Genomic DNA, 57671 nt, shown 5'->3' with positions numbered 1-57671 from the left:
CCGGCCATCGCTCCAGGCCCCCGGTGAGGGGGCAGGCGGTGGCCTGGTGTGTCTCCGAAGGGCCGTACTGGTTCTCCAGCACGGCGCCGGGCAACGCCCCCATGAAGTCCCGGACTTCCGGCGTCAGGCGTAGCGGTTCGCCCGCCGAGACGATTTCCGTCAGGGCCAGCCGGCGCGTCCGGGCCTCGTCCTGGAGGGCGGCGTGCGCGAGCTGGCGCAGAAAGGCCGGGGAGAGGTAGATCCGCTGCACGCGCTCGCGCACCATCAGGTCGAGCAGCGCCGACGGGTCCTGCCGGTGCTCCTCCCGCACCAGGACCAGCGAGCCGCCGCTGAGCAGGGCACCGAAGATCTCCTGGAGGGAGACGTCGAAGCCGAGCGAGGTGAACTGCAGGAAGACCTCGGGCCCGGGGACGCGGTGCACCGCCCACTCGGCCACCTTCCGGATGCTTTCCGAGGGCAGGCCGATGCCTTTGGGGCGGCCCGTGGACCCCGAGGTGAACAGGACGCAGCGCAGCCCCTGCTCGGGCAGGGACCTGGCGGGGCGGGTCGGGGGGCACGCCGCCACGGCGGTCGCGATCTCCTCGCACGGCAGCACCGGGAGGGGCAGGCCCTGGAACGCCTCGGTGTGGGCCCGTTCGGTGAGCACGAGCAGCGCCCCGCACGCGGCCAGGTTGTCCCGCAGCCGCCGCGCGGGATGGCCCGGATCCATCGGCAGGAACGCGCCACCGGCCTTGAGGACGGCGAGCATCGCGACGAAAACCTCGGGGCGCCGGTCCATGCACAGGCCGACGACCGCCTCGGGGCCGACGCCGCGCCGCTGGAGCAGGTGGGCCAACCGGTTGGCACGGGCGTCCAGTTCGCCGTACGTCACCCGCTCCTGGCCGGCCACCAGCGCGATGGCGTCGGCGTCGGATCCCGCCCGTTCCTCGAAACGCTCGATGATGTCCAAGGCGACTCCTTGTCCACGGACACTGCGATGTCACGGACCCAGCCACCGGGCTGAGTGACAGACGCGGATCAGTTGATCGCCCAACAGCATCAGCGGCCCTCATCGGCGAGAACAACATCGATTGAACGAAGTAACGCGCGGTTCTTGCGGCGGCACAGGGGAGCAAAAGGGGCGAAACGGCGGCCCGGTGGTGGATTGAACGTAGTGCCCCGGGACTTTGCCACCGGCGCTTGCTCCGCACCGCGACGGCCGTCTACTGATGATCTCCAGGGCTGGACGCCCTCGGGCCGTGCGCCGCCCGCGCGGCTGCCACTCCTGCCGGGCCCGCCCGCCCCACCCACCCCCTCGCAGAAGAGGAGGCGCCATGTCGCACGGTGCCCGAGCCACGCACAAGGTCGTGGTCAATCACGAGGAGCAGCACTCGATCTGGCCGGTCGACCGTGCGACCCCGGCCGGCTGGAGCGAGGTCGGAGTCGAAGGCACCAAGGAGGAGTGCCTCGACCACATCAACCGCGTATGGCCCGACATCACACCGCTCAGCGTCCGCAGGGCCCTCGCCGAGCGGGACGCGGCCAGCCCCGCGCCCTAGCCGCACGAGCCCCCACGCCGTAGCCACAGCGTCCCCGTTCGCCGCAGCCACCACAGCCTCGCGCCCGGTCGCACGTATGGAGGGTCATGTCAGTCGAGCACTCTTCGCAGCTCTCCGCCGCCCAGGCCGAGCTGCTCGCCCGCCGTCTGCGCGGCGCGGCCCCGGCACGCCCGGACGCGCGAACGGACCTCGTCCGGCGGCCTCGCGGTACCCGCACCCCGCTCTCGTACGCGCAGCAAAGGCTGTGGTTCCTCGAGCAGTTGCACCCCGGCTCGATCGCCTACATCACGGCCGACACCATGTACCGCGTCCGCGGCCGGTTGGACGTCCCCGCCCTGAGCCGGGCGCTCGACCTGGTGGTGAGCCGCCACACCACACTGCGCTCGTACTTCGCCGACGACTACGGCCGGCCTCACCTCGTCGTCGGACCGGCCGACCGGGTCACCCTGGCCGTGGCCGACCTCAGCGGGCACGCCGACCCCGAGGCGGCCGCCGACGACACCATCGCCGCGGAGGTGCGCACCCCCTTCGACCTGACCACCGGGCCGCTCCTGCGCGCGCGCCTGCTGCGTCTGGGTGACGACGACCACGTGCTCGCCATCGTCATCCACCACATCGCGTTCGACGGCTGGTCCACCGCGGTCTTCGAGCGTGACCTGGACCTGGCCTACCGCGCCGCTCGATCCGGCGCCGATCCGGCCTGGCGCGAACTGCCCGTCGAATACGGCGACTACGCGGCCTGGCAGCACCGGTACCTGACGTCGGAACGCTTGGCCGAACACCTCGACCACTGGCGCACCGCCCTCCAGGGCGCCCCCACCACCCTGCAGTTGCCCACCGACCGGCCGCGCCCGGCGACCCCCCGCTACCAGGGGGCCACCGTGGCCTTCACGGTGCCCGAGGACACCGCCGAGCGGCTGCGCGCCCTGTCCCGCGCCCACGGCGCGACGCTGTTCATGACCACGCTGGCCGCGTACCAGGTCCTGCTCTCCCGCTACACCCACAGCGCCGACTTCCTCGTCGGCTGCCCGTCGGCGGGCCGCACACGGGCCGAACTGGAGGACCTGGTCGGCTTCTTCGTCAACACCCTGCCGCTGCGGGCCGACCTCACCGACGACCCGACGTTCACGCGCCTCGTCCACCGCACCAGGGACACCGTCCTCGACGCCTTCGCCCACCAGGACGTGCCCTTCCAGCACCTCATCGAGGCGCTCGCGCCGCCCCGCGAGGTCAGCCACAACCCCGTCGTGCAGACCTGGTTCGACCTGTCGGCCGCCCCCGCCGCGCCCGCGCTCGTCGACACCGCCGTCGAGCGCGTCCGGCCCCGGCACACCTCCACCAACTTCGACCTGGCGCTGCACCTGATCGACGACGGATCGGGCCCGCTCAAGGGCGAACTCGTCTACGCCACCGACCTCTTCGACGAAGCCACGGTGCGCCGTTTCGCCGACCACTACGCGTATCTCCTCGGCGAGGCCGTACACGACCCGGACCGCCCCGTGGCGGACCTGGCGTTCGCCGACCCCGGGCGACTCCAGGCCACCCTGGCCGCCTGGAACGACACCGAGCGGCCGGTACCCGAGGGCACCGTCTCCGACGCTTTCGAGCGGCAGGTCGGCCGCACCCCCGACGCCGTCGCACTGATCGACGGCGACGGACGGCTCACCTACGCCGAGTTGAACGCCCGCGCCAACCGTCTCGCCCACGAGCTGCGGGCCCGCGGCGTACGGACCGATGAGCCGGTGGCGCTGCTGCTGCCCCGCGGCACCGACTTCGTGGCGGCGCTTTTGGGCGTGCTCAAGGCCGGTGCCGGATACCTCCCGCTCGATCCGGCGCACCCCGCCGGCCGCATCGCCCACCTCCTGGACGACGCCCGGGCGCACACCGTCGTCACCGACCGCGCGCTCAGGCATCTGCTGCCGCCCGCCGCGGCCGCCGTCGTCCTCGACCAGGAAGCCTTCGCCGACCGGCCGGACACCGACCCGGTGCCCGCCGCCACCGCCGACAACCTCTGCTACGTGATCTACACCTCCGGCTCCACCGGGCGGCCCAAGGGCGTCGCCATGGCCCACGCGCCTTTGGTCAACCTCATCCAGTGGCAGGTCGACCGGACCACCGTCACCGGACCCACGCTGCAGTTCTCCGCACTGCACTTCGACGCCTCGTTCCAGGAGCTGTTCACCACCCTCTTCACCGGCGGCTCCCTCGTACTGATCAGCGAGGAGGAGCGCCGCGACCCGCGCCGGGTGCTCGCCGCCCTCCGCGCGCACGGCGTGCGGCGGCTGTTCTGCCCGCCCATGGTCCTCGAACAACTCGCCGTCCAGGACGCCGCCGAGGCCGCGGCTCCGCTGCCCCTCCGGGAGATCGTCACGGCGGGCGAACGGCTCGTCCTCAGCGACGAGATCCGCGCCTTCCTGTCCCGGTTGCCGGACGTCATCCTGGAGAACCAGTGCGGCCCCACCGAGACCCACGCGGTCGTGGCCCACCTGATGACCGGCCCGCCGGAACACTGGCCGACCCGCCCGCCCATCGGCAGCCCTCTCGCCAACACCCGCGTCCACGTCCTCGACGAACGGCTGCGGCCCGTCCCCGTCGGGGTGCCCGGCGAGCTGTACGTCACCAAGCCCTGGCCGGCGCGCGGCTACGTGGGCAGGCCGGACCTCACCGCGGAGCGGTTCCTGCCGTCCCCGTTCGCCGACGAGCCGGGACAGGTGATGTACCGCACCGGCGACCTGGTGCGGTGGCGGCACGACGGCGCCGTGGAGTTCCTCGGCCGCGCCGACGACCAGGTCAAGATCCGCGGCTACCGGGTGGAGCCCGCCGAGGTCGAGGCGGGTCTGCGCGCGCTGCCGCACGTCACGGAGGCCGCCGTACTCCCGGTCGAGGTCGCACCCGGCGACCGCCGCCTCGTCGCGTATCTCACCACCGACGACCCGGCGCCCCCGGGCCCCGCCCGGCTGCGCGGACAACTGGCCGAGACCCTGCCCGACTACCTCATCCCCAGCCACTTCGTCACCGTCCCGCGGCTGCCCCTCACCGCGACCGGGAAGCTCGACCGCCAGGCGCTGCTGCGCACCGAGCTGCCCGTCCCCGACCAAGACGCCGACACCCCTTCACGCGCGCCCCGCGGCCCCCAGGAAGAGATCCTCGCGGGCCTGTTCGCCGAAGTCCTCGCCCTGCCACGGGTCGGTGCCGAGGACGACTTCTTCGCCCTCGGCGGGCACTCGCTGCTCGCCACCCGCCTGATCGCCAGGGCCCGCTCCGCCCTCGGCGTCGAACTCGGCCTCCGCGACCTGTTCAAGACCCCGACCGTCGCGGGCCTCGCGGCCCGCCTCGCCCCGGCCGCACGCTCCCGCACGGCGCTCGCGCCCAGGGAGCGCCCCGCCGCGCTGCCCCTGTCCTCGGCGCAGCGACGCGTGTGGTTCCTCAGCCGGATCGGCCAGGGCACCGACTACAACCTGCCCTTCGCCCTGCGCCTGCGCGGCCCGCTGGACACCGGCGCGCTTCGCGCCGCGCTCGCCGACGTCATCGCCCGGCACGAGGCACTGCGCACGGTGTTCCCCGAGCACGACGGCGAGCCCCACCAGCGCATCCTCGCGCCCGACGCGACACCGGTGACGGTGGAGCCCGTCGACTGCCCACCGGCCGACCTCGCGCGCACCCTCGCCGCTCTCGCGGCACGGGAGTTCGACCTGGAGACCGAGCCGCCGCTGCGCACCGGCCTGTACCGAACGGCCGCCGACGACCACGTCCTGGCCCTGGTGGCCCACCACATCGCCGCCGACGGCTGGTCGTTGGGGGTGCTCGTGCGCGACCTGTCGGCCGCCTACACCGCGCGCCTCGACGGGCGCGCACCCCACCTCGCGCCGCTGCCCGTCCACTACGCGGACTACACCCTGTGGCAGCACGCGGCGCTCGGCGACGAGGACGACCGCGACAGCCTGGCCGCCCGGCAGTTGGCCTTCTGGCGGGAGCGCCTGGCCGGGGCGCCGGCCGAGCTGGCGCTACCGTACGACCGGCCGCGGCCCGCGCAGGCCGACAGCTCCGGCGCCGCCGTCCCCGTCGCGCTCGACGCCGCGCTCCACGCGGAGCTTCTGCGCCGGGCGGGCGAGCACGGCTGCACCGTGTTCATGGTCCTGCAGGCCGCCCTCGCCACCCTGCTGTCCCGCCTCGGCGCGGGCACCGACATCCCGATCGGCGCGCCCGTGGCCGGGCGCGGTGACGAGGCCCTGGAAAACCTGGTCGGGTTCTTCATCAACACCCTCGTCCTGCGCACCGACGTGTCGGGCGACCCCACCTTCGCCGAACTCCTCGCCCGCGTACGGGAGTCGGACCTGGCCGCGTACGACCACGCGGAGCTGCCCTTCGACCGCGTCGTCGAGGCCGTCAACCCCGACCGGTCCCTGGCCCGCCATCCGCTGTTCCAGGTGGTCCTCCAACTGGACGGGAGCGTGACCGACGGCCTGGCACTGCCCGGACTCGACTGCGCCGAGGAGCCGGTGCGCTTCGACGTGTCCAAGTTCGACCTGCGCCTCGGCCTCGTGGACCACCGGGACGCGTCCGGCGCACCGGCCGGGATCACCGGTGTCCTGGAGTACGCCACCGCCCTGTTCGACCGGAGCACCGCCGAGTCGCTCGCCGCGCGCCTGCACCGGCTCCTCGACCAGCTCGTCGCACACCCGGACGCCCGGATCGGTTCGCTCGACCTGCTCAGCCCCGACGAGCGTCGCCGCCTCGTGGTCGACTGGAACGACACCGCGGCCGAGGTCCCGGAGCGGACCGTACCGGAGCTCTTCGAGGCGCAGGCGCGGCGCACTCCGCGAGCGCCCGCCGTGCACGAGGGCGCCACCACCCTGACGTACGCGGAGCTGAACGCGCGCGCCAACCGGCTGGCCCGGCATCTGGTGAGCCTCGGCGCGGGCCCGGAGCGGCTGGTCGCGGTCGCACTGCCCCGGACACCGGAGCTCGTGGTGGCGCTGCTCGCCGTCCTCAAGGCCGGCGCCGGATATCTGCCGCTCGACCCGGAAGCGCCCGCCGAGCGGATCGCCAAGGTCGTCACGGGCGCGGGGCCGGTCCTGGCGGTGACCACCGAAGCGCTGGCGGAGCGGCTTCCCGGGCTGCCGCGGCTGGTCCTCGACGCCCCCGAGACCGCCACCGCCGTCGGGCGGCACGCCGGGCACGACCTGGCGCAGAGCGAGCGCACCGCGGAGCTGACCCCGCGCACCACCGCCTACGTCATCCACACCTCCGGCTCCACCGGCCGGCCCAAGGGCGTGGTGATCGAACACCGCTCCCTCAACCTGTACTTGGCCTGGGCCCGGCGGGCCTATCCGGCCATGGCGGGCCGGGCGCTGCTGCACTCGCCGGTGGCCTTCGACCTCACGGTCACCGGCCTGTGGGGCCCCCTGACCGCCGGCGGCAGCGTGGAGCTGGTGACCCTCGACGACGCGGACCCGGCCGACGTGCGGCAGCCGACATTCGTCAAGGCCACCCCCTCGCACCTCGCGCTCTTCCAGATCCTGCCCGACACCTACGCCCCGACCGGCGAGCTGGTCCTCGGCGGCGAACTCCTGCTCGGCGCCGCCCTCGACGAGTGGCGGGCCCGGCACCCCGGCGTGACCGTGGTCAACGAATACGGGCCGACGGAGACCACGGTGGGCTGCGCCGAGTTCCGCATCGCACCGGGCGACGCCGTGCCCACCGGCGGCGTCACCATCGGACACCCGATCTGGAACACCCAGTGGTACGTCCTCGACGCGGCGCTCTCGCCGGTGCCGGTGGGCGTGGTCGGGGAGCTCCACGTCGCCGGCGGACTCCTGGCGCGTGGCTATCTCAACCAGCCGGACGCGACGGCGGAGAAGTTCCTGCCCGATCCCTACGGCCCGCCCGGCACCCGCATGTACCGCACCGGCGACCTGGTACGCCGACGCCACGACGGCCAGGTGGAGTTCGTCGGCCGGGTCGACGACCAGGTCAAGATCCGGGGCTTCCGCGTGGAACTGGGCGAGGTCGAAGCGGTGCTCGCCGCGCAGCCCGGCGTGGCGTCGGCGGCCGCGACCGTGGTCGACGGCGGCGGCCTGGCGGCCTATCTGGTGCCCACGGCGGCCGAGCGGATCGATGTGGACGCCGTACGGGCGGGAGCGGCGGACCTGCTGCCCGAGTACCTGCGGCCCTCGACGTACACCGTGGTCGATCGGCTGCCGCTGACCAAGAACGGCAAACTCGACCGCCGGGCGCTGCCCGCGCCGGACCTCGGGCCGACGCCGCCGGGCCGCGACCCGTCGACGGCGCTGGAGAAAGCCCTGTGCACCCTCTTCGCCGAGGTGCTCGGCCGGGAACAGGTCGGCGTGGACGACGGCTTCTTCGCCCTGGGCGGCCACTCGCTGCTCGCCGCGCGCCTGGTGTCGCGCGCCCGGCCCGTACTCGGCCTGCGGCTGAGCATCCAGGACCTGTTCACGGCGCCCACCGTGGCGGCGCTGGCGGCCCGCCTGGACGGCGGAGAGCCGCAGGAGCCGGGGGAGTGCCTGCTCGCGCTGCGCACGGGCGGCGGCCGAGCGCCGCTGTTCTGCGTGCACCCCGGGGCCGGCATCGGCTCCGTCTACACGGCGCTGCTCCGCGCGCTCGACCAGGATCAGCCGGTGTACGCCCTCCAGGCCCGCGGCCTGCGCGCGGCGGAGGCGGGCCCCGGGAGCATCACGGAGATGGCCGCCGACTACGTCGGGCAGATCCGCGCCGTCCAGGCGACCGGCCCCTACCGGCTGCTCGGCTGGTCCTTCGGCGGGGTCGTCGCCCACGCCATGGCCACACACCTCCAGGAGCAGGGCGAGGAGGTGGAGCTCCTCGCGGTGCTCGACGGCTACCCGGCCGAGCGACCAGGCGCGGAGGACTCCCCGGTGGGCGACCCGCTGGCCGAACTCCTCGCCTCGCTGGGCGGCAGCGCGGCGAGCACCCCCGGCAGGCCGCTGGACATCGCCGACCTCGTCCGGCTGACCGGCGCGGGGGACGGGCCGCTGGCCGGCCTCGACGAGGAGACGGTCTCCGCCATGGGCCGGGCCTTCCTGCGGCACGCGGCCCTCGGGCGGCGCCACGCCCCGGCGACGTTCCACGGGGACGTGGTGTTCTTCAGCGCGGCCGGCGATCCCGGATCGGGCGACTGGGGCGCGTGGCGGCCCTTTGTGACAGGCGGCCTTGAGGTCCACCCCGTCGACTGCCTGCACGGCGACATGATGCACGACCGGCCCGCCGCTCTGATCGGCGCGATCCTCGCGCGCAAGCTCCGCGGACGGCGAACCTGACCCGCCGCCACCACCCGTTCACCAGCCAGTCGAGGTCCCTTGAGGAGGAAACCATGCTGTACACCACGCAGGCAGGTGCCGCGGATGCCGTCCACACGGTGCCCGCGTCGGATGCGGCGGCGATGAGCGCGATCGCCCGGCGGCTCATGTCGGCGGCGGACAAGATCGACAACGTCGACTGGGTGGCCGCGGCCCGCTCCGCCTGGGAGGACCTGCCGGTCGCCTACCGCCGCCGGATACGGGAATTCCGCCGCGACTCGGGACCGCGCGGCGCCCTGGTCGTGAGCGGGCTCCCGGTGGGCGAGGGCACGCTGGGCGACACACCGTCGATCGCGGGCTCCGTCCAGCAGACGACGTCGGAGGCGGCCGCCCTGCTGGTGATGACGGCTTGCGGCCTGGGGGACCCGGCCGCGTTCCTGGCCGAGAAGTCCGGCGCCCTGGTGCAGGACGTCGTACCGGTGCCCGGCCAGGAGCGGTTCCAGGGCAACGCCGGTTCGGTGGACCTGATGATGCACAACGAGAACGCCTTCCATCCGCACCGTCCCGACTTCGTGATGCTCCTGTGCCTGCGCCCGGACCACGAACGGCAGGCCGGCCTGTCGACGGCCTGTATCCGTGAGGCGCTGCCCGTGCTGTCCGAACGCACCAGGGACTGCCTGGCACGGCCCGAGTTCCGCACCCAGCCGCCACCGTCGTTCGGCACGGGCAGCGAGGCCGCGCCCCGGCACGCCGTGCTGAACGGCGACCCGGATTGCCCCGACATACGGGTCGATTTCGCGGCCACCACCGGGCTCACCGCACAGGCCGAAGCCGCGCTCACCGAGCTGTCCGAGGCGCTGGCGAGCGTCGCGCGCACGGTGCGTCTGCTCGCCGGCGATCTCGCGATCGTCGACAACCGGGTCTGCCTGCACGGCCGCACCGCCTTTCAGCCGCGCTACGACGGCCGGGACCGCTGGGTCCAGCGCACCTTCGCCATGGCGGACCTGCGCCGCTCCCGCTCCCACCGGACCGACGACGGCTACGTACTGGTCCGCTAGACCGCCCTGAGCAGCGCCGAAATCCAGGAGCGACGGCCCGTCAGGGAGGGTTTCATGTCGAACACCGAGCAGAGTCAGCGAGCAACCATGGACTGGTCCACCACGCCACCGACCCCGCACCTACCGGATCTGACCGCCGTGATCGAGGTCCTGGCCGGCGAGGCCGGGGACGACACCGGCGGACGCCCCAGCGCCACCGTGCTGGACGCGCTGCGCGACAGCGGGCTGCTGCTGCTCCCCATCCCTGTCGAGTACGGCGGCCTCGGCGCCTCCTGGCGCGAGGTGAACGCGGCGCTCACGGCCGTGGCCCGGGTCGACGCCTCGGTGGGCATCATCCTGTTCCTGCACCACGCGGCGGTCAGCCGGATCATCGGCTGGGGATCGGACGAGCAGAAGAAGCGCTACCTGACGGCGGTCACCCGGGACGGGCAGATCTTCGCCTCGTCCTGGAGCGAGCCCGGCGCGGGCGCCGCCAAGCAGCACATCGCGACGACGGCGACCGCACGCGCGGACGGCGGGTGGGAGCTCAGCGGCGCCAAGACGTTCACCACGGGAGCCGGGGTCGCGGACCTCTACCTGATTCTGGCCCGCACCGGGAACTCCGAAGCGGCGACGGGCAGTTACGGGCAGACCAACCAGGGCATCTTCGTCGTCGACGCGGCCGGCGCGGGCTTCGGCGTCGAGGGCGTCCTCGACCTGGCCGGCATGCGGCGCTCGGCGACCGGACTCATCGCGCTCGACGCGTACGTGGCCGGGCCCGCCGACATGCTCGCCCACTCCAGCGAAACGCCGGCCGTCATCGGTTACCCCCACACCCTCGGCCTGACGCTCGGCGCCATCGCGCTCGGCGTCGCGGAGACCGCCCATGCGCTGGCCCTGGAGGCCGCGCGGCAGCGCTCCCTCGTGGGCAGCCCGCTCTACCGGCACCACCTCTTCGACCTCGGGTCGCGCCTCGCGGCCATCCGGGGCGTGGTCGACGCGGCAACCCAGACCGAGGGCGACCGCACGGGGCCCGCGCTGACCGCCAAGGTGTTCGCGTCGGAGACGGCCGAGGCGATCTGCCGGGGCGCGCAGGAACTCGCGGGCAGCCCCGGCTTCTCCCGCACCCACCCGCTGAACCGGCTCGCCCAGGACGCGCGCGCCGTCACCTTGATGGGCCCGCCCAACTACCTCTGCCGCGAACTGGTCACCGCCCATCTGGGCGCGTCGTGACCGGGCGGGCCGCGACCGGTCCCGGGCGCCGGACACCGCGCCTGGGCGCCGTCGTCCTGCCGGAGCACCGATGGCCGCGGACGCGGGCGATCTGGCAGAGCCTTGAGCAGCTCGGCCTCGACCACGCCTGGTCCTTCGACCACCACTCGTGGCGCTCGCTGCGGGACGCACCCTGGTACGACGCGCTCAGCACGCTCACCGCGGCCGCCGTCGTCACCGACCGGATCCGCCTGGGAACCATGGTGGCCTCGCCCAACTTCCGGCATCCCGCGGTGCTCGCGAAACAGGTGATGACCCTGGACGAGATCTCCGCCGGCCGCTTCGTCCTCGGTATCGGGGCCGGTGCCCCGGGGGCCGACGCGGGGCTGCTCGGCACGCCCGAGCTCTCACCGGCCCAACGCGCCGACCGGTTCCGGGAGTTCGTGGAGCTGACCGACACGCTGCTGCGGCAGCCGGTCACCACACACCGGGGCGCGTACTTCGACGCCGTGGACGCCCGTATGATCCCCGGCTGCGTCCAGCGGCCCCGGGTGCCGTTCGCCATCGCGGCGGCCGGACCGCGGGGTCTGGAGCTCGCCGCCCGGCACGGGCAGTGCTGGGTGACCATCGGCGACGCCCAACAGCCCGGCGGCCGCACCGAGGCGGAGAGCTGGGCACTCCTCGCCCGGCAGATGTCCCGGCTGACCGAGGCATGCGAGCGGGCGGGACGCACGGTTTCGGACATCGACCGGCTGGTGAACGTCAGTCGGGTGGTCGTGTCGCCGTACGCGTCTCCGGACCGTTTCGTGGAGGTGGTGGGGCGGTGCCGAGAGCTCGGATTCACCGATGTCGTCGCCAACTACCCACGCGAGCAAGGGGTGTTCAGAGGGAGCCGGGATACCTTCGAGAAGGCCGTCGACGCTGCCCTGACCGTCATGTGACTCGGCCGGGTAGCTCCTGACGAGACGCCGATGTTCGAAATTCGGCCACCTGCGTTCGGTTTTCGTTGAACCGGACCAGCCCGCTGCATACGATGCGGCGGACGGGGGCGGAGAAGCCCAGTGACCGGTCTGTGGCGGCGCCAGGCTTCTCCCCTCGCTGCGGCTTACGATCCGGCTTCACATCAGGGGGCGTTCGTGCAGGTCAAAATCCTAGGGCCGCTGTTTCTCGGGGATGCCGGAACCGGAGTGGACTGTGCGCCCAGCGCACCGAAGCCGCGCCAGCTCCTCGCTCTCCTCACCTTGCACGCCAATCAGGTCGTCTCGACCGCCATGTGCGTCGACGAGCTGTGGGCGACCTGCCCGCCACCCAGCGCCGTCACCACGGTCCGCACCTACGCCATGCGCATACGGCGCGCCCTGCGCAACGCCCGCATGGCGGCCGGGCAGTCGGGCACGGACCTGCACACCCGGCAGCGCGGCTACCAACTGACCGTCGAGCGGCACGAACTCGACCTGTTCCGCTTCATGGACCGACTGGAAGACGCCAAGCGCGCCCTCGCCGTCGACGACTGTGCGCGCGGGGCCGCGGCACTGCGCGAGGGCCTTGGGCTGTGGCAGGGGCCGCCGCTCGTCGACATCTGCGCGGGCCCGCTCATCGCGACCCACCTGGCCCGGCTGCAGGAAGTCCGCTTCAACAGCCTGGAGCTGCGCATCGAGGCCGAGCTGCGGCTCGGCCTGCACAACGACCTGATCAGTGAACTCCTGGGCCTGGCCGAGGAGTACCCGGTCCACGAGAACCTGCACGCGCAGTTGATGGTCGCCCTCTTCCGGGCCGGCCGCCAGGCCCAGGCCCTCGACGTCTACCGCAAGCTGCACCGCACACTGGGCGAAGAGCTCGGCATCGAGCCGTCCAAGCGGATCGAGCGGCTGCACGAGGCGGTGCTCGTGGCCGACCCCGCGCTCGAACCGCCCAGGCACCCCTCCGGCGCACCCGTGCGGGCCCTGGACCTGCTCACCAGCGGCTCGGCCGCCTGAACGGGAAGCGCGGCGGCGCGTCAGCGCGGGACCGCACGTCGGGACAGGTTGTAGGCGTGCGCCGCGGACACCAGCGTGACGTGATGGTGCCAGCCGCGGAACGACCGGCCCTCGAAGTGCCGTAAGCCCACCGCCTCGCTCAGCCGCTCCAGCTCCCGGCCGGCCCTTGACTGGAGGGCCATCAGCTCGAACACCGCGGGCGCCTGCGCGGCCTCCACATTGGTGATCCACACCGACTCGGGTCCGCGCCGGTCCGGGTGGCGTTCCGCGATCACCTTCCGGGCCCGCTGCGCAGGTCCGGCGCTGCCCGCGGCGTACGGAGGCGCGCCGTCCGGCAGCGGAGCGGTGACGTAGCGGGGGCCGCGGGACCAACCGTCGCGCCAGTGCAGCCGCGTGCCCGGGTGGCCGACGGACCGGGCGGCGGTCACCACCTCCCCGGAGGCGAGGCGCGCGACGGGAGTGGTGGCCGAGGCCCGCACGACGTACTGCAGTCCGCGACTCTCCAGACCGCGAATCAACAGATCCGAACAGGGGCTGCGGCGGGCCTCCACCACCACCGGCCGCGGTTGCATGCCCCAGGCCACGGTCATCTCGTCCAGCGCCTCGAACAGGTAGTGCCAGCGTGAGCGGTGCCGCTCGTGACCCGGGACCCGGCTGCGGGAGCGGCGCTCCTCGTCGGCGTCCCAGGACGTCGGCAGCAACAGCCGCCAGTTGACGGGCACGGAGCCGTTCGGACCCGCCAGCATGACGGTGAGTCCCAGTTGGCAGTTGAGCACCCGCCCCGCGGCCTGCGAGAACTGCCGGTCGACGCCGACGGAGCTCTTGCCGTTCTTCGGCATGACGGCCTCCTCCACCACCCAGGCCGTGGGGCCGAGGACGGAGGTGGCCTCCTGGGCGAGGTGCCGGCGCACCGGCTCCCACGCCCAGGAGCTCTGGTTGACGAACTGCTGCAGACTCTGATCGGCCCGCCGCCCGAGGACCCACTCGGAGATCCGGCGCACCGACTTGCGGCCGGGCACATCGGCCAGGCCACGGACGTACACCTCGCCCCAACGGCGTTGGTCGAGGCGGGACATGGAAGCGAACATCGCGGCACAGAAGCGGGACAGGTCATCGCTCGGATTCAGCACGCAGCCAGGCTGCGCCGGAGGGATGGAGACCGTATGGAAGCAAGATCGAGGCCGCGTGGACCCCTCAACCGCGTCGCGCCTCCGACCAGGGGCGCACGCTCGCGCGGTCGCCTACCCGTGGACCGTCTCCGCCTCGGTGGTGGTGGCGTTCTCGCCGCCTTCGGGGGGAGAGCCCTTGTCGGATCCGGTGCGGCGGGGCCGGCGCAGGCCCGGGACCAGGGCGAGGGTGACCGCCAAGGAGAGTGCCGCGACCGCGGCCATGCTCGTGGCGGGAGAGGTGGCCTCGGCGAGTGCGCCCGCGAGCGCGGCGCCCAAGCCCTGGAGGGCGAGCATGCCGGAGGTGTGCAGGCCCAGGGCGTGGCCGCTCAACTCCTCGGGGGTCAGGGCCATCAGGCGGTCCTGGAGCAGCAGGCTCGCCGAGTAGCCGAGCGTGGCCAGGGTGACGGCCACCACGGCGATCGGCAGCGCGGGGTTGATCGCGAACACCAGGTAGGGGGCCGCGAGCAGCAGGCAGAGCGGTACGACCAGCCGTTCGCGCAGGCGTGGGGGCAGGAAGCGGCCGGCGACGGTGTCGCCGACCAGCATGCCGACGGCGCCGACGGCGAAGAGCATGCCCGCGTACCGGGGGGAGTAGGGGACGTAGAGCGACTCGACGCCGACGATCAGGCCGTTGGGCACCCACAGGGCGAGATAGACATAGCGTCGGGGCGGCGACGACCACAGGCGCGCGTTGTCGCGCCAGGTGTCGGCGATCGACGGGCGGCCGGCGGCCCGGGGCGGCCGCCGCGTGAGCCCGAAGCGGGACACCACGGCGGCGAGCAGATACGCGGCGGCGCCCAACAGGAGGGTGCCGCGCGCCGAGAGCGTGACCACCAGGACGCCGCCGACCGCGAAGCCGCAGATCTGGATGATGCCCACGGACATGTTGAAGACGGAGCGCCCGAGCAGGTAACCCTCGCGCGCGAGAATCTCGTTGAGCAGTCCGTAGCGCACTCCTCCGCTCAGGGACCCCAGAACCCCGAGGCACAGCAGCACGACGAACAGGGCCCACACCGGCAGGCCGGGGACGGCCTGGGCGGCGGTGCCGAGGCCGAACAGCAGCGTCAGACCGGTCATCGCGGCGCGCGGCGGCAGCCGGTCCGCGCCCGACAGCAGGGTGGTCGCGCCGACGACCTGGGCGAGGGCCGGCCCGAACATGGCGAGCGAGGACAGCAGCGGCGACCCGGTCTGTCCGAACACCAGCGTGCCGAGCGCCAGGCCGCTCACCGTCTGGGCCGTGATCTGCGCGGCGGACGCGAGGAAGAGCGGCGTGAACTCCGGCGTGCGGAAGAGTTCTTGATACGTACGCATGCGGTGAGTCTCTCCGCGGAGGCCGGCGGGGCGTTACTCTTTCGCAGGGAGGCGAAACCAATGAGCTGGTGGCAGGTCAACGCCGACACGCTGGCCACGAGCCGGTTCGTCACGTCCCCTCTCGCCGAGGCCACGGCCTGCCTGAAGACCCTGCACCGGGGCGCGGCCGCGCACGCCGGTGAGCGCTCCTGGCTCGACGCCCATCTGCCCCGATACCGGGAGCGGCTGGCGCCGGACCCGACCACGGCTGCGCTGGTCCGGGCGGCGCTCGCACGCAGTTGGAACGCCACGTTCCTCACACCGACACCCCCGGACCACGACCACGCCGACCACGGCGACCGCACCTTCGCCGAAGAGCTCGAACAGGTCCGCGGGACCCCCGCCGCCACCGTTCGCGCCGATCTGCGCGAGTCGCTGTCCGGCCCGCTGCCCGCCCTGCTCGACCGCAGCGACGACCTGGCGGAACGCGCGGCCGATCTGCTCGCCTGGGTGTGGACCGAGACGGTGCTGCCCTCATGGCGGGTGCGCAAGCAGATCATCGAGGCCGACGTCGTGGCCCGCACGGCCAGGCTGGGGCAGGGCGGCTGGGCCACGGCCCTCGCCGACATGCGCCCGGGCATGCGCTGGCTCGGGCAGAACCGGCTCCAGATCACCACCTGCGACAGCCCCTCGCTCGAAGTCTCCGGCGCGCGGCTGATGTTCGTCCCCGTCACCCCGAGCCAGAGCTGGGTCTGCTGGAGCGCACCGGCCACCGCCGAAAACCGCGCGGTGCGCCGGTGCGCCGTCGTCTACCCCTGCTCCGGCGCCCTGGCCGGGGCCGACCGGGCACCCGTCCCCGAATCCCTCGGCGCGCTCCTCGGAACCGCACGAGCCACCGTCCTCGTGCTCCTCGAAACCCCCAAGAGCACCACTCAACTGGTGGCCCTGACCGGCCAAAGCCTGGGTTCGGTGGGCCGGCACCTCAAAGTCCTGCTCGACGCCCGCCTGGTCTGGCGCAGACGCGCGGGCCGATCGGTCCTCTACTACCGCTCGGCCACCGGCACAACCTTGGTGAAAGACCAGGACCGACTCCCTGACTGACGTGCTTCCCGCACAGGCCGGATGGGTTCCTGCCCGGTCGGGCCTTCGCCGTCGACTTCAGCGCTCAGGCTGGCTCCGACGCATTGACCCGGCCGTCTCGTCCGTAGCGCGCGGAAGCGCGAGCGTAGCGGTCCTGGGGGGCCTTCACGTCCGGTGACGTCTCCAATGTAGACACCGTCCACTTCTCTCGATTAGGCTGGCGCAAGATCGACCGGGGGCGCGGATCGCCGCAACTCCCAAATGTGGACAACGTACACAAGGGTGCCGGTGTGCCCGCGGACAAAGGGAGTTATCTCATGCGCCAAGTCATCGTCTCCGCCTTCATCTCGCTCGACGGCGTCGTGGAGGCCCCGGGCGGCGAGCCCGGCTACCGGAACTCCGGATGGACCTTCAAGGACATGGAGTTCCTGCCCGAAGCCTTCGAGATAAAGGGCCGGGAGCAGAAGGAGGCCGCCGCGATGCTGATGGGCCGGACCAGCTACCAGGCCTTCAGCTCCGCGTGGCCCGCCATGGAGGACTTCGCCGACTACAAGGTGATGCCGAAGTACGTCGTCTCCACCACCCTCACCGAGGACGACCTGGTGACGAACTGGGGCCAGACCACGATCCTGCGCTCGCTCGACGAGGTCGCCGCGCTCAAGGAGACCGAGGGCGGTCCGATCATCGTCCATGGCAGCGCCTCCCTCCACCAGGCCCTCTCCGACGCCGGCCTGATCGACCGCTACCACCTCCTCGTCTTCCCGCTCCTGCTCGGCGCGGGCAAGCGCCTGTTCAGCGCCACGGACAAGGACACCCAGAAGCTCAGGCTTGTCGAGCACGAGGCCTACGCCAACGGCCTGCAGAAGAACGTCTTCGACGTCGTCCACTGACCGGGGCTCCCGCACCCGCCCCGGCCCGGTCGGTGGACAACTCGGCGATCAGGCGGGGTGGCGGGTGCGGTGAGAAACGGCCTGGCCGATGACTTTCGCCATCACGGTGGGATGGAAAAGTACGGTCGGCGGGGCCACCATGTTGGCCACCCGGGCGAATCGGCACCACACCCGTGCGTCGCGAACGGCTACCTCGAAGAGGTGCTTGTTGTACCAGTGAGCGATCCTCGCCGTGAGGGGCTGGTGGTGCGGGTTCCACATGAGGTCCGAATTGCTTGACAAGGTCCACGGGGTCAGGACCAGGCGTGCCACCGCGCGCTGGTATCCCCTGCTCAGACCATCAAGGCCGGTCTTGCGCGCCCGGTGTTTGGCCAGCGTGCGGTGGAGAAGATCGGCTTCCAGCGCGGCAACGGTCAGGCCCTGCCCGTAGGCGGGGTTGAAGACGCAGACCGCGTCGCCGAGGGCGATGAGACGGTCCGGCCAATCCTTCATCTTGTGGTAGAGGCGCCACTGGTTGTTGACATTGGTGTAGCGGTAGGTCGGCTCTTGGCTGGTGCGGCCTTCGATCTGCTCAGCCAGGTGCGGGTTCTTCAGGCTCTTGGCGAAATCCAGGTAGGCACTGGTCTCGGTGGGTGGCAGTTGGTCTTCGAAACCGATCAACGAGCACATCCAGCGGTTGCGCTCCACCGCCAGGAGGACACCGCCCCGAGGGGTGTGGGGCGCGAACGTCATTTGGTAGGCCAGGTTGAAGTCCGGGTGGCTCTTCTCCGGCCGGACGAAGTTCGTCGATGTGTACGTGATCTTCGCCTTGACGATGCGCTTCTCGGGCACGGGCAGGCCCAGCTCCGTAAACCAGTTGTCCAAAGCGCTGGCGCGTCCTGAGGTGTTGACCACCAGGTCCGCTTCGAGTTCCGTGAGCTGGTCGGCACCCTCGGTCCGATACAGCACTCGGTTCACTGTGCCGGGGCCGTCCATTTTCAGACCTTCGCATCGCGTGGACGGAAGGAGCGTCACTTCAGGCAGTGCGAGCACCTTGCCACGCAGGCGCCGCTCCAGTTCATCCCGGGTGAACGTCTGGATCTGCACACCCGTTCGCTGACGCGGCGCGAACCCGGCGGGCAGGAGAAAACTGATGTGTTCTCCGTAGTCCGAAACCGGTGCTCCGATGTCCAGCAGTTCCGCGCGGAGCCCTGGAAAGAATTTCTCCAGGACCTCTGCGCCTTTGGCCAGCATGGCGTGGGCGTGGTACCCCTGCGGCACATGCGGATGGGTACCCGTGCCTTCGTCCAGCGGATCCTGTTCCAGGATGACCACCTCGGAGAAATGATCGGCCAGTACGCGGGCCGTCACCAGACCTGCGTACCCGCCTCCGATGACAGCGGCCTTCCCCCACTTACCGTGCTGAACAGTTCTGTTCTTCATGGGCGCCTCCCTCCCTCGTCGAGCTCGCGGCCCCGCTGCTGCGTAAGAAGATCGCCGGGGCTGCGGGCAGTCCTGGTGAGGTACCCCCGTGACGCCGCCTTCTCCGGTGGCGGAGGGGGCGTACGGCAGCACGACGGGGGTGCGCGACCGGGTCCGCGAAGCTCTGTGATGGCACGTCCGGAGCGTTCGCCGTGACCGTCGCCGACGCAGGCGGTGTCCGGACGAGATCCCGGCGGCGGTACTCGGTTTCTCGGTCGAGATCCTTCAGGAACCGTGGTTGGTGGTCCAGGAGTCCGTCCGCGAAGAGTGAGCGGGGGGAGAAGAGCGCGGTGAGTGTGGTCTTGAGGGCCGACTGCTCGATGGATTGCCTGAGCAGTGAATGGGTCGCGTCCGGGTGGTGCTTGACGCTCAACGCACCGCCTGTGTCCAGCACCTTGCGGTAGACGCGCTCCGTGTCGGCGGTATCCACGTTGAGGTCATGGCCCGCGAGGGTCAGCACACCGGTACGCCGCGCAGGGCGCGGAGTTCTTGCGTGGCGTCCGCGGTGTGGTTCCTGGAGATGAAGCCCCAGCGATCGGCGGTCATGCCGTCCGCGTCGCCGCCCATGGCCTTGACGTACTCCTCGAAGGTCACGTGGCGCCCCAGCAGCCGGCGGGTGGCGTCGCTCTTGGCGATCGCGGCCTTGGTGCGGGCGGCCGACGCGCCGTCGGCGCGCAGCTCGGCGAGGAGGTTGTAGCGGCCCTGCTGAAGCCAGTTGATCGCGGGCGAGACGGCGATGACGAAGTCCACGGGCGTCTTGGCGGCGATCTTCGGCAGGACCCAGCCCGCCTGGCTGGCGCCCCAGAGCCCGATCCGGTCGCCGTCGATGTCCGGGCGGGCGCGCGCAGGCGATGGCGGCGGCTGCCTCGTCGGCCCGGTCGTCCATGGACTGGGCGAGCCAGTCGCCGGGTGCGCCGGCGACGCCGGGCTTGCCCCAGGACAGGGAGGCGTACCCGGCCTTGGCGTTCGCTTCCCACATGGGCTTGTAACCGTCGTCGTGGGTGGCGTCGACCGGGCCGTCGCCGTGGACGTACACGACCAGGCCGTGGCGCTTGCGGCCGTCCTTGGGTGTGGCCAGTACGCCGTTGATCTGCGCGCTCCTCGACGGGCAGCTCGTCGGCCTCGCCGGCTACCAGCTCGGCGGGCGGGCCCTCACCGCGGGATCGGCCTCCGCCGTGCTACGCGCGTACGGACACCTGCGGGGACTGCATCGACTTCTGCTCCTCGCCCTGCTCGAACGCCACCCGGCCCCCGGACAGCTCGTCATGGACGGCATCGCCGTGGAATCGGACGTGCGCGGCCACGGCGTCGGGAGCCTGCTCATCGAGGAAGTGGCCGCCGTCGCGGCGGAGCAGGACTGCCGGGAGATCAGACTGGACGTGATCGACACCAATCCGCGCGCCAGAGCCCTGTACGAGCGGCGCGGCTTCACGGCCGTACGGACCGAGCACACGCCCTACCTCCGCGGGCTGCTGGGATTCGGTGCGGTGACCACCATGCACCGCCCCGTCGAGGCGAAGGGGCCGAGAGGACTGCGCACACCATGACCGACCACATCGAGATCCCCACCCGCATGCTCGTCCACGCCCTGATCCGCGAGGACGGCACGGTCAGCGCGGACGAGCTGTACACCGTCGCCGCGACCCTCGGCATGAGCGACCAGCAGGTACGGCTGTGCGTCAAACGCCTGGTGGCCGAGAGCCGGTTCACCCACGAAGGCCGCGGCCGCAGAGCACTGCTGCACGCCACCGAGGACACCACACAAGCCTTGGCCCCCAACGCGGACTTCCTACGACACGCGTTCCGCCAGGACGCCGGGCTCGCGCCCTGGGACGGCGTCTGGCACCTGGCCGCCTTCGCCGTGCCCGAATCCGCGCGCACGGCCCGCGACTCCCTGCGCGAGACGCTCGTCCACCTCGGCGGCGCCCCGCTCCAGGGCGGACTGTACGTCTGCGCCAACGCCTGGGAACCGTACGTCGACGAAGCGGCCCACCGCCTCGGCGCCCACGGCGCGCTCACCCTCCTCACGACGACGGACCTGCGCAGAGGCGACACCCAAGAGCCCGCCGAACTCGCCCGCCGCCTGTGGCCCTTGCAGGAGGTCGCCGACCGCTACCACCGCCTCAGCCGCCTCGCCCAGCCACGCTTCGCACGACTCACCGGCCCTGCCGAACTCTCCCCCTCCGAACTCCTCACCATCGCGGTCGAGCTCGCCGCCGAACTCACCCGTGCCATGGAGCCCGACCCGCTGCTGCCGCCTCAACTCCTGCCCCGGCCCTGGCCCGGCACCCAGGCCCGCGAGCTCATCGCCCGCTGCTGGGCGGCCCTGCACGAACGCGACCACGGCAAAGCCCGGCCGGTCCTTTTCCGCCTCTACGCCGACATCACCCGAGAAGCGGCAGAGCGGGCCACGCGTTGAAGGCGGAACAAGAGGGCGGGTGACGCCTGTTGGGCGAAGGCGCCAAACGCGCACCCGCCCCCTACGCCGCGTGTGCCGCGAACGCTTCAACGTCACCGCCGGCGCCCACTCCCGCACGCCCCGCTTCCCAAGCCTGGGCTGTGAGCACTGCTCCACCGCAGCCCCCTACCCCTACCTCCCCGACCGGGTGATCTGTTCCCACTGTTTCCCTGTCAGTGGGGCGGACGAAAGGTCATCCATGGCGCTGGACCAGCGTTGGATGTAGCTCTTCCTGAGCGACCGGAACTGATCTCCTCATCAGAGCGGCCCTCCAGAGCCCAGGTCGGGATGGCGCGGGCGAGGGGTACGCCGCCGAAGAGCAGGAGGATCCCGGGCACGGCCAAGAAGGGATGGCCAGGAAAACCGACCACGAGCAGGACGAGCCCCAGCACACAGAACGCGACGGCCAGCAGCACCCTGGTGCGAATCGCACGCTTTTCCCTGTCCTGCTGTCTGGCCTCATCAAGCTGAAGCATCCGATTCATGCGTCGGCGCTCCTGCTCCTTGCGGTGCTCGGTCTCTCGCTGCTTCTGGGCCCGCCGCTGTCGCTCCCGCTCCGTCCGCTCCTGTGCGTCCAGGCGCTGCTCCAGTTCCGCCAGGGCGGAGTCCCGCTCGGCGCTCTGTCCGGGCGGCGTATGCACATGGACATCGCCCTCGAAGGAACCGGCCTGGATCACCAGACTATGGTTGACCGCTCCGTTGATCACGTTCGTGACGGGAGGGTTGTTGACGTCGCGGCGCCGAGTGTCATCCCCCATACCGACGAAGGTACCAACGCTTCACCAGGATCACCATCAATCCCCGTGACACCACGGCCAGTTGGTGTGGCAGCCCTGAGGAGGGCTGAGCAACTCCGGCCCTCAGGAAGAGTTACACCCATCAGCGTGTCACCGCGGGGGTGTGCCGACGGCAACGGTGCTGGTCTCCGTGCGTGCCTCCACGTGCGAGCACTGTTCACGATACGGAAGTGCAGGCGCAGCCTCCTGGGGGTTCTGCGCCCCCGGCGGTCCGCATCCCGGATGCGTTGGCTCCGACTGTGGGGATTTCGCGTGCCGAGCCCACCAGTGGAGCGACCCTGTTATCTGTGGCAAGGGGGAAGCAGTGCCCACCGTCGTACATCTGCCGACCGGGAAGGCGTTGACCGTCCGGACGGCGGCCGACGTGTTCCTCGACTCGCTCGGCAACCCGAACACGGTCCGGAACTACGGGATCGGGGTGGGCAAGACCGCCGCGCGCCTCGGCGAGGGCCGACCGCTGGCGTCGGTCGCCGACGATGAGATCGGCGAGGCCCTGGAACTGCTGTGGGGGACCGCAGCGGTGAGCACCTGGAACGCCCGCCGGGCGGGGGTGCTGTCCTGGCTCGGCTGGTGCCAGGAGCACGGCTACGACGGGCCGATGGTCCCGGCCCGGGCGAAGCGGCTGACGGTGCCGGACTCCGAGACCCCGGCCCGCTCCAAGATGCCGTGGACCGGCTGATTGCCCGGCGTGAGGTGCTGGGATGCCGGCACTGCCCGGCTGCTGCCCAGGCTCCTCAAGGGCCGAACCCGCGGGCCGGTGTTCGTCACCCACCGCCGCCCGGGACCGGGCAAGGTCGTCAGCCCACGCGACGTGCGCCCGGATACCGGGCTGGCCCGCCTCTCGTACGGGCAGGCCCGCGCGCTGCTGGACGAACACACCGCGGTGCGCGGGCCCGGAACGGGCTGGGACCTGCACGAGTACCGCCACTCCGCCCTGACCCACCTCGGTGAACAGGGTGCGTCGCTGCTGATGCTCATGGCCAAGTCCCGGCACAAGAAGCCGGAAAACGTCCGCCGCTACTTCAAGCCGTCCCCGGAGGCGATCGCCGAGCTCACCAGCCTGCTGGCCCTGGCGACAGCAGGCGCTGAGCGCAGGAGAGGTTCTGTGCTGCCTTCCTGCTTTGATATCGCTTCGGGGCAGGGGATCATCTGTCCAGTGAGAGTGCGTTTTTGGCATGCGTGACGGATTCCTCCGAGGCGGGTCCGCCGGGATTCTCGGTGGCCAGTGCCTGGTTGAGGGTGACGAAAGGGCGCATCCGCCGCTCGTAGCGGGCATACGCGGTGCGGTGGTCGCCGTTGGCTTGGGCAAGGCAGTCGGCCAGCACGTGGGCGCCGACGACGGCCAGGCTGGTGCCCTGCCCTGAGAGGGGGGAGGGGCAGTAGCCGGCGTCTCCGAGTAGGGCCACCCGGCCCCGCGACCACTGGTCCATGCGGATCTGGGCCATGGCGTCGCAGTAGAAGTCGGGCGCCTTCCGGGCGGCCTCGGCCAGGCGAGTCCCTTCCCACCGCATCGACGCGAGCTTGTCCACGACGAGCTGCCGCAGGGCGCCGCCGTCGCGGAGGTCGTGGGCGAGGGGGGCGGACTCGAAGCCGAAGGCGATCCTGAGTTCGGTGTTGCCGCGTACGGGCATGATGCCGAAGCCCGTGTCGCCGTCTCGCAGCCACATCTGCCAGTCGTCCAGGGCGAGGAAGTTGTCCGCGCTGAACACCGAGAGGTAGCTGCCCAGGTGGTGGGCGAAATGCTCCTCCGGGCCGAAGGCCAGGCGTCGTACGGTGGAGTGGAGGCCATCGGCCCCGACCACGAGGTCGAAGGTGCGGGACGGCCCGTGCGCGAAGTCGACGCGCACGCCGGTCTCGTCCTCGTCGAGTGCGGTGATGCTGTCGCCGAAGAGGTACTCGACGCCTGCGCGGGTGTGCTCGTACACCATCCGTACCAAGTCCTCGCGCAGCACCTCGATGTCTTCGCTGTCGAGCCGGCCGCTGCTGAAGGTCGCCTCGGTGGAGCGGTCGACCTCGTGACCGTCAGGGGCGAGGATCGACATGCCGCGCATCCGGGTCCGTACGCGGCTTGCCTGCTCCAGCAGGCCCATACGCTCCACGACTTCGAGCGCGACGCCGCGGATGTCCACTGCCTGGCCGCCGGGGCGTTGGCCCGGGGCGCGTTCGACGACGGTGGGCGCGAAGCCGTGACGGCGCAGCCAGTAGGCGAGGACGGGCCCGGCGATTCCGCCACCGGAGATGAGTACGGTCTGCATGAGAAGTTCCTCCAGTGCTTTTTACGGTGTACGGCACTGAACGTACGACGTACGCACGCTCCCTCCAACTGGCCAAATACCGGATCTGTACTAGGTCAGACGGCTTACGTTCGGCGTTGCCGCTGCTACCCTCTGCACTAGTACAGGACAGGAAAGCGGTAGGACGTGACGAAGACCACAGGAATAGTCGGTGATCCGCCCTATCTGCGCATCGTCGCCGCGATCCGGCGGCGCATCGCGGACGGTGAACTCGCCCCCGGGGACCGGGTTCCCTCGACCCGGCAGATCGCCGGAGAATGGGGCGTCGCGCTCGCTACCGCGACCAAGGCCCTGACCACCCTGCGTCTGGAGGGACTTGTCGAGGCCCGGCCCCGGATCGGCACGGTCGTCGCCGGAACGGCCCCCGCTGCGCCGGCCCGCAGGCGCCCGTCACCCGTCCCGGACCCCGAGCAGGAGCTGAGCCTCGACCGGATCGTCCGCACGGCCATCGACATCGCCGATACCGAAGGGCTGTCGGCGCTCTCCATGCGCGGCGTTGCGGCTCGGCTCGGCGTCGCCACCATGTCTACCTACCGGTACGTCCCCAGCAAGGACGACCTCATCCTGCTCATGGCCGACACCGCATTCGGCGAGGAGTCCTACCCTGCCAACGCCCCCGAAGGGTGGCGTTCCCGCATCGAACTGGGTGCTCGGACCCTTTGGACTCTCTACCGCAAGCACCCCTGGCTGGCCCAGATCGGCTCTCTCACCCGCCCTCTGCTCGTGCCCAACCTGATGGTCCACGGCGAGTGGGTGCTGAGAGCCCTCGACGGCCACGGACTCGATCCCACCAAGCTGTTCGATATCCATGTCCTGCTCTACAGTCATGTCCAGGGCCTGGCTGTGCACCTGGAGATGGAAGCGCACGCCGAAGCGGCCACGGGCCAGTCGGAGGACCAGTGGATGGACAGCCGCGCCCCCGCTCTCCGGGAACTGGTGGAATCCGGCCGCTTCCCGACCTTCACCAAGGTGGTCGGAGCCTTCGAGGACGGCTATGACCTGCGTCTCGATGCTCTCTTCGAATTCGGCCTCAAGGCACTCCTCGACGGCCTGACTTCTATCGTCGAAGGTCAGGGAGCTGTCACGTAGACACAAGAACGAGTTCATCGAGGACCGGACCCACGCCCCTTCGCGCTACCGGGGCGCCCGCCAGCGACGTGGCGGATACGACCAGAGATCACCGGGTTCATGGTCCTGACCAGAACAGGCGCTTCACTCCTCGTCGGTGGAATCCGGATTGCGCAGGGGCCGTAGGCCACCAGGCAGGTTTGGGAGCTGGAAGGAGTACCGGCCGAGCATGTTGATGTGGTGCCGCACAAACGGCGAGAGGCGGACTTCGTCGAGCGGCTGCGGCTGCACCAGCTCGCGGCCGGCCAGGAGATCGAGGCTCCACAGCTCGCCGACGTCTTCGCGGGCACCGGGATACGACTGCGCCTGGCCCGCGTCACCGGCGTCGACCCCGAGCGCCAGGTCGTCGCCGTGGCCGACGCCACCGGCGTCGGCGAGCTTGGCTACGACACGCGACACGCTTCTCTACGCGCTCGGCAGCCACGTAGCCGACCACGTCATCCCCGGCGTGGCCGAGCACGCCTTCGACGTCACCGGCCGGCCCTCCGCGCTGGCCTGGCCGCCGTCAGCGGGCTGGAGGCCACCCAGAACGGTCGGATCGTCGTCGATCGCACCATGCGGTCGGTCTCGCACCCGAACGTCTACGCCGCGCAAGCGCCGCGCGACCACGACGAACGGGTCGACACAGCGGCGAGCGCCTGACCATCTCGCTGCTTCGCACCGTGGGTGACGGATAGAGTCCGCAGCCAGACAGCCAGACAGCCAGACAGCCAGACAGCCAGACAGCCAGACAGCCAGACAGCCAGACAGCCGCTCTCCCGCTGAAGGTGGCGCAGGCGCAGGTAGCGGGCCACGGATGTCCGGTGATGCGGTCGCCGCAGTGCGCGCCCACGCCTCAATGGGGAAGGGGCGACCAGGAGATGTCGAGCGGATCACCTGCGGGTGATCCGCTCGAAGCGCTCCGGATCGGTGGAGGTCATCCGAACCCGCGCTCGCCGGAGCCCTCCCTAGGGCGCAGACCCTGGCAGTCTGCGCTACCCGAGCGCCGTTTCGGCGCGGGTGGCGAAGTCCAGCACAGCGTGGGCGCTGAGGGACCAGGCGCGGGCGGTGGGACGGTGCAGGGTCTGGATGACCAGGACCGAACCGTGGGGAAGCGGTTCGATCGTCAGCCGTCGTGCCACCTGCCAGGTGTGGTTCCGGTCGGGCCCGGCCGTGGCGGGCGTCAGTGCCTGGGCCATGTCGAGCAGTTGGGTGTCACTGTTCAGACGGTTCGCGGTTGCGGGGTCTCCTTGGAAGAGGGCGGGGGCTGAGCCACGCGCCGCAGTCAGTTCGATCTGCGAGGGAACCGGTGGCGCCAGGGGCACCGCATAGAGGAGGTGGCCCAGTCCGAGGCTTCGACGGATTCGCGAGCGCCCGCCCAGGACCGAGGCGCGTAGTTCGAAGGGTCTGGGCGTCTGGGCATCGATGTAGACGAAGCAGTGCGTTGGCGCGGGCATTGCGCTGAACCGCTCGCGCGGTGGAAGCAGACTTCCGGCCGGTACGCCGGTGCTCTCTGCCGCCAAGGTCTCGGCCAACGGCGGTCCCGCAAGGCCGAGTTCGTCCTCCAGTGCTGCGGTGATGTCGGTGGCAACCTTCTCCGGGTGTGCGTTTCGGCCGGTCCAGATCGCGGCGGGCATCGCGGTCTCCTCGCTTCGTCAGGAAAGTCCGGCGGCTTCCTGGCGGACCTGCGCTGCCTGGTGCTCTTCCCCCGTGGCGGCCAGCAGTTCGCTCAGACGCCCCAGCGCTGCCCTTCGTTCCGCTTGGAACCGCCCCGGTCGGACCCGGCTGAGCTCCCGCCAGGCATCGGCGGCCTGCCTGGCCTGCCCCAGCGCTTCCGCGTGCCGACCCTGAGCGGCCAGCTCGTCGCGGCTGCGGTCCGACCGCTGGGCCTGACGCAGCAGGGTCTGCGTGCGATCTTCGACCGGCGCCGGCGCGGCGGCCTCCTCTCGGGCGACCCTCCGCCTGCGTGCGGCCACGCTGAGATATCCCACCAGGGCGATCAGCGCTCCGGTGATGGCGGCGGAAACCAGCTTGTGCAAGAGATCATTCACAGGGACACCCGTTCGCTGACTGAGCACGCGCACCTACGGATACGCGTAAAGGACGCAGGTGCGCGACTGGTTGTTCGGCACCTTGTCTGCCCACTGTCGCGGCAGACGCTGAAATGAGGATGAAATCTCGATCATTCGAGGGGGGAGAGGCAGAGATCGGAGACTTCGGGGTGAAACGGGGCTGTTCGGTCGGCACGCGCCTGGCTCACGTGACTGGGCTAGCTACCGCCGAACGCACGCACGTCCCGGGGCCGAAGAGGACTTCCCTCGGCTTCCGGGACGTGCACGATCAACTACGAGAAGACAGCCGGGCTGATAGGCCGCGAAATCACATGAGCGGCGGGATCCTCAGCCCGCGGCCCCGCCCCCTCCTCGGCCCCGCCTGACGGTTGATCAGGCGTCGTACCAGGTGACCCCGTCACCGCCGTCCTGACCGATGGTCTGCGTCATGACATTGCCGTCCTGCCAGTACTTGGGGTGCTGCTTCAGGAAGCCGGGGACGGACTGGACCGAGGTGGCGTCGCACGCCAGGTCCTTGCGGATACAGAAGCGCCGCACCGGGACGCCGTCGAACTTCGCCGGGCCGGCGCCCGTGGACGTGAATCCCAAGGCGCTCCACCCCTTCGGAACCCGTGCCCAGATGCCTGTGTCGGGCTGTTGGGGGTCGGCGTAGAGCATGCCGTTCACCTGCGAGCGGGGTATGTCGGTGTGGCCGCCGGCTATCGTCTGGAGCACCTGGTCGGCCACCTGCGCGCCTTGGGAGTAGCCGACGATCGTGAAGCGGGCGCCCGGATCGCGGTGGTAGGTGTCCTCGGCGGCGGCCAGCAGATTGCGGTACCCCTCGCGCACGCTGGCGTCGTAGCTCGGTGCGTTGACGTCCGGAGCATTGTGGCCGTTGAGCCAGGGGCCGGCGCTCGCCGGATAGCAGACCGGTACGGGGATACCACCGTTGAGGTGCTTGTTGGCGAATGCGTAGGTGGAAGTGCAGTCGGGCGCAGCCGCCGCAGAGCCTGTGCCGCCGACCTCCAGGTAGTAGTGGTGCTGCACCGACTGGGCGTGGGCAACGGAGGGTGCGACGGCGGTGACGGCCACCATGGCTGCCGCCGCACCGGCCGCGCCGATCGCCCTCTTCCCTCTGCTGGGCAAGGTCATCGCTCTGCTTCTCCTCGAACTGAGATGGAAAACAACTGTTGTAGTCGGACGTGACAGATATGACGGATGTGACGGACGTGACGAAGGTGACATGACGTGACGGAGGTGACATGACGTGACGGACGTGAGGACGTGACGTTAGCCGCAGCCGTTGGAATGACGATGAAATGCAGGAACGCGTCGATGGCGACGTATCCGACCACGCAGTGGACGTGCGCTCTCGTTCGACCGCCCCCTCCCACGAGCCCTGCTGAGTCTCGCCGGTGGGCATCGGCGAATCCGCTCGGGGTCGGAGGTCATCGTCCTGAGGGCGTGCCATCCGTTCGCAAGCGCTCAACGAGGGCGTGGAACAGGAAGAGATTCGGGATCGCGGACACCGTTGGCCCCAGCCGGTGCCAATCCCCGTCGATGTTGATCCTGAGGGACCCACCCCTCACCTCAATTTGCCGCACCTGCGGCCACCGCGCGGACACCTCTCCACATCCGACCTCCTCCGTGGTCAGCCAGATGTCCCCGAAGGTGAGTCGCTCGCCCTTGCCGAGCGCGGCCCATGCCTGGGGCAGCCGTGCATGGGTGACGGCCCGTTGGATCTCGCGCCCCCATTCCGCCGCGTCGCTGTCCTCCGGCCTGCCATGCAGCACGATCCGCTTCCGTTCGATGTCGGTGAGTGTGTAGGTGTCAGTGGTGTCAGTGGTGTCAGTGGTGCCGACGCGGGCCGCGTCGTGTGGGTGCCGGGTGCTCTCCTGGAACACAGAGGCGGTGTCGTAGCGGACGACGTGGATCCGGCCCTTGAGGGCAACGGTCATCCCGTGCTCGTAAAGGTCCAGTCGCGCGTCCGCGCTCGCCCCCGCCGAGGAGGACCGGCCGTACCGGGCGAGGGCCAGCAGGCCCCGGATCACCCGGGCCGGGCCGGCCTGCGCGTGGGTTCTGTGCGCGGCCGCCGCGTAGGTGGCAAGCCGCTTGCCGAGATGCGCGCGGCCGGCCGCGGCGGAGATCCTCGCCAGCAGCAGCTCCTGACCGCGCGTGCGCGGCGTCGGTCGGGTCATGGCGTGGTGGGGGCGAGACCGAGGTCGGCGTCGCATCCGCGCAGGATCATCTGCTGCGTCCGCTTCAGCAGCCGCCCCGGCGGCACCCCCAGGTCGTCGGCCAGACGGCGGCAGGTGCGGGCGAACACGGTCAACGCGTCGGCTTGCCGGCCGCTGCGGTACAGCGCACGCATCAGCATCGCGGCGACCGGTTCGTTCAGAGGCTGCGCCACGGTCAGGGCCCGCAGCTCGGCGATCGCCTCGGAGTGCCGGCCCAGCCGCAGTTGCCAGTCCAGCTTCCGCTGCACGAGGGAGATCCTGCGCTCGGTGAGCCGCAGCCGCTCCAGCTCGGCGAACGGCCCGGGCAGACCGGCCAGAAGCTCCCCGCGGAACAGGTCCAACGCCTGGGAGCAGACGCGGACCGCCTCGGTCAGTTCGCCGGCTCGCTCGGCCTTCGTGGCGGCGGTGACGAGTTCCTCCATACGCGCCACGTCCACCTCGACCGCGCCGGGGGCCAGCCGGTAGCCGCACCGGTCCCGTTGGATCACCGAATCCGTGCTGTTCTCCATGCGAAGGATCTTCCGTAGGCGGTAGATGTACACCGGCACCACTTTCGTCATCGGGGGCTCCATCCCCCACACTCCGTCGACCAGTTCCTCCTGGCCGACCGTCCGGTCCGGGCACAGCGCCAGCACTGCCAGCACGGCTTGCTGGCGAAGATGACCCAGGTCCACGGGCTGTCCGTCGCGCGATGCCCGCAGCGGCCCGAGCACCGAGATCCGCACCTGCGGTTCGCGTGCCTGGCGGATGACGGGCCGCGGTACGGGGGTTGTCGCCTCGCGGGGGCCCTGGCCGGGAACGACCAGGCCGCAGTCGAAGGCGTGGACGATGGCGGCGGCTCGGTCGCGCAGCTCCAGCTTGGCGAGTATCCGGGCGAGGTGTCCGTCCACCGCGCCCTCGGGGAGGGCCAGGGCGGAGGCGATCTCGGTGTCTGTCAGGCCACAGCCGACCGCGTAGAGCACCTCGCGCTCCTGGTGCGTGAGTGGGGTGACGGTCGGTTGACCGAGGGTCGCGGTCGTCGGCATCGCGGGCTCTCCTGAGGTGAGGTGTCCGGTGGGGCGGATGCCGTCGACGTTGGCGCCGGGACCGGGCGATGGACAGGCCAGCAGACCGGCCGTATCCGGCCGGTGGCCGCGCTAGAGTCCCTCACCTGGGGAAATCGACATGCCGGGGGAAGGCCATGACCTGTGACCAGTGAGTTCAGCGCGCTGTTGCGACGGCTGCGGCGTGAGGCGGACATGACTCAGGAGGCCTTGGCAGAGCGCGCCGGAGTGGGCGTGCGCACCATCCGCGGGTTGGAGACCGGCGAGCGCGCCGACCCCAGGGTGACCACGGTGCGGCTACTGGCCGACGCGCTCGTGCTGAGGCCCGAGGAACGCGAGGGGCTGCTGGCCGCTGCCGTCCGCCGGACGGGGGAGGGGAGCGGAACGGAGGGCTCAACGGTCTCGACGGCCCACGCCGAGCCGGTCGCAGGCGGCCGGCCGGAAGGCCCAACCGTCTCAACCGTCTCAACCGCCCACGCCGAGCCGACGACAGGCGGCCGGACAGGGTCCGCATTGCACGAAACGCTGGCCGACATCGCCGAGCAGCTCGCGCAGACGGTGGCCGCCCGCTGGCGGCGCGAGGAGGAGCAGCGGCAGGTCCACGACCCCTGCCCCCTCCCGGTGTGCTGGCTGCCGGTTGACGAGGAGCTGACCGATCACTGGGCCAACATCCGCCGTCTGCCCGCCGGGGGCACGCACGACCCGCTGGACCTGAGCGGACAACTGGACGAGATCGTTGGCGTGTACCGGCGGATCCCGTCCGGGCGGCTGGTGGTGCTGGGCCGCTCAGGCTCCGGGAAGACGATCCTCGCCGTACGGTTCGTCCTGGACCACCTGGAGTCGAGGGGCCGCGCCGATGCCGTACCCGTGATCTTCAGCATCGGCTCGTGGGATCCGACCGCCATTACGTTCCGGGACTGGCTCGCCGCGCAACTGACGCGCGATCACCCCGCTCTCGCCGTCCCAGGACCCGGCGGGGCGAGCCTGGCCGCCGCACTGGTCGAGACCGGCCGGGTGCTGCCCGTGCTGGACGGCTTCGACGAAATCGCCGACGGCCTGCGCCGCCCCGCGCTGGAAGCGCTCAACTCCACCACTCTCCCCCTGCTGCTGACGAGCCGTCCGGCCGAGTACGCCGCCGCGGTGGCGGAGACCGACGTGCTCACCTCCGCCGCCGCGGTGGAACTGACCGATCTCACCCTGAGCGATCTGGCCGACTACCTGCCGCGCACCGCGCGCAAGGCCCGCGGCGGGGCCCTCTCGGCGACCGCCTGGGATCCCGTACTGAGCGAACTGCACAAGCGGCCGCACAGTCAGGCCGGAGCCAACCTCGCCGCGGTGCTGACCACTCCGCTGATGGTCACGCTCGCCCGCGCCGTCTACAGCGACACCCCCGATCACGACCCGGCCTCCCTCCTGGACACCGAGCGATTCGGCTCCCCTCAGGAGCTGGAGGACCACCTTCTCGACAACTTCACCGCCAGCGTCTACCGCCCCCGGCCCGGGCACCGCCCCGGCAGCGGGCCACGCCGCGCCTTCGACCCGGAACGCGCCCAGTACTGGCTCGGCTACCTGGCCCACCACCTGACCGGGCTCGACACCCCCAACCTGGAGTGGTGGCGGCTCGGTTACGGATTGCGCCGCACCACGCGCACCCTGGTGACCGCGCTGGTGATCTGTCTGGCCATAGGGCTCGTCGACGGTGTCGTCGGCACCCTCTTCGACTCCTTCGCCTTCCAGCTCACGGACGGGCTGGTGGCGGGCACCCTCTCCGGGCTCCTGTTCGGGATCGCGTACTGGTTCCTGGTCGCGGCCAAGGACGCGGCTGTGAAGCCGTCCGGCGTGCGCATGAAGATATTCGGCAGGGAAGGGAAGACCAGGCGGAGAGCCCTGCGCCGACTGGTGATCGGCTTGCTCTGCGGGCTCGTGTTCGGCGTCGGCTACGGTTTCGTACGCGGAGCGCTCAACGGCGTCCTGGCGCACGTCGGCATCCCGACCATCCTGGCCGCCGGCCTCGGCGACGGCACCATCTACGGCCTGATGTTCGCGCTGGGAGCCGGTCCCACCCTCGGCCTCCTGACCCTCTTCGAAACCCCTCTCGACATCCGATCCGCCGTCAATCCGGTCAGCCTCCTGCGCACGAACTGGCGGACGGTCGCGACCCAACTCCTCGTCGGGGCCCCCCTCTTCGGGCTCGTGGTCGGCTTCGGATCCATGCTGGTGGTCCAGCTCATGTCGGCGATCCTGGGCCCGGTCGTCTGGAGTCTCATGTCCGCACTCAAGGTCGGTGTCATCAGTGGGATCGGCGGCGCCCTCGGCTACGCGTTCAGTCTGACCTCCTGGGGCCAGTGGGCGGTCTTCTCCCGGATCTGGCTGCCGCTGACCGGCCGGCTGCCCTGGTCCGTCGTCACCTTCCTCGAAGACGCCTACCAGCGGGGCGTGCTCCGCCAAGCCGGCGCGGTCTACCAGTTCCGCCACGCCCGCCTCCAACACCACCTCGCCCGCGGCTACCGGACGACGCGCGGTCGATCCAGGCCGGGCGGAACTGGCGGCCCTTAGCCCAGTAGGCATACGCCCTGGCAAGCGACGGAGGCCGACGCGCCCAGCCCGAACGCATCCGTCGTCCCTCGCCCTGCCGGAGGTCGCTCGCGCACGCGGCCCGACCACGTCAGCGGCGACAAGGCGTGCAGTTCCCGCCGTAACCGACGCCACCTACGACGTCACCAGAGCAAGCCCCCCATCCCCGAACGCAAAGACCAGCTTTCACGGCACGGTAACCGTTGCCGCCATGCGGTCATCAGCGGGCTGCGAAGGATCACGGATAAGGCAGCCCCGGCCGCGGCGGCGTCGATGCGGTTTGTTTGCAGGTGGACGATCGCGCCTGCCTCGCTGTATGTGGGGTCCAGGACCGTGATGACTTGCTGGCGGTCGATGAAGAAGTGCAGGTCAGTGATGTGCACCGTGTTGGCGGACACGTCGGCCGGTGTGGTGGCGAACGGGGTGTGCGTCAGATCCGTCGGATTGGGGGCGACGGCGTTCCACCATTGGCGGCGTGGGCTGTCCGAGCAAAAGCGCCCGATAGGCCTCGGCCCAGGGGCGTGTCCCGACGGGGCCCGCCATCTCGGCCTTGAGCTGCAGGTCGTTCGCGCGACTGCGCATGACGTTGGCCAGACTCCGGGCCGTATCCCAGGCGGCCACCCGTGGCGGGTTCTTCGCCAGCACCAGGTGACAGTGGTACAGATCGAGAGGGCCCGCGCCCCACGAGGCGGGCGGTGTGAAGACGCCGTCCGGAGAGCCGCGGGGGTTCAGCAGCCCCTCGATTCCCAGCAGCAGACCGTCCTGGTACTCCAGCGGCAGCGCTGCGCCTAGCTCAGGTAGACGGCAGTATCCGCAGCTCGGATGCGTTCCAGCACGGGCTCGTCGCGGAGCCGGGCGGATGAAACCAGCGCCATGACGGACTCCTTTCCCTGCCCGCAGCGCAGCCCTTTCCAGTGTCGATCCGCAGCCATCCCCAGCATGTCTTGTCGGTCTTCCTTCGTCCGCGCAGTGACGCCGGTTTCGTACCTGTCGGCAGAGATGCCTGGACGTTCATGTGCCAGGCGTATGACCACCGGAAGCTCTGCGGGGCAGGGGCAGAGGCACGGGCACGGGCATGGGGCATCGGAGGACTCGTTCCCGGCTGGGCGGGGTCTTGCTCGGAGTCCGGCGGGAGACCGCTTCGAGAGGGACGTGTGGCACATGCAGGGAACGAACGGGGCGGCCCATGCTCGTTGTCCTGGAGAGCTACCTCAGTCATGTCGGGCGGATACCGCTCGATGACCGCTTTCTCAACAGCGAGCCGCCCCCGTGACGCACCGACGCCTGATGGACGCAATAGACGCGCTCGCCGCCCGCGACCACCTCAACAGCACGTAGCTCCCTGGCATCTGACGCACCGAGTACCAGGCGTGGGCGGTGTAGACGCCGCGCATGGCGAAGCCGCTTGCGCGGCGGCTACCCGCTCGGGTCCGGTACGCCACGAGGGCATTTATCTCGTAGGTCTACGCACAGGAGAGCTTCGGGCAGGGCCGGAGGCCGGAGGTCCTCGGTCACTGATCAGGAATATCCGGCTATCAGGGCAGCGGTTCTCAGTTGCCGCGGCGCACCCGGGCCGCCTTGCGGGCCTCGGCGAGCTTGCGGGCCTCACCGGCCTTGCGGGACTTGCCGCCAGTGCCGCGGGAGGTGTCCTTGCTGGTGCCCAGGCCGCGGAAGGGCGCGTTGTGGTTCTTGGCCCTGGGTGCGGCGGGCCCATCGAGCGGGGTGCCGGAAGGGGACCTGGCCCCGGTGATCCGGCTCAGCTCCGCTTCGCCCGAGCGCACCTTGGTGGTCGTCGCCCTGATGCCGGCCTCGGCCATCAGTTGACTCATCTCACGGCGCTGGCCCGAGAGCACCAGCGTGACGACCTTGCCGGACTCACCGGCCCGGGCGGTGCGACCCCCACGGTGCAGGTAGTCCTTGGGGTCGGTCGGCGGGTCGACGTTGACCACGAGGTCGAGGTCGTCGATGTGCAGGCCACGGGCCGCGACATTGGTCGCCACCAGGACGGTGATCCGGCCGTCCTTGAACTTTGCGAGGGTCTGTGAGCGCTGCGGCTGGGACTTGCCGCTGTGCAGGGCCGCTGCGTGCACTCCGCTGGCCCGCAGGTGCTTGGTGAGGAGGTCGACCGAGTGCTTGGTGTCCAGGAACAGCAGTACGCGGCCGTCGCGGGCGGCGATCTCCGTGGCGACGGCGTACCGGTCGGGGCCGTGGACGACCAGCACATGGTGGTCCATCGTCGTGACCGCGCCCGCGGACGGGTCGACCTCGTGGACGGTCGGGTCGTGGAGGTAGTCGCGGACCAACTGGTCGACGTCACGGTCGAGGGTGGCCGAGAACAGCATCCGCTGGCCCTCGGGGTGCACCTGGTCGAGCGCCTCGGTGACCTGCGGCAGGAAGCCCATGTCGCACATCTGGTCGGCCTCGTCGAGGACGGTGATCCGGACCCGTCCCAGGCGGCAGGCCTTGCGCTCGATGAGGTCGTGCAGGCGGCCGGGGGTGGCGACGACGACCTCGGCGCCGTCGCGCAGCGCCGCGATCTGGCGGCTGATCGAGATGCCGCCGACGACCGCGGCCATCCGCAGCCGCAGTGCCTCGGCGTACGGGGTGAGCGCTTCGCTGACCTGCTGGGCCAGCTCCCGGGTGGGCACCAGGATCAGGGCGAGCGGCTGCCTCGGCTCGGCCCGCCGACCGGCCGTCCGGGCGAGCAGCGCAAGGCCGAAGGCGAGCGTCTTCCCCGATCCGGTGCGTCCTCGGCCGAGGACGTCGCGTCCCGCGAGGGCGTTCGGCAGCGTGGCCGCCTGGATCGGGAAGGGCTCGCGGACACCGTGCTCGGTGAGCGTGCGCAGCACCTCGGCCGGCAGTTCCAGATCGGCGAAGGAGGTGACCGCGGACGCCGCCGGAGCCGGCTGGGCGAGGTCGCCGTGCGAGGTGTCGGGGCGGTCCGGGTGGTTCATGACGAGCCTTCCGCATGGGGAACGTACCGAGGAAGGCCCGGCAGGAATGAGCAGCCGACGAACGAGGGGAATCGGGCGGCCAGAATGGCCAGCCGTCACGAGCGTGCAAACGTTTGAGGGTAGCACGACGCGATATCTCGGCCCGCCCGATCGCTGAGGTGCTGATCGCTCCGCCCGCGCACTCTCGCCTTCAGCCGCTGATCAAAGCGTCACGGACAAGCCGTGGCTGACCGGCGCACCGAGAAGCGACGCATGCACGGTCGTTCCACCCCCGCGTACAGCAGCCACGAGGTCAGCAGCACGAACGAAAGCGTGATGAGAATTGCCCAGGAGCTGCTGTATCCGAGTTTGGTCAGCCCCGGGTACATGAGGGCCATGATCGGGAGATGAACGAGGTACAGGGCGTAGGAGATCTCGCCCAGGAACACCAGCGCAGGCGTGCGCAGTGCGGACGGCCTGTTGCGCAGGTCGAGTTCCGCGATGACGTGAACCAGCACGACGAGCGGGAGCACGCTCGCTGCCGCATACATGAACCTGAGCGGCAGGAATGAACCGATGACAACGGTCGTGCCGAGGACGCCCAGCACGGCCCACAAAGCTCCGATGCGCGGCATCCGGATTCCTGTCAAGGAAATACGGGCGGCGAGTATTCCGAGAATGAACTCGGGCAGCCGTGTAAGCGGCAGCGTGTACAGGAACCAGTAACTTGGGAAGGACGCACCGTCGGAGCTGATGACGGCATAACCGAAAACCGGCCAGGCCCAGATAAGGGCGATGGCCGCTCCTGCGCTGATGACAAGTCCTCTTCGGGACAGCCGCTCGACCCATGGCCGCAGGATGGGGAAGAACAGGTAGAAGAACGCTTCGGCTGTCAGGGACCAGGAAACAGGGTTTCCTGCGGCGACGAAGGACCGGCTGGGAATCCAGGTGTTCACCAAGAAGAGGCTGGTGAGATGGGCCACGATCCCGGAGCCGCCCTTGGTCGCCTCCGCACCGGTCCAGGCCAGCGCGACCACTACCAGGCACCAGGTAACCACGTGGTTGGGCAGGATCTTTGCCGCCCGCCGCTTCCAGAACATGCGTGCGGTGTCGACCGGGCGTGCGGAATAGGTCAGCACGTAGCCGCTCAGGATGAAAAACAGGGACACCGAAGTCGCACCCACCGAAGCCTTCGGCCCGAGCGTGGTAGCGAAATGGGGGTCGAGCAGCGCCATGCAGTGCATGTAAACGACTCCGCTCGCGGCAACGAAGCGCAGACCGGTCAAGGAGGGTAACCGCCCCTGAGGATGAGGCACGACGACGCTCGCCCGCGGTTGGGTTTTCGGGTTTCCGGCAAGCGCCCGCCTCAATCCCTCTCCACCCAACAACAACGCGGAACGATGAAGCATTTGTGGCCTCCCGCAGAAAAATCACCCAGGGCCGATTCCTAACTCTACTGCAGAGTCGATCGATTTCGGAGGAACACGATCGGACTCGGCCAGCGATTTGACATTCGCCATCATCTCCCTCCACGTTACTGGCTACCGTAGGTTTGTCACACGATCTTTCTGTTGCTGCTACTTCAAGTCCCCCGTTTAGCTTTTCCTCCCTTTCAAGCCTGGGTAGGGCTGTGAGCTTGTCCCCATCTGATGGCTCAAAGAACTTGGCCGCCTGGTGCCCCGCGACGACGGCCATTCATTGGATGAGCGAAGAGAGATCCCTTCGTAAGTACACGCCGGCGTGGCCATCTGCTGGGCCCAGTCAACCGATCGACGAGGGAGCCCCGGGTGTCCGAGCTCTGAGCGGGGACGGATGCCGGCAAGGCCGCGCATCCGCTGCACACTGATCGACACGGACGGGACGAAGGCGCTCTCGCGCCGGGTGCCCAACAACGGAGCCGAGCTGCCCGAACTGATGGGCGACGCCCTTGCACTGGCCGAGGACAGCCCCGTGACCTGGGCGATCGACCTCAACTGCCGCCTGCGGCGGGTCGGCCTGAGCCGACTGAACATCTGGTTGAGGAACTGCGAGGTCCGTGACGCCCCTACGCTCGCCCAGGCGATCGCTGAGGCAGCCGTCGCCGCGGCGAACGCAGGCTCAGCACACCGTCGTTGCCGGTGAGAGCACGGCCGCGGCCGTGGTGAACACCCTGGCCGGGACGGTGCTGGCTTTGGACGGGTGAAACGGCCGTCTTCGACGCGCAGATCGCGTCGAGGCGAAGGCGGGTGATGCCGCCACGTGAGCAAGTCGGGGACTCGCTCGCCCGCTACGGGCCAGTCACTACCTCCCTCGCCCTGCGCAGCTACCCGCCCACGTCGCTGCCAACGGCACCGTCAACAGGGTCATGAGCCGCAACGGTCAGGCCGAGCAGATGCGAGCGCTCACCCCGAGCGGCGCTCTCAGCCATCGCCGCCGGAAGGCGGGACGGCCCAGGGGCAGAGGAAGGTAGCGACGGCTGGGAACTCCTGTCTGTGCCGCGGGGAAGGCCGAAAACGCACAGGGTCGAGCGGGGTACGCCGATCCCCGTCTCGCGGTGATGCCGACATCGAGGGGCGCGCGGCACTGCACTGCTCTCGACGAGGGCGGAGGCGCGCATTCGCGAGGGCCGCGTCGATACCGCACCCGACGTCTCGGGTTCGTCTGCCGACCAGTGTTACCCGTATGGACCCTGCCGGGTCGCGCTCGGAGGGGCATGTGCGTAGGTTGCCGGTGCGGCCTGGTTGGCTCGTGCATTGGCTGCGGCGCACTGCCGAGGACGAAGGTGCGCCGCAGCCACCTCCCCCCGGTGCGGGTGACCGTACCGTTGGTCAGCCGCCCGGACGATGACGACCGGGCCGGGCAACCCTCGTCCGTGCCCGCCGACTCCCGCGCTTGACGCCGGATGGACCGGGCGAAGGTCCGCGCGGATACCGGCGTGATCGGGATGACCGGTGCTTCCGGGAGAGCGCGGGGGACCGTGTCGAGTTCGCGCTGAATGGCGTGCCCGGCTCGTAGGAGAGCTTCGCGTCATGCACGCCGATGAAGGGCAGGACCCGCCGCCCGGAGGCGGGATGGACGGGCCCGGGCACCGACCGATACGGCGTGATCAGGATTCAGCCGTCTCCGGGGGCGGTCGCTGATCGGCCACGAGCAGCGGGGAGCGCGCGAGTACGAGGGCCGAGCCGGCGACGAGCACACCGCTCGCGCCGGCGGTGAAGAAGTACACGCCGCCACGCACGCCTTCCCTGAAGACGAAAACACCCCAGAGGATCGATACCAGCGGGTCGGACAGCGTCAGTCCTGGCTGGGCGGCGAGCAGTTCCCCGGCGTGCATGGCGGACTGCAGCAAGAACATGGCCAGCAGACCGGCCACCGCCATCGCGTAGATTTCCCAACCCGTCAGAACGGCGGGGATCCCGCGATCGGCTCGGTCCATCGCGCCTTTCATCAGCGCCGCGGTCAGAGCGAACTGGCAGCCCGCCGCGACACCGAAAGCGGCGGCTCTGCGCCCACTCCCTCGCCCATCGACTCCTGGATGGCTGCGTCGGCCGACCTCCACGGCTCCGGCGACAAGCACGAGGTTGGCGCCGACGCCTGTCACCCAGCTCGGCCAGCTCACCCCATGGGCCGGCGCCGACGTGGGCCCGAGGCAGTAGAGGAGCCCAGCCAGGCCCACCGTCATCCCGAGGAGAGAAAGCCACTCTCTGCTGTGCAGTTTCGAATGGAAGGCCCAGGAGGAAATCAACAGGGCCAGGGGCAGCTCCAGTACGAGGATGGACTGGACCACCGACAGGTGTCCGAACGCCAGCGCCGCCGCCTGGAGAAGAAAACTGAGCACGATGCAGAAGAGCCCGGCGAACCAGACCGGTCGGCGCACCAGTTCCGCCATCAGCCGCCACCGGAGGCTGTCCTCCTGCGGAAGGCCACGGTTGGCGTGGCGCTGCAGCACCGAAGCGGCCGCGTTGGCGCAGGCGGCCAAGACAGCCAGCAGGTAGCTCAGCATGACGTCCTCCACGGGCGCACGGCGCGAACTCCGGTCCCTTTCCGTCGACGCGTTTTTCGTTCCCACTTCCTGCCGCGCCCCGCGCGCGGAGCCTCGACGTCGGCATCCAGCGGATGCCGCGGTGCCACAGACACCATCTTCCCCGCGCCTTCGCAGGCCGGCGGACGACTCGCACGACGGACCGGGATGTCTTGGCAGCCGGTGACAGGGAGAGGAGATACGGAGAGGAGATACGGAGAGGAGATACGGAGAGGAGATACGGAGAGGAGATACGGAGAGGAGTGGAGCAAGCCCCACGGCACGGCTGGGGAGCCCGCCAGGCGCACCCGCTGACCGGTGAGTGGAGGGCTGCGACAGCCGCGCGGTCTTCTGCGAGCAGTCCAGAAGCGTCCAACTCCACGAAACGTCCAACTCCACGAAACCTCCAACTCCACGTACCCCCACCCCGCTGCCTGAGTGGTTCGGCAGGCCGTTCCGAGAGGGATGCGGTCATGACTGGTGTGTCGGGTCACTTCAACGGTCGTTTTTCGAGACGATCAGCGGCCCCGTGCCGCCATCGGTTGCAGGCTTGGCCTCCACGTGGGGCATCTCGGGCCCCGGCGGTTTATTCAGCGGTGGGGGCGGACACCGTGGTCCCACGCCGTCGTCGTGGAGGTTCCTCGTGCGCTTGCTGCTGGTCCATCCGAGTGCTCTGATGTATTCGGAGATCTTTCTGCGGCTGGAACCCCTGGGCCTTGAGCGTGTGGCCGGAGCCGCGCGGGAGGCGGGGCACGACGTACGCCTGATCGACCTGCAGACCGAGTCGCATGCGGCGCTCCAGCGGGAACTGATGGCGTTTCGCCCCGAGGCCATCGGGGTCTCCCTCAACTACCTGGCGAACATCCCCGAGGCCATCGAGCTCGCCCAGCGGGTCAAGCAACTGCTGCCCGGCGTGTTCGTCTTCTTCGGCGGCCACAGCATCTCGTTCGTCGCCGAGGACGTGCTCCGGCAAGCCGACGGCGCGGTCGACGCCATCGCCCGCGGTGAGGGGGAGACCGCGGTCGTCCCGTTGTTGGAGGCGGCGCGCGACGGTGGCCTCGCGCAGGTCCCCGGCGTCATCACCGCGGACGGCCGCGGCCCCGCGCCGCGGATGCTGCACAGCATCGACTCGCCCCGGCCGGCCCGCGACCTGGTGCGCAACCGCCGCCGCTACTTCATCGGCGAACTCGACCCGTGCGCCTCCATCGAATTCACCCGCGGTTGCCCCTGGGACTGCTCGTTCTGCTCGGCGTGGACGTTCTACGGCCGCAGCTACCGCAAGGCCTCCCCGCAAGCCGCGGCGGAGGAAATGGCGAGCATCCGCGAACGCAATGTCTTCATCGTCGACGACGTCGCCTTCATCCGTCCCGAACATGGTGACGGCATCGCCGCGGAGCTGGAGCGCCGTCGTATCCGGAAGAGCTACTACCTGGAAACCCGGGCCGACGTCCTGCTGCGCAACACGGAGGTTTTCGAACGGTGGTCGCGGCTGGGGCTGAAATACATGTTCCTGGGCATGGAAGCCATCGATGCCGAGGGCCTGGACCTGTATCGCAAACGCATCAGCCCGGACGAGAACTTCCACGCCCTGGAAGTGGCCCGCAAAATGGGCATCACCGTCGCCATCAACCTGATCGTTGATCCGGCCTGGGACGAAGAACGGTTCCGCATCGTCCGCGAGTTCGCCCTGTCCGTCCCGGAGATCGTCCACCTGACGGTGATGACGCCCTACCCCGGCACAGAGATCTGGCATACCGAGGCGCGGAAGCTGACCACGCGTGACTACAGGCTCTTCGACATCCAGCACGCCGTGGTCCCCACCACCCTCCCGCTGGATGTCTTCTACCGGGAGCTGGTCCGGACCCAGGCGGTCATCAACCGAAAACACCTGGGCCTGCGTACCGCGTTCGGCGCCGCCCGGGTCCTGGCCGGCAACCTCGCCCGAGGCCAGACCAACTTCGCGCGGATGCTGTGGCGTTTTCACCGCGTCTACAATCCCCAGCGGCAGCTCGCCGACCACGACCGGCCCGTACGCTTCGAACTACCGCTCCCCAGGCGCCTCGATGTCGCAGACCGGCAGCAGCTCTACATTCACGCCAAACCCACCGCGCGCGGCGGCCAGATGACGGCACCGCCCAGCCGGCGGCACCGGGGTGAGCGCCGGCCCCCGGCAGCCGGCCGCTTCGCCACCGCGCCAGGCGGCCGTGGTTCCCACCAACAGCCCCGCCAGATGGCGCGGCCCAACCTCTCGTGGCGCTATGTGGTTATGACCGAACCAGGCGACTTCTCCTCCCGCGACCGGCCGGAAAATCCCCGATCACCGAGGACCGGCCGCGTGGCGGAGGCCCGGAAGACTCGCGCAGACCCCGTAATGTCTGGCCCTTCCTCGCGATCCGCGCAGTCGTCGCGATCCTTCTGATCTTCGTGGGCATTTTCCTCATCTGATGCGCAGGCACCGCACCACTCGATCGAGCGTCAATTCGTACCGGCTTGCCTGTGTTCTGGTGTCCGTACCGGCCCAGTGCCAACCGGCCGGCATCGTAAGGGTGGAATCTCCTGTGAAAGCTGCGCGCCCGATCGCTGCCCGGTCCGCTTTCGGCCTCGCCCGGCCCGGGCAGCGCGCGGAGCGTTCGGATTCGGACCACCACACCCGCGCGCGCACTGTTCTGATCACCGGAGCCTCGTCCGGGATCGGGGCGGCCGTCGCGGCGCGGTTCGCCGCCGAGGGGGGCTGGCGCCTGCTGTTGAACGGGCGTGACCGCCCGCGTCTGGAACGCACCGCGACCCAGTGCGGTGCCCTTGCCCTGCCCGGGGACCTCGCAGGGCAAGAGGGCTGCCGCCGGCTGGTCGACACGGCCTACGACACGGCCGGTCAAGTGGACGTGCTCGTCGCGGGCGCGGGGATCGGCTGGGCCGGGCCATTCCCGTCGATGCCGCCCGCTGCCATCGACGAGGTACTGGCCGTGGACGTGGCCGCGGTGATGCACCTCGCGCGTCTGGTGCTGGCGCAGATGGTGAGCCGAGGCCAAGGCCGGCTGATCATCATCGGGTCGATCGCCGGTTCGGTCGGCGTCCGCCAGGAGGCCGTCTATTCCGCGGCCAAAGCGGCGCTGGCCACCTTCGCCGACAGCCTGCGCTACGAACTGGCCGGCACCGGCGTACACGTCTCCATGGTGATCCCCGGTGTGGTCGACACACCGTTCTTCGCCCGCAGAGGCACGCCGTATCAACGCTCCCGGCCGCGCCCGCTCGACCCGGCACGCGTCGCGGACGCCGTCTGGGAAGCGCTCACTCACCAGCGCGCCGAGGTGTTCGTACCCCGATGGCTGCGCGTCCCCGCACGCCTCAAAGGAATGGCACCGGGCCTCTTCCACTACCTGGCCAGACACTTCGCCTAGCTCACCGGTCTCCTAGCTCACCGCAATCTCTGCCCGGAACCTTTGCCGGCTCAGAGTGGCCTTCTACCGCCCGGCTCGACCGGTCGCGTCCCGCACTTCCGCGATCAGGGCGTCGGTGGCGTCCCACGAGAAGAGGTCTCGCCCGGCGGCGATCTGCGCCTCCCGTTGGGGGCCGGGCCCGCAGAGTTGACCGAGTGCCGCCAGCAGACCGGCCGGCGACTCGACGTGCCTGGCCAGGCCGGCTTCCGCCATCCGTCGGGCGCCCGCCACCCCGTGACCGGGGATGGTTCGGTAGCTCACCACGGGCAGCCCGGCCGCCAGGGCCTGCGCCGCCGTCTGACCGGCCGCGTTCTCCACCAGCGCGCGGGTGGCGGACATCAGAGCCGGCACGTCGGTGACCCAGCCGAGAACCACCGCCTGCGGCACCGCACGAGCGAGGCGCTCCCGCAGAGCCGGGTTCCGTCCGCACATCACCACGGGCAGGTAGGCGCCGCTCCTGCTGAGGAGTGCGGCCGTCTCCTCCAAGTGCGCCCCCACACCCCATGCCCCGGTGGACAGGAGCACCGGAAAACGACCGGGCGCGCGTTCGGCGAACTCTCGGAGGTAGGGGGCGGCGCGCTCGGCGGCCACCGTTTCCCCGAAGGTTTCGGCCACCACTGGACCGGTCATCACGGTCCGCCGGGCGCCCAGGTGGCGGGCTGCCTCCCGCGTCTGAGGGGTGGGGCACAGGTACAGATCATTGGCCGTATGAATCCACTGCCGGTGCACGGCGAAATCCGTGATCATCACGATGGCGGGCACCCGCAGCTCCCCAGAGGCCCGTAGTCGCCCGCTCATCTGCGCGGCCAGGTGGAAAGTGGCGATCACGGCATCCGGTGGGTGTGCGGCCAACCTGCGCCGTAGCGCCCGCGCCGCAGGACGGACGACGGGTGAGGTGTTCGGACGGCGTGCCCCTGGTGCACAGGGCGCGGGCGGAGCGAAGTAGGCGCGGTAGATGACGTCATACAGCCAAGGCGCGTGGCGGATCATCGCGGCGTAGAAGCCGCGCAGCGCGGCGCCTGTCCGCAGCGGGAGGAGATCAAGGACATCGATGGTCTCCGCCTGGTGCCCGCGTGCCCCCAATCGGTGCGCCAGCTCGTCGGCCACGCAGTGATGGCCGGCGCCCATGCCGGCGCTCAGAATCACGAACCGTCGGCCCATCCCGCTCACCGCCTTCGCGCTGCCCGCTGTCGCCTTTCTCCCCTCAGCCACACTATGGGTGATATGGAGCAAGGCTGCCGCGAAGGTCTCGCTTGCGGCCCAAGAGGTACCGCGGTGGCAGGAGGACCCCTCGCGGATCTGGCAGGTGCTTCGCCAGGCGCCTCGTACGGACCACCGATGCGGCGCGCGGTACCGGCCTGCGCGCTGACGGCGGCCGCGCTGCACCTCGGACCGGCGTCGACCTGGCTGCCCGCCGTACGGCGCGTGCTGTTTCCGGCTCTGGACGGGCAGGGCAGCCCCGGCCACGTCGCCCTCACCTTCGATGACGGCCCGGATCCCGCGAGCACGCCGTACTTCCTCGACGCCCTCGACCGCCTGGGCATCAGGGCGACCTTTTTTCTCCTCGGTGACGGTCTTGCGGCCGCGCCGGAACTGGGCAGGGAACTCGTCGCCCGTGGCCATGAGGTCGGCGTCCACGGCTGGATCCACCGCCGGCCCTGGCGGCCCGCGCCGTTGCGGGAACTGCGTGAACTGCGGCGGACCTGCCAGGTCGTCACCGCGATCTGCGGGACGGTGCCGCAGTGGTACCGGCCGCCGTACGGAATCCTCACCGGTGACCGCTGGCACGCGGCCCGGCACCTCGGGCTGCGGCCCGTCCTGTGGTCGGTGTGGGGCCGGGACTGGGAGCGCGGGGCCACCGCCCGCACAGTGGTGCGCACCGCCCAGCGAACCTTGCGTGGAGGTGCGACCCTCCTTCTCCACGACACCGACCGCACCTCCGCCCCCGGCTCCTGGCGTGCGGCCTTGCACGCCCTGCCCGCCCTCGTCGAGATGTGCACCGATCAGGGACTGGCCGTCGGCCCGCTGGGCGCACACGCGGTGGCCGGCCGTCGCTGACCGCGCGGTGCGGGAAGAGGCCCGTACGGCAATGAAGAGGCCCGTACGGCAATAGGGAGGGACCTCAGCAGATGCGGGGCAGGGAGCCAGGTGCCTGGCGTACAGCCGGAAGACCTACTGGTGCGCTTCGTCGCCCGCCAGGCGGTGAGCGGCCGCAACCGCCCTCCCTGTAACGGATGCGTCCTTGGTGCCTTCCGGTGGAGCCCTGCGTCAATCGGTGGAGAGTGCCTCAAGGAGATCGCCGACCTGGGGGTCGGGCAGGTCGCGGGCGACGTCGGCCTGGGCGACCATGCCGACCAGCTCATGGCCGTCGAGTACGGGCAGCCGGCGGATCTTGTGCGCGGTCATGGTCCGCAGGATCTGGTGGGTGTCATCATCCACGTCGATCGTCACCACCTCGCCTTGAGCGAGTTCTCCCGCCTTCGTCGTGGCCGGGTCCTTTTCCCGTGCGAGGACCTTGATCACGATGTCCCGGTCGGTCAGCATGCCCTTGAGCCTGTTGTCGGTACCGCAGATCGGCAGGGCGCCCACGCCCAACTGGGCCATCTTCTTGGCCGCCAGCACCACGCTCTCCTCCGTACTGACGCACTCCACACCAGTCGTCATGATTTGTCTCGCGCTCGTCATACGCCTCAAGCCCTTCACCTTCGCAAAGGTCGGATTTCCGGCCAGCCCGCGCAGGGCCGGTTCTCGGGTATTCGTACGCCCGCGTGCGCAGCCCGCCAAGCACCTACGCCTTGACGGGAAACAAACCATCCGGTTGGCACAGAACCACGCCGCCGCGCACCTGGCGACGCCTGAGCGCCAAACACAGAGGGATAGAGGGCCGGCAGTCATTGATCGCTGCCGCCAGGCCAATGATTTCGCTTCGACGAGCCGGAAGAAAGAAGAAAAGGGCGCCACACCGAGCAAAATGACCCGTCAATGCAGTAACGTTTCCTTTGCGAAGCCCCGCGGTCTCCCCCGTCCGCGGGGCTTCGTCAACCGCTCAGGGATCCCGCGCGCATCTTCAGCACGGAGCTTCGGCCGTCCGGCCGCAGGGGCCGCGCTTCGGCCCGCACCGCAGCGCCGGCTCTTCCCGGTCCTCACCTGCCCGTGCTGAATCGAAGAGCTCTGCTCCGGACAGGTGACAGCAGGCGTCGCGGCGCGGTTTCGGAGGGCTGCCGCACGGGCTGTCTCCGACCCGCGTCACGTACCTGGTGGTCGATGGTCTCCCTTGCCCGGGCGGGCCGGGGATCCGCGGATCGGTCGTCGCCGGCACATCTCGAACGTCGGCGCATCTCGAACATCGCGTCGGGATTCCTTGGGCGATCGAGTCCGCACTGTCCTTCGGCTTCATGCCCCACGCGAGCCGTACACGCGGTACGCCTCGGCGTCCGCCCACCTGACTTCCAGGCCGAGGCCGGGCCGGGAGATGTCCGGGCGGAGCGCGCCGCCTTCCGGGGGCAGCGTCCCGTCGAACAACTCCCCTTCGACGCGCACGTGGTCGTGGAAGTACTCCAGGTGCCGCAGCCGTTTCACCGCGCAGAACGCGTGGGCCGACACCGCCGGGGCGCAGTGCGCCGACAGGTCGATGTGATGACCCGCCGCGAGGCCGGCCACCTCCAGCACCCCGGTGATGCCCCCACAGCGGGTCACGTCCGCCTGGAGGCAGTCCACGGCCCCGGCCTCCAGCAGATTGGTGAAGTCACGCGATACGAAGGCGTATTCGCCGGCCGCGATCTCCAGGCGGCCGGGCCCCTGGTCCCGGAGCAGCCGCAGTCCCTCGAAGTCCGCAGAGCTGACCGGCTCCTCAAACCACCTGACGTCCCAGTCCTCGGCGAATCGCCGCGCCCAGTACAGCGCTTCTTTGCGGGAGAGCGCGCCGTTGGCGTCGACGAACAACTCCGGTGCGTCGCCGATCGCTTCGCGCACCGAGGACAGCCGCGCCGGATCTTCCTCCGGCCGCCGGGAGCTCTTGAGCTTCACCCGGGGGATGCCCTGTGCCACCCAGTCGGCGAGTTGGCCGGCGAGCCGGTCGTGTGGGTAGTTGGTGAATCCGCCGCTCCCGTAGACCGGTACCCGGTCGTGGAAGGCGGGCAGCAGACGCAGGAGTGGCAAGTCGAGCAGCCGCGCCTTGAGGTCCCACAGGGCCACGTCCACCGCGGACACCGCCATGGCGCCGACGCCGGGCCGTCCGGCGTTGCGGATCTGGGTGAACAGGTGGTGCCACAGCGCGGGCGGCGACGAGGGGTCCGCTCCGCGCAGCATCGGCGCGAGCTTGGAAGTGATGAACGTGGCGACCGAGACGTCTCCGTAGGTGTAGCCGATCCCGGTACGGCCGCCGCCGTGTACGCGGACCAGTACCAGGGTGGTCGAGTCCCATTCCAGGGTGCCGTCCTGCTCTTTTCCACCGGGTCCGTCGGTGGGGAACTCGAACGCGTGCACGTCCACCGCGTCGATGGTGCATTCCGGGCCCGTTCGGGCGCCGGCCGAGGAACTACTGGTCATGGTGGCCGCGGCCGGGCAGATGCATCAGGTCGCCCTCGCCTCCCCTTCGGTCCTTTCCGTGCACTTAGGGGGTCACCGCGAAGCGGGCCGGGCAAACCCGTCAGCCGCCGGGCCACACCTATGGCCCGCGACGCGGCGTAAACGGCACCAGGCGGATCAGCCCGGCGATACCGGATCAGCCACGGCGATACCGGATCGGCCACGGTGGTACCGGAACCCCTCACTCGTCCACGGTTTCTGTCATGAAATGACCCAGCGGTTCGCCATGGAGCAGGAGAAGCGCGAACCTTTCAGAGGGGCTGCCAGGGCTCGGTGAGCCGGACCGAGCACTCAAGCATGAGGGCGTGGACGAAAGCCTGCGGGAGGTTGCCCCGCAGTTGGCGCTGCGCGACGTCGTACTCCTCGGAGTAGAGACCTGCGGATCCACAGGCGCCGCGGTTGCGCTCGAACCAGCGGTGCGCCACGACCTCGTTGCCCTGCTGGTGCTCGGCGAGGGCCGTTATGAACCCACACAGCAAGAACGCTCCCTCGGCTGCCGGCATGGGCCGGTCATCGTGGCGGAAGCGGTACGCGAAATGGTCGTCGGTGAGCTCGTTGACGTAGCCGCGCAGCGTGGCAAGGGTCCTCGGATCGTCGGCGGGGACCGCGCCACGGAGGGGCGGCAGCAGCAGTGCGCCGTCCAGACCCGGGTCGTGCGGGGACCGCTGCCAGCGTCCCGAGGGGTGCGTACAGTCGGCGGAGGTGTCCGCGACAAGCTTCCCGGCCAGCGCGAGCCAGTCAGCCGATCGCTCGGGCGATGTCCCTGCCCCGGCGGCGGCGCGGAGCCCGGCAGCGCAGGTCAGCCGGCTGTGCGCCCACCTTTGTGGCGCCAATTCCCATACCCCGGCGTCCGGTTCGTGGTGACGGCGGGCGATCGCGTCGGCCGCGATCGCCATGGCCCGTCGTCCGTCGGCATCGAGCCGGTCGTGGCGGGCGGCTGCGGCGAGCAGCAGCAGGGCCTCGCCGAAGGCATCGAGTTGAAACTGCTTGTTGACCTGGTTGCCCACCAGGTCGTAGCCCCCCGGGTAGCCGACGAGGCCCAGTCCACGCTGGTCGGGGATCGTGCCGCCGTCCACCGTGTACGCGGGAGCCAGGCGCGGGCCGTCCTCGTGCAGCCGGGCCGTGACGAAGCGCACCGCGCCGTCCAGCAGCGGGTCGGCGCCGACGGTGGCCACCGCCTGGCCCGCGTAACACTGGTCGCGGATCCACACGTAGCGGTAGTCGTAATTGCGGCCCTCCTTCGCCCGCTCCGGAAGGCTGGTGGTCGTGGCCGCGACCATGCCTCCGGCCGAACCGGTCAGTCCGCGCAGCACCGTGTATGCCTGGACCGTGTCCCGCCGCGCGATGGTCTTCTCCAGCGCGGGTACCTCCCGGCGCCACGCCACCTCGGTGGCCTGCCACAGGGCGGAGGCGTCCGGAGGCGCCTCCTCCAGGGGCCGGTCACTGATCTCCAGTACCAGGTCATGATGTGAGCCGGAATCGAGGGCGAGTTCCATCGCCACTCGCCGCCCACCGGGACCGACCGCGCGCAGCAGCGGCCAGCCCGACCAGCGCAGCCGCAGATCACCGGCGCGCCCGCTCCACACCCCCTCGTCCTCGCGCCTCATGTCACGCAGCGCGTGTGCGCCGAAGCCGGGGCTCGGCTCCAGGATGACGGATACCCGGGTGTCCTCGTCCCGGGCGAGGACACGTCGCAGCACCACCGCGCGGTGGGGGTCACCGGGAAAGGCCAACGCCTCACGGCACTCGACGATGCCGTTGTCGGTGACCCAGCGACTGCGCCAGATCAGGGACCCTTCCTCGTAGTAGCCGCCCCAGACGGTGCGGCCCACCGGTGTGACGGCGTACAGTCCGCTGCCGCCGATGAGCGTGGAGAAGACCGCGTCGGAGTCCCACCTCGGCGCGCACATCCAGACGAACTCCCCGCGCGGACCGACCAGGATGCCGCGTTCACCGTCGGCCAGCAGGGCATAGTCGCGCAATGGCTGAGGGGCGAACTCCCCTGTGCCTTCGGCCCTTCCCGGCGCCGTTCGCGTCATCGGTCGCCCTTCCGCCTGCTTCGATCCGCTCCGCCGACCGGGCTGCCGACCGGTCCCGTGGTCGTTGTTGGTTCGGCTGACCACGGGGGGCGCGCTCCCGCATGGCACAGGACTCCCTCACCGGGACCGATCTTCCTCAAACCCCACGATAAAGGGCCACTGGCCGCACCGCTCCAGCGCTCACCGGAGTGATGCCTCTCCGTGGGGATGTGACGGGGTGCGGCAACGCGCCATGGCAGCGGTGTGGCGACCGGCTCCGGCGGTGGGGTGACGGGATCTGGTGGCCGGGGGTGTCAGCGTTTGGGAGTGATCCCTGGTGGCCAGTGCGCTGGGCCGCGCTGGCTACCGCCCCGCCGGACGTCGCCATATCCCGACGGCGATCGTCGAACGTCCGGAGCCGCTCACCGGCGAGGGCGCTTCGGCGCGGCCCTGTGAGTCCTGCGGTTCATTGAGTGCTCCGTGCTCCTACGGCGCCATCGTGGCATCGTCGTGGCGCCACGGGAAGCCATCCGAGTGCCACAGCGGTGTCGCGGCACGCCAAATCAAGAGAGAAATCGCAGGCCAGAGGGGTGGGCGCCAAAAAGGAGCCAAGTTGGCTCGCCGTGGCGCCATCGATGTGCCATGATGGCGTCATGGACCTCACGCCCTACGTCGACAACCTCCGGCAAGAGCTGGCCGTCGCCGCGGACGCCGGCGGCGACGACGCCCGCGCCCTCGCCGAGCGGCTCACCGCCCCTCTCGAGTCCGCCGCCCGCCTGACCCTCCTCAACGCACTGTCCGCCGCCATGGGCGAGGTCACGCGGGAGTTGGCGCCGGGCTCGGTCGACGTGCGACTGCGCGGACTCGACCCGGAGTTCGTGGTGACGGCGCCGCCCGCCCCCGAGCCGTTCCGGGAGGCGCGAGAGCCGGTCGCGGAACCCGCCGCCGCGCCGCCACCGCCGCCCGCTGACGCCGACGACGGCGCCATGGCGCGGATCAACTTCCGCCTCCCCGCCCACCTCAAGGCCCGCACCGAGGACGCCGCGGCGGCGGAGGGTCTGTCGGTCAACGCCTGGCTGGTGCGGGCCGTGTCCACCGCCCTCGTCGGCGGGGAGCGCACAAGCCCGCCGGGCCGGGGCAAGGACTCGGGCAGCCGGGGCTTCACCGGCTGGGTTCGCTAGGGCCGCCGGCCCACCCACCCCACTTTCACCGGCGGGATCGCCGATCCCACCGACGTCCCTCATCACCCGCCTCACCAGCGGAATCAACCACCCAAGCCAAGAGGACGGAACAGCCATGCCTTCTTTCGAGACCCCCGAACCCATCTCCGCCACCCTGGAGTTGGAGGTCGGCACCGCTCGCATCACCGCGGGCAAGCGCACCGACACCGTCGTGGAGGTGCTGCCGCGCGACGGATCCGACGACAACGACGTTCGCGCCGTGCAGCAGACCCAGGTCACCTGCTCGGGCGGCCGCCTCACAGTCAGGACGCCCAAGAAGCGGTCCCTGTTCGGCAAGCCGGGCGCCATCGAGGTGAGCATCGAACTGCCCGCGGGCTCGGAGATCCGGGGCACCTCGGCCATGGGCGGCTTCTTCTGCGAAGGCCGCCTCGGGGACGTCACGCTCAAGACCTCGCTCGGCGACCTCCAGATCGACGAGGTGGCCGGCGCCGACCTCAAGACCGACCACGGCGACATCCGCCTGGCCCGCTCGACCGGGGACATCGAAGTCATCGGCGCGGGCCGGATCGAGGTCGGCACGGTCGCCGGCGCGGCGACCGTCAAGAACAGCAACGGCGCGACCGAGGTCGGCGAGGTCACCGGCGGCCTGAAGACCAACGCGGCCAACGGCGACACCTCTGTCGGCATCGCGCACAGCGACGTCGTCGCCAAGTCCGCCAACGGCCGGATCGAGATCGGCGTCGCCCACGCCGGGGTCGACGCGATGTCCTCCAACGGCGCCATCCGCGTCAGAGACGCCGCCCGCGGCTGGATCGACCTGCGCACCTCCGTCGGCGACCTCGAAGTGGGCATCCACGAGGGCACCGCCGCCTGGCTCGACCTGAACCCCAAGTACGGCACGGTACGCAACGCGCTCGGCTCCGCCGCCGGCCCCGCGGACTCCGACGAGACCGTCGAGGTGCACGCCCGGACCGCGGTCGGCGACATCATCATCCGCCGCGCCTGACCCCGCGTATCCCCAACTGACCATCCCCGAAAGGAAAGTGGCATGACTGCCACCCAGACATCCGCGCCGATCGCCGGGCACGCGCCGGCGCCGGCGATCGCCGCCACCGGATTGCGCAAGTCCTACGGCGACAAGCTCGTGCTCGACGGCATCGATCTCAACATCGCCGAAGGCACCATCTTCGCTCTGCTCGGGCCCAACGGCGCCGGCAAGACCACCACGGTGGAGATCCTCTCCACGCTCATCGCTGCCGACGGCGGCGAGGCATGGGTCGCGGGCCGCCATCTGACCCGGGCCGCCGACGCGGTGCGCTCCGTGATCGGTGTCACCGGCCAGTTCTCGGCCGTCGACAACCTGCTGACCGCCGAGGAGAACCTGCTCCTCATGGCGGATCTGCACCACCTCGACCGGCGCGAGGGCAAGCGGAGGGCCAAGGACCTGCTTCGCCGCTTCGACCTGTCCGAGGTGGCGGGCAAGACCGCCGTCACCTTCTCCGGCGGTATGCGGCGCAAGCTCGACCTGGCGATGACCCTGGTCGGCGATCCGCGGATCATCTTCCTCGACGAGCCCACCACGGGACTCGACCCCCGCAGCCGGCGCACCATGTGGGAGATCATCCGGGACCTGGTCGCCGACGACGGCGTCACCATCTTCCTGACCACCCAGTATCTCGAAGAGGCCGACCAACTCGCCGACCGGATCGCCGTGTTGGACCACGGCAGGCTGATCGCCGAGGGCACCGCCGACGAGCTGAAGCAGCGCATCCCCGGCGGCCACATCCGGGTGCGGTTCGCCGACGCCCGGACTTTGGACACCGCCGCGGCCATCTTCGGCAACGCCACGCGCGACGAGGACTCCCGCACCCTGCAGATCCCCAGCGACGGCTCCATTCCCAACCTGCGGGCCGTCCTCGACACCCTGGAATCCTCCGCCGTCCAGGCAGAGTCGCTCACCGTGCACACCCCCGACCTCGACGACGTCTTCCTGACGCTCACCGGCCGGCCCCGCCCCGCCGACACCGCCGACACCATCGACACCGCCGCATCGCCGAAGGAGAACGCCTGATGGCCACCGTGTCCTACGCCGCCCGAGACTCCAGGACGATGCTGCGGCGCAACCTCAAGAAGGCCCTGCGCTACCCGTCCCTGACGCTCACCGTCGTCATCATGCCCATCATGATGCTGCTGCTGTTCAACTACGTCTTCGGCAGCGCGCTGGGCTCCGGCATCAGCGGCCTGCCCACCGGCAGCGGCGACTACATCGACTACGTCGCGCCCGGCATCATCCTGATGGCAGCCACCTCCGGCGCCCTGACCACCGCGATCAGCGTGTGCGTCGACAAGACCGAGGGCATCGTCAACCGCTTCCGTACGATGCCGATCTCCCGGGCCTCGTTCCTGACCGGCCATGTCGTCGCGGGTGTGATCCAGACCATGACCAGCGTCACGCTCGTCATCGCAGTCGCACTCCTGATGGGCTTCCGTCCCAGCGCGACGCCCGGCGAGTGGATCGCCGCGATCGGCCTGCTCACCGTGCTCACCCTGGCCCTCACCTGGCTCTCCGCGGGCATCGGCCTGGTAGCCAAGAACCCGGAGACCGCCAGCAACATCCCGATGCCGCTGACCTTCCTGCCGTTCGTCGGCAGCGCCATCGTGCCGACCGAGTCCATGCCCACCGGCCTGCGCTGGTTCGCCGAGAACCAGCCGTTCACGCCGATCATCGAGACCCTGCGCGGCCTGTGGCTCGGCACCGAGATCGGCTCCAGCGCGGCCATCGGCCTCGCCTGGTGCGCGGCACTCAGCCTGGTCGGCTACCTGTGGGCGCGCCACACCTTCAAGACCGGCGCCAAGCGGTAACTACTTCTCTCCTCCAGTCACTTCGCCGACTCGCACCATTCACACCACCCCGCCCGACGATCCCAGGAGCACCCTATGGCGTACGACCCGACGGCCGCCGACACCACCACCAACGACGGCACCACCACCGACACCACCACCACCGAAGAGCCGCCCACCCTGCCCACCGACCGACGCACCGGCTGCCCCTTCGACCCACCCGCCGAACTCACCGCGCTGAGGGACAAACCGCTGCGCCGCCTGCGCTACGCCGACGGACACGTCGGCTGGATGGTCACCGGCCATGCCGCGGCCCGCGCGATCCTGGCCGACCCGCGCTTCAGCTCACGCTACGAACTCCTGCACCTGCCCGTACCGGTCCCAGGCATGCCGCAGGAGCTGCCGCCGGCGCCCGTCGGCGACATCACCGGCCTGGACGCCCCCGAGCACACCCGCTACCGACGCCTGCTCACCGGCAAGTTCACCGTCCGCCGCATGCGCCAACTCACCGAGCGAGTCGGGCAGTTAACCGCCGAGTGCCTGGACGCCATGGAACAGGGCGGGCCCACCGCCGACCTCGTGGAGGCGTTCGCGCAGCCCGTGCCCGCACTCATGATCTGCGAGCTGCTCGGCGTGCCGTACGCCGAACGGGAGCGCTTCCAGAGCCAGGTGGCGACCCTCTTCGACCAGACGGCGGATGCGGAGGCGAAGGGCGGGGCCTACATGGCGATACTCCAGTACCTGAACGAACTGGTCCTCGCCAAGCGCGCCGAGCCCACCGACGACCTGCTCAGCGACCTGACCACCTCCGACCTCACCGACGAGGAACTGGCCGGAATAGGCGGGCTGCTGCTCGCAGCCGGTCTCGACACCACCGCGAACATGCTCGGGCTCGGCACGTTCGCCCTGCTGAGCAACCCCGATCAGCTCGAGGCCCTGCGCGCCGACCCGGGCCTTGCCGAGCAGACCGTGGAGGAGCTGCTGCGCTACCTCAGCGTGGCCGACCCACTGCTGAGATCGGCGCTCGAAGACGTCGAGGTGGAGGGGGAACTCATCAGGGCGGGCGAGTCCGTGACCGTGTCCGTGCAGGCCACGAACCGCGACCCGCACAAGTTCCCTGACCCCGACCGGCTCGACATCCATCGCAAGGCCACCGGTCACCTGGCGTTCGGCCACGGCGCCCACCAATGCCTGGGCCAGCAGCTCGCCCGCGTCGAGATGACCGTCGCGTTCCCGGCACTCCTCGCCCGCTTCCCCACCCTGCGCCTCGCCGTGCCGCCGCAGGAGGTGCCGTTGCGCGACCGCTCCAACATCTACGGCGTGATCAGCCTGCCCGTCACCTGGGACAAGGAGTAGCCCATGAGCGACCCACGAGAGCCGCTGCGTCTCCACGTCGACCGCGACCGCTGCGCCGGCGCCGGCATGTGCGCCCTGACGGCCCCCGAGGTCTTCGACCAGGACGACGAGGAAGGCCGGGTGGTGCTCCTGCACCCCGCGCCGGCCCCCGAGCACCGGGCCGCCACCCGAATGGCCGCCGGCCTCTGCCCCGCCGGAGCCATCACCCTCAACCCCCCGGATTCCACGGACTCGTAGCGACCGTGGCACTTCCCGGACCGAGAACCCCGCACCGCGCACCGGTGGGGGGCTCTCGCGTGTGCTGGACCCGTCCACCACGCCGCAACGGGATCTCGTAGCGGCTGCGCACCGGGACGCCCTGGCGGGGATCTTTCTGCGCGTTTCGGTCCGGGGAAGACCGTGGACCAGCGACACAGACACTGGTCGGCAGACGGCACGTGGGACAAGACCATCGCGGCCGTCCTGGCCGACGCCGACGCGGAAGGCCGGATCGACTGATCGATGGTGAGCGACGATTCGACCACCTGGCGGGCCCACCAGCACGCCGAACGGGAGCCCGCAGGGGCGTGCCGCGAGCGCCGGGGAAACACGCACGCCCCCGCAGCACCGCCCCGGCTAGGGACTCGGACGTTCCCGGGGCGACCTGACCTGCAAGACCTCGGTGGCGATCAGGCGCAACTCGTCCCGCCGCAACAGCCGCTACCTGAGACGATGCCAGATCAAGCCCGCCACCCCCGAGCCGAAGAACCAGCGAGCCAACCGGCAAGCCCGCTGCAGCAAGGGCGGCCGACCAGTCCGCTTCGACAAGACGATCTACCAGCGCAGGAGCGAAGTGGAGCGGACAACCCCCACCCTGAACAACTTCCGGCCAGTGATCTCTGACTGGCTAGTCGTCCGAGCCGGTAGCCGACGGCGGTACCTCGACGATGAAGAACAGGAAGTTGGGTTTGGTCGAAAGGCCATGGAAGCCCTCGGGGAACAACTCACGGGCGGCCGGGTCGGGCTGCGGCTCGCTGATGGTGGAAAGACGGAAGCCGGCGGTGGTGAAGGCATCGATCATCGCGTGCAACGGCCTGCGCCAGAACCTCATCGGGACGGACTGCCCGTTGAACGTCCAGTCGAAGGTATAGCTGGTGGTCGCGAAGTAGTCGGGCCGAGGATCCTGGAACGTGTAGGCCACGACAGGATGATCCACCGACACGATCAGCCGGCCGCCGGGCCTGAGAACTCGCCGTAGCTCGGCCAGCGTCGGCCCCCAGTCCTCCAGGTAGTGCAGGACCAGCGACGCGACCACGTCGTCGAACGCGCCGTCGTCGAACGGCAGACGGTCGCGCAGGTCGACCACGTGCAGGGCCACGTCGTCACCGAGCCGCCGCCTGGCAAGTGCCAGCATCCCAGCGCTGGCGTCGATGCCGGTGACGACCGCACCGCGGTCGCGCAGTGCAGCGGAAAGGGAGCCTGAGCCACAGCCGGCATCCAGGATCCGGCGACCGGTCACGTCTCCGGCGAGGGCCAACATCGCGGGCCGCTCGTAGTACGCGTTCACGAGGCTGTTCTCGGTTTCCGCAGAGTACGCCTCGGCGAAGCTGTCGTAGTCATTCGCCTGGCCCCGATCGGCAGGCTGGGCGAAGCTCTCGGGCACGTCGGTTACGCGTTCCATCGTCGCAGCCTAGTAGTCACATGATCCGCCGGACGGAAACCAGCCAGGGCCACGCCTCGACGCTGGCCGGCCGCGTCCCCGCACACGGTGCCTGCGCTCCAGGACTCGCCGACAACCGCGCTCCCGCGCGTCCTTGAGGCGTTTCTTGGTGATCTGGTTGATGGGCATGG

Annotated in this window: 42 protein-coding genes and 6 pseudogenes (1 of these 48 cut by a window edge); 27 read left to right on the top strand and 21 right to left on the bottom strand. The window is 70.4% G+C overall.

The genetic code is table 11. The features are described 5' to 3' along the window. Positions 1–949: the 5' portion of a non-ribosomal peptide synthetase gene (locus ACZ45Z_RS08145; RefSeq protein WP_468357961.1), read on the bottom strand. The gene continues 869 nt to the left of window position 1, outside the view; only the first 949 of its 1818 coding nucleotides appear in the window; its start codon is at positions 947–949; its stop codon lies off the left edge, out of view. A 364-nt stretch (positions 950–1313) separates the two neighbouring features. Here ACZ45Z_RS08145 and ACZ45Z_RS08140 point away from each other — a divergent pair, with 364 nt between their 5' ends. From ACZ45Z_RS08140 to ACZ45Z_RS08115, 6 genes are all read left to right on the top strand, one after another. Further along, on the top strand, positions 1314–1538 hold the full coding sequence (locus ACZ45Z_RS08140; RefSeq protein WP_468357958.1) for an MbtH family protein: 225 nt from the start codon (positions 1314–1316) through the stop codon (positions 1536–1538). A gap of 86 nt (positions 1539–1624) precedes the next feature. Then, entirely contained in the window at positions 1625–8833 is a 7209-nt protein-coding gene (locus tag ACZ45Z_RS08135; RefSeq protein WP_468357955.1) for an amino acid adenylation domain-containing protein, read from the top strand. A 53-nt stretch (positions 8834–8886) separates the two neighbouring features. Next, positions 8887–9870: a TauD/TfdA family dioxygenase gene (locus tag ACZ45Z_RS08130; RefSeq protein ID WP_468357952.1), complete on the top strand. Its 984-nt coding sequence runs from the start codon at positions 8887–8889 to the stop codon at positions 9868–9870. A 54-nt stretch (positions 9871–9924) separates the two neighbouring features. Next, positions 9925–11082, top strand: coding sequence for an acyl-CoA dehydrogenase family protein (locus tag ACZ45Z_RS08125; protein ID WP_468357949.1), 1158 nt, complete (start codon positions 9925–9927; stop codon positions 11080–11082). Further along, positions 11079–12002, top strand: a complete 924-nt coding sequence (locus ACZ45Z_RS08120) for an LLM class flavin-dependent oxidoreductase (protein WP_468357946.1) — start codon at positions 11079–11081, stop codon at positions 12000–12002. Before ACZ45Z_RS08125 ends, ACZ45Z_RS08120 begins: the two co-directional genes overlap by 4 nt. A 195-nt stretch (positions 12003–12197) precedes the next feature. Beyond that, positions 12198–13037 carry an AfsR/SARP family transcriptional regulator gene (locus ACZ45Z_RS08115; protein ID WP_468357943.1) on the top strand — a complete coding sequence of 280 codons (840 nt, stop codon included), beginning with the start codon at positions 12198–12200 and terminating at the stop codon, positions 13035–13037. A gap of 20 nt (positions 13038–13057) precedes the next feature. Here the strand turns inward: ACZ45Z_RS08115 and ACZ45Z_RS08110 are convergent, their stop codons facing one another. Both ACZ45Z_RS08110 and ACZ45Z_RS08105 read right to left on the bottom strand, forming a co-directional pair. Further along, on the bottom strand, positions 13058–14167 hold the full coding sequence (locus tag ACZ45Z_RS08110) for an IS701 family transposase (RefSeq protein WP_468357940.1): 1110 nt from the start codon (positions 14165–14167) through the stop codon (positions 13058–13060). A gap of 111 nt (positions 14168–14278) precedes the next feature. Then, positions 14279–15517 (bottom strand): MFS transporter, encoded by a 1239-nt coding sequence (locus tag ACZ45Z_RS08105; protein ID WP_468357937.1) that lies wholly within the window; start codon positions 15515–15517, stop codon positions 14279–14281. A 60-nt stretch (positions 15518–15577) separates the two neighbouring features. Here ACZ45Z_RS08105 and ACZ45Z_RS08100 point away from each other — a divergent pair, with 60 nt between their 5' ends. Beyond that, a complete protein-coding gene (locus ACZ45Z_RS08100) occupies positions 15578–16597 on the top strand; it encodes an ArsR/SmtB family transcription factor (RefSeq protein WP_468357934.1) in 1020 nt (339 codons plus the stop codon). 296 nt (positions 16598–16893) lie between these two features. Then, positions 16894–17466: a dihydrofolate reductase family protein gene (locus ACZ45Z_RS08095; protein WP_468357931.1), complete on the top strand. Its 573-nt coding sequence runs from the start codon at positions 16894–16896 to the stop codon at positions 17464–17466. A gap of 48 nt (positions 17467–17514) precedes the next feature. On the opposite strand, the gene ACZ45Z_RS08090 is transcribed toward ACZ45Z_RS08095, so the two are convergent. After that, positions 17515–18888: an FAD-dependent oxidoreductase gene (locus tag ACZ45Z_RS08090; RefSeq protein WP_468357928.1), complete on the bottom strand. Its 1374-nt coding sequence runs from the start codon at positions 18886–18888 to the stop codon at positions 17515–17517. Between the two features lie 492 nt (positions 18889–19380). Beyond that, positions 19381–19677, bottom strand: coding sequence for a hypothetical protein (locus ACZ45Z_RS08085; RefSeq protein WP_468357925.1), 297 nt, complete (start codon positions 19675–19677; stop codon positions 19381–19383). 338 nt (positions 19678–20015) lie between these two features. Between ACZ45Z_RS08085 and ACZ45Z_RS08080 the strand changes: the two are divergent. Both ACZ45Z_RS08080 and ACZ45Z_RS08075 read left to right on the top strand, forming a co-directional pair. Then, positions 20016–20474 (top strand): annotated as a pseudogene (locus tag ACZ45Z_RS08080) (GNAT family N-acetyltransferase); the annotation flags it as partial. Beyond that, positions 20471–21346 (top strand): PaaX family transcriptional regulator C-terminal domain-containing protein, encoded by an 876-nt coding sequence (locus tag ACZ45Z_RS08075; RefSeq protein ID WP_468357922.1) that lies wholly within the window; start codon positions 20471–20473, stop codon positions 21344–21346. The pseudogene ACZ45Z_RS08080 and the gene ACZ45Z_RS08075, both read left to right, overlap by 4 nt. A 212-nt stretch (positions 21347–21558) precedes the next feature. Here the strand turns inward: ACZ45Z_RS08075 and ACZ45Z_RS08070 are convergent, their stop codons facing one another. Continuing rightward, complete coding sequence (locus tag ACZ45Z_RS08070; RefSeq protein WP_468357919.1) at positions 21559–22143, bottom strand: hypothetical protein; 585 nt, start codon at positions 22141–22143, stop codon at positions 21559–21561. 343 nt (positions 22144–22486) lie between these two features. Between ACZ45Z_RS08070 and ACZ45Z_RS08065 the strand changes: the two are divergent. Further along, positions 22487–23271: pseudogene (locus tag ACZ45Z_RS08065) on the top strand (site-specific integrase). Positions 23272–23327: 56 nt separating this feature from the next. On the opposite strand, the gene ACZ45Z_RS08060 reads toward ACZ45Z_RS08065, so the two are convergent. Continuing rightward, positions 23328–24437 (bottom strand): FAD-dependent monooxygenase, encoded by a 1110-nt coding sequence (locus ACZ45Z_RS08060; protein WP_468357916.1) that lies wholly within the window; start codon positions 24435–24437, stop codon positions 23328–23330. Between the two features lie 165 nt (positions 24438–24602). On the opposite strand from ACZ45Z_RS08060, the gene ACZ45Z_RS08055 reads away from it, so the two are divergent. Continuing rightward, complete coding sequence (locus tag ACZ45Z_RS08055) at positions 24603–25565, top strand: TetR/AcrR family transcriptional regulator C-terminal domain-containing protein (protein WP_468357913.1); 963 nt, start codon at positions 24603–24605, stop codon at positions 25563–25565. Between the two features lie 243 nt (positions 25566–25808). Then, positions 25809–26097 (top strand): annotated as a pseudogene (locus tag ACZ45Z_RS08050) (oxidoreductase); the annotation flags it as partial. Between the two features lie 481 nt (positions 26098–26578). Here the strand turns inward: ACZ45Z_RS08050 and ACZ45Z_RS08045 are convergent. The 5 genes from ACZ45Z_RS08045 to ACZ45Z_RS08025 all read right to left on the bottom strand — a co-directional run bounded on the left by ACZ45Z_RS08045 (position 26579) and on the right by ACZ45Z_RS08025 (position 30896). Further along, positions 26579–27220, bottom strand: a complete 642-nt coding sequence (locus tag ACZ45Z_RS08045; RefSeq protein WP_468357910.1) for a hypothetical protein — start codon at positions 27218–27220, stop codon at positions 26579–26581. Between the two features lie 18 nt (positions 27221–27238). Continuing rightward, the gene (locus ACZ45Z_RS08040) at positions 27239–27634 is read right to left on the bottom strand and encodes a hypothetical protein (protein WP_468357907.1); all 396 of its coding nucleotides are present in this window, start codon (positions 27632–27634) and stop codon (positions 27239–27241) included. A gap of 393 nt (positions 27635–28027) precedes the next feature. After that, complete coding sequence (locus tag ACZ45Z_RS08035; RefSeq protein WP_468357904.1) at positions 28028–28786, bottom strand: PE-PPE domain-containing protein; 759 nt, start codon at positions 28784–28786, stop codon at positions 28028–28030. Between the two features lie 296 nt (positions 28787–29082). Then, complete coding sequence (locus ACZ45Z_RS08030) at positions 29083–29832, bottom strand: DUF6585 family protein (protein WP_468357901.1); 750 nt, start codon at positions 29830–29832, stop codon at positions 29083–29085. Further along, complete coding sequence (locus tag ACZ45Z_RS08025; RefSeq protein WP_468357898.1) at positions 29829–30896, bottom strand: AfsR/SARP family transcriptional regulator; 1068 nt, start codon at positions 30894–30896, stop codon at positions 29829–29831. Before ACZ45Z_RS08025 ends, ACZ45Z_RS08030 begins: the two co-directional genes overlap by 4 nt. Positions 30897–31058: 162 nt before the next feature. On the opposite strand from ACZ45Z_RS08025, the gene ACZ45Z_RS08020 reads away from it, so the two are divergent. Further along, complete coding sequence (locus tag ACZ45Z_RS08020; protein ID WP_468357894.1) at positions 31059–33470, top strand: helix-turn-helix domain-containing protein; 2412 nt, start codon at positions 31059–31061, stop codon at positions 33468–33470. Between the two features lie 63 nt (positions 33471–33533). Then, positions 33534–33701: pseudogene (locus tag ACZ45Z_RS08015) on the top strand (IS5/IS1182 family transposase); the annotation flags it as partial. Here ACZ45Z_RS08015 and ACZ45Z_RS08010 read toward each other — a convergent pair. The 3 genes from ACZ45Z_RS08010 to ACZ45Z_RS08000 all read right to left on the bottom strand — a co-directional run bounded on the left by ACZ45Z_RS08010 (position 33632) and on the right by ACZ45Z_RS08000 (position 37737). After that, positions 33632–33886, bottom strand: coding sequence for a hypothetical protein (locus ACZ45Z_RS08010; protein WP_468357891.1), 255 nt, complete (start codon positions 33884–33886; stop codon positions 33632–33634). The pseudogene ACZ45Z_RS08015 and the gene ACZ45Z_RS08010 overlap by 70 nt on opposite strands. Positions 33887–35038: 1152 nt before the next feature. Beyond that, positions 35039–36442 (bottom strand): DEAD/DEAH box helicase, encoded by a 1404-nt coding sequence (locus ACZ45Z_RS08005; protein WP_468357888.1) that lies wholly within the window; start codon positions 36440–36442, stop codon positions 35039–35041. Positions 36443–36651: 209 nt separating this feature from the next. Further along, complete coding sequence (locus tag ACZ45Z_RS08000) at positions 36652–37737, bottom strand: acyltransferase family protein (protein ID WP_468358726.1); 1086 nt, start codon at positions 37735–37737, stop codon at positions 36652–36654. A gap of 496 nt (positions 37738–38233) precedes the next feature. Here ACZ45Z_RS08000 and ACZ45Z_RS07995 point away from each other — a divergent pair, with 496 nt between their 5' ends. Next, positions 38234–38542, top strand: coding sequence for a hypothetical protein (locus ACZ45Z_RS07995; RefSeq protein ID WP_468357885.1), 309 nt, complete (start codon positions 38234–38236; stop codon positions 38540–38542). Between the two features lie 964 nt (positions 38543–39506). Here ACZ45Z_RS07995 and ACZ45Z_RS07990 read toward each other — a convergent pair. Beyond that, positions 39507–40403, bottom strand: coding sequence for a DMT family transporter (locus ACZ45Z_RS07990; RefSeq protein WP_468357882.1), 897 nt, complete (start codon positions 40401–40403; stop codon positions 39507–39509). 661 nt (positions 40404–41064) lie between these two features. Here ACZ45Z_RS07990 and hpnR point away from each other — a divergent pair. Together hpnR and ACZ45Z_RS07980 are read left to right on the top strand one after the other, a co-directional pair. Next, positions 41065–42840 (top strand): hopanoid C-3 methylase HpnR, encoded by a 1776-nt coding sequence (gene hpnR / locus ACZ45Z_RS07985; protein ID WP_468357879.1) that lies wholly within the window; start codon positions 41065–41067, stop codon positions 42838–42840. A 25-nt stretch (positions 42841–42865) separates the two neighbouring features. After that, on the top strand, positions 42866–43819 hold the full coding sequence (locus ACZ45Z_RS07980) for an SDR family NAD(P)-dependent oxidoreductase (RefSeq protein ID WP_468357876.1): 954 nt from the start codon (positions 42866–42868) through the stop codon (positions 43817–43819). A 63-nt stretch (positions 43820–43882) separates the two neighbouring features. On the opposite strand, the gene ACZ45Z_RS07975 is transcribed toward ACZ45Z_RS07980, so the two are convergent. Beyond that, positions 43883–45070, bottom strand: a complete 1188-nt coding sequence (locus ACZ45Z_RS07975; protein WP_468357873.1) for an MGDG synthase family glycosyltransferase — start codon at positions 45068–45070, stop codon at positions 43883–43885. Between the two features lie 126 nt (positions 45071–45196). On the opposite strand from ACZ45Z_RS07975, the gene ACZ45Z_RS07970 reads away from it, so the two are divergent. Next, complete coding sequence (locus tag ACZ45Z_RS07970) at positions 45197–45916, top strand: polysaccharide deacetylase family protein (RefSeq protein ID WP_468357870.1); 720 nt, start codon at positions 45197–45199, stop codon at positions 45914–45916. 210 nt (positions 45917–46126) lie between these two features. Here the strand turns inward: ACZ45Z_RS07970 and ACZ45Z_RS07965 are convergent, their stop codons facing one another. The 3 genes from ACZ45Z_RS07965 to ACZ45Z_RS07955 all read right to left on the bottom strand — a co-directional run bounded on the left by ACZ45Z_RS07965 (position 46127) and on the right by ACZ45Z_RS07955 (position 50484). Next, positions 46127–46522, bottom strand: a complete 396-nt coding sequence (locus ACZ45Z_RS07965) for a CBS domain-containing protein (protein ID WP_468357867.1) — start codon at positions 46520–46522, stop codon at positions 46127–46129. A 729-nt stretch (positions 46523–47251) separates the two neighbouring features. After that, positions 47252–48406: an enolase C-terminal domain-like protein gene (locus ACZ45Z_RS07960; protein ID WP_468357864.1), complete on the bottom strand. Its 1155-nt coding sequence runs from the start codon at positions 48404–48406 to the stop codon at positions 47252–47254. 290 nt (positions 48407–48696) lie between these two features. Next, the gene (locus ACZ45Z_RS07955) at positions 48697–50484 is read right to left on the bottom strand and encodes a glycoside hydrolase family 15 protein (RefSeq protein ID WP_468357861.1); all 1788 of its coding nucleotides are present in this window, start codon (positions 50482–50484) and stop codon (positions 48697–48699) included. Between the two features lie 632 nt (positions 50485–51116). Between ACZ45Z_RS07955 and ACZ45Z_RS07950 the strand changes: the two genes are divergently transcribed. The 8 genes and pseudogenes from ACZ45Z_RS07950 to ACZ45Z_RS07915 form a co-directional block, all read left to right on the top strand. After that, positions 51117–51644, top strand: a complete 528-nt coding sequence (locus ACZ45Z_RS07950) for a hypothetical protein (RefSeq protein ID WP_468357858.1) — start codon at positions 51117–51119, stop codon at positions 51642–51644. 115 nt (positions 51645–51759) lie between these two features. After that, positions 51760–52650 carry a DUF4097 family beta strand repeat-containing protein gene (locus tag ACZ45Z_RS07945; protein ID WP_468357855.1) on the top strand — a complete coding sequence of 297 codons (891 nt, stop codon included), beginning with the start codon at positions 51760–51762 and terminating at the stop codon, positions 52648–52650. A gap of 42 nt (positions 52651–52692) precedes the next feature. After that, positions 52693–53715, top strand: coding sequence for an ATP-binding cassette domain-containing protein (locus tag ACZ45Z_RS07940; protein ID WP_468357852.1), 1023 nt, complete (start codon positions 52693–52695; stop codon positions 53713–53715). Then, positions 53715–54506 (top strand): ABC transporter permease, encoded by a 792-nt coding sequence (locus ACZ45Z_RS07935; RefSeq protein ID WP_468357849.1) that lies wholly within the window; start codon positions 53715–53717, stop codon positions 54504–54506. The genes ACZ45Z_RS07940 and ACZ45Z_RS07935 overlap by 1 nt, the downstream gene beginning before the upstream one ends. Positions 54507–54581: 75 nt before the next feature. After that, positions 54582–55841: a cytochrome P450 gene (locus ACZ45Z_RS07930; protein WP_468357846.1), complete on the top strand. Its 1260-nt coding sequence runs from the start codon at positions 54582–54584 to the stop codon at positions 55839–55841. Between the two features lie 3 nt (positions 55842–55844). After that, on the top strand, positions 55845–56078 hold the full coding sequence (locus tag ACZ45Z_RS07925) for a ferredoxin (RefSeq protein WP_468357843.1): 234 nt from the start codon (positions 55845–55847) through the stop codon (positions 56076–56078). 101 nt (positions 56079–56179) lie between these two features. Further along, positions 56180–56457: pseudogene (locus ACZ45Z_RS07920) on the top strand (transposase); the annotation flags it as partial. Between the two features lie 60 nt (positions 56458–56517). Then, positions 56518–56715 (top strand): annotated as a pseudogene (locus ACZ45Z_RS07915) (IS5/IS1182 family transposase); the annotation flags it as partial. A 12-nt stretch (positions 56716–56727) separates the two neighbouring features. On the opposite strand, the gene ACZ45Z_RS07910 reads toward ACZ45Z_RS07915, so the two are convergent. Then, a complete protein-coding gene (locus tag ACZ45Z_RS07910; protein ID WP_468357840.1) occupies positions 56728–57501 on the bottom strand; it encodes a class I SAM-dependent methyltransferase in 774 nt (257 codons plus the stop codon). Between the last annotated feature and the right edge of the window lie 170 nt (positions 57502–57671).

It is taken from the genome of Streptomyces sp. NPDC031210, from assembly GCF_055570395.1.
This window is presented reverse-complemented; position numbering and strand designations above follow the sequence as displayed.

Bases quoted from the DNA above. Each gene is read 5' to 3' on its own strand.
- ACZ45Z_RS08100 (WP_468357934.1), top strand. From the start codon at position 15,578: ATGAGCTGGTGGCAGGTCAACGCCGACACGCTGGCCACGAGCCGGTTC.
- ACZ45Z_RS08125 (WP_468357949.1), top strand. From the start codon at position 9,925: ATGTCGAACACCGAGCAGAGTCAGCGAGCAACCATGGACTGGTCCACC.
- ACZ45Z_RS08030 (WP_468357901.1), bottom strand. From the start codon at position 29,832: ATGACCCGACCGACGCCGCGCACGCGCGGTCAGGAGCTGCTGCTGGCG.
- ACZ45Z_RS07990 (WP_468357882.1), bottom strand. From the start codon at position 40,403: ATGCTGAGCTACCTGCTGGCTGTCTTGGCCGCCTGCGCCAACGCGGCC.
- ACZ45Z_RS08090 (WP_468357928.1), bottom strand. From the start codon at position 18,888: ATGAAGAACAGAACTGTTCAGCACGGTAAGTGGGGGAAGGCCGCTGTC.
- ACZ45Z_RS07930 (WP_468357846.1), top strand. From the start codon at position 54,582: ATGGCGTACGACCCGACGGCCGCCGACACCACCACCAACGACGGCACC.
- ACZ45Z_RS08105 (WP_468357937.1), bottom strand. From the start codon at position 15,517: ATGCGTACGTATCAAGAACTCTTCCGCACGCCGGAGTTCACGCCGCTC.
- ACZ45Z_RS08130 (WP_468357952.1), top strand. From the start codon at position 8,887: ATGCTGTACACCACGCAGGCAGGTGCCGCGGATGCCGTCCACACGGTG.
- ACZ45Z_RS08075 (WP_468357922.1), top strand. From the start codon at position 20,471: ATGACCGACCACATCGAGATCCCCACCCGCATGCTCGTCCACGCCCTG.
- ACZ45Z_RS07965 (WP_468357867.1), bottom strand. From the start codon at position 46,522: ATGACGACTGGTGTGGAGTGCGTCAGTACGGAGGAGAGCGTGGTGCTG.
- ACZ45Z_RS08045 (WP_468357910.1), bottom strand. From the start codon at position 27,220: ATGCCCGCCGCGATCTGGACCGGCCGAAACGCACACCCGGAGAAGGTT.
- ACZ45Z_RS07980 (WP_468357876.1), top strand. From the start codon at position 42,866: ATGCGCAGGCACCGCACCACTCGATCGAGCGTCAATTCGTACCGGCTT.
- ACZ45Z_RS07940 (WP_468357852.1), top strand. From the start codon at position 52,693: ATGACTGCCACCCAGACATCCGCGCCGATCGCCGGGCACGCGCCGGCG.
- ACZ45Z_RS07960 (WP_468357864.1), bottom strand. From the start codon at position 48,406: ATGACCAGTAGTTCCTCGGCCGGCGCCCGAACGGGCCCGGAATGCACC.
- ACZ45Z_RS08095 (WP_468357931.1), top strand. From the start codon at position 16,894: ATGCGCCAAGTCATCGTCTCCGCCTTCATCTCGCTCGACGGCGTCGTG.
- ACZ45Z_RS08035 (WP_468357904.1), bottom strand. From the start codon at position 28,786: ATGACCTTGCCCAGCAGAGGGAAGAGGGCGATCGGCGCGGCCGGTGCG.
- ACZ45Z_RS08070 (WP_468357919.1), bottom strand. From the start codon at position 22,143: ATGGGGGATGACACTCGGCGCCGCGACGTCAACAACCCTCCCGTCACG.
- ACZ45Z_RS08025 (WP_468357898.1), bottom strand. From the start codon at position 30,896: ATGCCGACGACCGCGACCCTCGGTCAACCGACCGTCACCCCACTCACG.
- ACZ45Z_RS07945 (WP_468357855.1), top strand. From the start codon at position 51,760: ATGCCTTCTTTCGAGACCCCCGAACCCATCTCCGCCACCCTGGAGTTG.
- ACZ45Z_RS07925 (WP_468357843.1), top strand. From the start codon at position 55,845: ATGAGCGACCCACGAGAGCCGCTGCGTCTCCACGTCGACCGCGACCGC.
- ACZ45Z_RS07970 (WP_468357870.1), top strand. From the start codon at position 45,197: ATGCGGCGCGCGGTACCGGCCTGCGCGCTGACGGCGGCCGCGCTGCAC.
- ACZ45Z_RS07950 (WP_468357858.1), top strand. From the start codon at position 51,117: ATGGACCTCACGCCCTACGTCGACAACCTCCGGCAAGAGCTGGCCGTC.
- ACZ45Z_RS07955 (WP_468357861.1), bottom strand. From the start codon at position 50,484: ATGACGCGAACGGCGCCGGGAAGGGCCGAAGGCACAGGGGAGTTCGCC.
- ACZ45Z_RS07935 (WP_468357849.1), top strand. From the start codon at position 53,715: ATGGCCACCGTGTCCTACGCCGCCCGAGACTCCAGGACGATGCTGCGG.
- ACZ45Z_RS08140 (WP_468357958.1), top strand. From the start codon at position 1,314: ATGTCGCACGGTGCCCGAGCCACGCACAAGGTCGTGGTCAATCACGAG.
- ACZ45Z_RS08060 (WP_468357916.1), bottom strand. From the start codon at position 24,437: ATGCAGACCGTACTCATCTCCGGTGGCGGAATCGCCGGGCCCGTCCTC.
- ACZ45Z_RS07910 (WP_468357840.1), bottom strand. From the start codon at position 57,501: ATGGAACGCGTAACCGACGTGCCCGAGAGCTTCGCCCAGCCTGCCGAT.
- ACZ45Z_RS08005 (WP_468357888.1), bottom strand. From the start codon at position 36,442: ATGAACCACCCGGACCGCCCCGACACCTCGCACGGCGACCTCGCCCAG.
- ACZ45Z_RS07995 (WP_468357885.1), top strand. From the start codon at position 38,234: ATGCCGGCAAGGCCGCGCATCCGCTGCACACTGATCGACACGGACGGG.
- ACZ45Z_RS08135 (WP_468357955.1), top strand. From the start codon at position 1,625: ATGTCAGTCGAGCACTCTTCGCAGCTCTCCGCCGCCCAGGCCGAGCTG.